Origin of the sequence: Candidatus Thiodiazotropha sp. CDECU1, assembly GCF_963455295.1 — a bacterium.
In the GTDB taxonomy this organism is placed as follows: Bacteria; Pseudomonadota; Gammaproteobacteria; order Chromatiales; family Chromatiaceae; genus Thiodiazotropha.
In genome coordinates this window covers 3,458,781-3,515,095 of sequence record NZ_OY734020.1, presented here as the reverse complement: position 1 = coordinate 3,515,095, position 56,315 = coordinate 3,458,781, and the positions used below count along the sequence as shown (strand labels likewise).

General features: G+C 53.4%; 61 protein-coding genes (2 of these 61 cut by a window edge). 41 read left to right on the top strand and 20 right to left on the bottom strand.

The annotated features are described in order from the left end of the window. The 3 genes in view from R2K28_RS16000 to dnaQ are tightly spaced (each overlapping or abutting the next) and all read left to right on the top strand, a layout consistent with a single transcriptional unit that may run on beyond the window. Nucleotides 1-605: the 3' portion of a class I SAM-dependent methyltransferase gene (locus R2K28_RS16000; protein WP_316365982.1), read on the top strand. 178 nt of this gene lie to the left of the window's left edge; only the last 605 of its 783 coding nucleotides appear in the window; its start codon lies off the left edge, out of view; its stop codon occupies nt 603-605. Continuing rightward, a complete protein-coding gene (rnhA, locus tag R2K28_RS15995; RefSeq protein ID WP_116446415.1) occupies nt 580-1,020 on the top strand; it encodes a ribonuclease HI in 441 nt (146 codons plus the stop codon). The genes R2K28_RS16000 and rnhA overlap by 26 nt, the downstream gene beginning before the upstream one ends. Further along, on the top strand, nt 1,020-1,721 hold the full coding sequence (dnaQ, locus tag R2K28_RS15990) for a DNA polymerase III subunit epsilon (RefSeq protein ID WP_316365980.1): 702 nt from the start codon (nt 1,020-1,022) through the stop codon (nt 1,719-1,721). Before rnhA ends, dnaQ begins: the two co-directional genes overlap by 1 nt. On the opposite strand, the gene fnr is transcribed toward dnaQ, so the two are convergent. Further along, nucleotides 1,718-2,476, bottom strand: a complete 759-nt coding sequence (gene fnr / locus R2K28_RS15985; RefSeq protein ID WP_116446442.1) for a fumarate/nitrate reduction transcriptional regulator Fnr — start codon at nt 2,474-2,476, stop codon at nt 1,718-1,720. The two genes, dnaQ and fnr, sit on opposite strands and share 4 nt — an antisense overlap. 168 nt (nt 2,477-2,644) lie before the next feature. Further along, nucleotides 2,645-3,019, bottom strand: coding sequence for a sulfur globule family protein (locus R2K28_RS15980; protein ID WP_316365978.1), 375 nt, complete (start codon nt 3,017-3,019; stop codon nt 2,645-2,647). Between the two features lie 349 nt (nt 3,020-3,368). Here R2K28_RS15980 and R2K28_RS15975 point away from each other — a divergent pair, with 349 nt between their 5' ends. The 5 genes from R2K28_RS15975 (at nt 3,369) to ispD (ending at nt 8,217) form a co-directional block, all read left to right on the top strand. After that, nucleotides 3,369-5,000 (top strand): CTP synthase, encoded by a 1,632-nt coding sequence (locus tag R2K28_RS15975; protein ID WP_116446418.1) that lies wholly within the window; start codon nt 3,369-3,371, stop codon nt 4,998-5,000. Next, nucleotides 4,997-5,830 (top strand): 3-deoxy-8-phosphooctulonate synthase, encoded by an 834-nt coding sequence (gene kdsA / locus R2K28_RS15970; RefSeq protein ID WP_316365976.1) that lies wholly within the window; start codon nt 4,997-4,999, stop codon nt 5,828-5,830. Before R2K28_RS15975 ends, kdsA begins: the two co-directional genes overlap by 4 nt. A gap of 90 nt (nt 5,831-5,920) precedes the next feature. Beyond that, nucleotides 5,921-7,204, top strand: a complete 1,284-nt coding sequence (gene eno / locus R2K28_RS15965; RefSeq protein WP_316365975.1) for a phosphopyruvate hydratase — start codon at nt 5,921-5,923, stop codon at nt 7,202-7,204. A 25-nt stretch (nt 7,205-7,229) separates the two neighbouring features. Continuing rightward, nucleotides 7,230-7,523: a cell division protein FtsB gene (gene ftsB / locus R2K28_RS15960; protein ID WP_116446421.1), complete on the top strand. Its 294-nt coding sequence runs from the start codon at nt 7,230-7,232 to the stop codon at nt 7,521-7,523. Beyond that, nucleotides 7,516-8,217: a 2-C-methyl-D-erythritol 4-phosphate cytidylyltransferase gene (gene ispD, locus R2K28_RS15955; RefSeq protein ID WP_316365969.1), complete on the top strand. Its 702-nt coding sequence runs from the start codon at nt 7,516-7,518 to the stop codon at nt 8,215-8,217. The genes ftsB and ispD overlap by 8 nt, the downstream gene beginning before the upstream one ends. Nucleotides 8,218-8,333: 116 nt before the next feature. Here ispD and R2K28_RS15950 read toward each other — a convergent pair whose 3' ends face one another. After that, nucleotides 8,334-9,587 carry an HDOD domain-containing protein gene (locus R2K28_RS15950; protein WP_316365965.1) on the bottom strand — a complete coding sequence of 418 codons (1,254 nt, stop codon included), beginning with the start codon at nt 9,585-9,587 and terminating at the stop codon, nt 8,334-8,336. A 124-nt stretch (nt 9,588-9,711) separates the two neighbouring features. Between R2K28_RS15950 and ispF the strand changes: the two genes are divergently transcribed. From ispF to R2K28_RS15935, 3 genes are all read left to right on the top strand, one after another. Further along, a complete protein-coding gene (ispF, locus tag R2K28_RS15945; protein ID WP_316365962.1) occupies nt 9,712-10,197 on the top strand; it encodes a 2-C-methyl-D-erythritol 2,4-cyclodiphosphate synthase in 486 nt (161 codons plus the stop codon). Beyond that, a complete protein-coding gene (truD, locus tag R2K28_RS15940) occupies nt 10,187-11,230 on the top strand; it encodes a tRNA pseudouridine(13) synthase TruD (protein WP_316365960.1) in 1,044 nt (347 codons plus the stop codon). The genes ispF and truD overlap by 11 nt, the downstream gene beginning before the upstream one ends. Before the next feature lie 186 nt (nt 11,231-11,416). Then, nucleotides 11,417-12,460 carry an Sfum_1244 family protein gene (locus R2K28_RS15935; protein ID WP_316365958.1) on the top strand — a complete coding sequence of 348 codons (1,044 nt, stop codon included), beginning with the start codon at nt 11,417-11,419 and terminating at the stop codon, nt 12,458-12,460. Between the two features lie 26 nt (nt 12,461-12,486). Here the strand turns inward: R2K28_RS15935 and R2K28_RS15930 are convergent, their stop codons facing one another. Continuing rightward, on the bottom strand, nt 12,487-12,810 hold the full coding sequence (locus R2K28_RS15930; protein ID WP_316365955.1) for a hypothetical protein: 324 nt from the start codon (nt 12,808-12,810) through the stop codon (nt 12,487-12,489). Between the two features lie 99 nt (nt 12,811-12,909). Here R2K28_RS15930 and R2K28_RS15925 point away from each other — a divergent pair, with 99 nt between their 5' ends. Further along, on the top strand, nt 12,910-13,296 hold the full coding sequence (locus R2K28_RS15925) for a hypothetical protein (protein WP_316365953.1): 387 nt from the start codon (nt 12,910-12,912) through the stop codon (nt 13,294-13,296). After that, nucleotides 13,286-13,960: a Fe2+-dependent dioxygenase gene (locus R2K28_RS15920; protein ID WP_316365951.1), complete on the top strand. Its 675-nt coding sequence runs from the start codon at nt 13,286-13,288 to the stop codon at nt 13,958-13,960. The genes R2K28_RS15925 and R2K28_RS15920 overlap by 11 nt, the downstream gene beginning before the upstream one ends. A gap of 22 nt (nt 13,961-13,982) precedes the next feature. On the opposite strand, the gene R2K28_RS15915 is transcribed toward R2K28_RS15920, so the two are convergent. Beyond that, nucleotides 13,983-14,180, bottom strand: coding sequence for a hypothetical protein (locus tag R2K28_RS15915; protein ID WP_316365949.1), 198 nt, complete (start codon nt 14,178-14,180; stop codon nt 13,983-13,985). A gap of 485 nt (nt 14,181-14,665) precedes the next feature. On the opposite strand from R2K28_RS15915, the gene R2K28_RS15910 reads away from it, so the two are divergent. Next, complete coding sequence (locus R2K28_RS15910; RefSeq protein WP_316365947.1) at nt 14,666-15,412, top strand: hypothetical protein; 747 nt, start codon at nt 14,666-14,668, stop codon at nt 15,410-15,412. Between the two features lie 313 nt (nt 15,413-15,725). On the opposite strand, the gene R2K28_RS15905 is transcribed toward R2K28_RS15910, so the two are convergent. The 4 genes from R2K28_RS15905 to R2K28_RS15890 form a co-directional block, all read right to left on the bottom strand. After that, entirely contained in the window at nt 15,726-15,896 is a 171-nt protein-coding gene (locus tag R2K28_RS15905; RefSeq protein ID WP_316365945.1) for a hypothetical protein, read from the bottom strand. Nucleotides 15,897-16,652: 756 nt separating this feature from the next. Further along, complete coding sequence (locus R2K28_RS15900; protein ID WP_316365943.1) at nt 16,653-17,234, bottom strand: RNA polymerase sigma factor; 582 nt, start codon at nt 17,232-17,234, stop codon at nt 16,653-16,655. A gap of 329 nt (nt 17,235-17,563) precedes the next feature. Further along, entirely contained in the window at nt 17,564-18,334 is a 771-nt protein-coding gene (locus R2K28_RS15895; protein WP_316365941.1) for a hypothetical protein, read from the bottom strand. Between the two features lie 40 nt (nt 18,335-18,374). Next, nucleotides 18,375-20,450, bottom strand: a complete 2,076-nt coding sequence (locus R2K28_RS15890) for a serine/threonine-protein kinase (protein ID WP_316365939.1) — start codon at nt 20,448-20,450, stop codon at nt 18,375-18,377. Between the two features lie 134 nt (nt 20,451-20,584). On the opposite strand from R2K28_RS15890, the gene R2K28_RS15885 reads away from it, so the two are divergent. Beyond that, nucleotides 20,585-21,355 carry a hypothetical protein gene (locus tag R2K28_RS15885; RefSeq protein WP_316365936.1) on the top strand — a complete coding sequence of 257 codons (771 nt, stop codon included), beginning with the start codon at nt 20,585-20,587 and terminating at the stop codon, nt 21,353-21,355. A 1-nt stretch (nt 21,356) separates the two neighbouring features. On the opposite strand, the gene R2K28_RS15880 is transcribed toward R2K28_RS15885, so the two are convergent. Next, nucleotides 21,357-21,917 carry a sigma-70 family RNA polymerase sigma factor gene (locus R2K28_RS15880; protein WP_316365934.1) on the bottom strand — a complete coding sequence of 187 codons (561 nt, stop codon included), beginning with the start codon at nt 21,915-21,917 and terminating at the stop codon, nt 21,357-21,359. A 156-nt stretch (nt 21,918-22,073) separates the two neighbouring features. Between R2K28_RS15880 and R2K28_RS15875 the strand changes: the two genes are divergently transcribed. After that, nucleotides 22,074-23,003: a hypothetical protein gene (locus tag R2K28_RS15875; protein ID WP_316365933.1), complete on the top strand. Its 930-nt coding sequence runs from the start codon at nt 22,074-22,076 to the stop codon at nt 23,001-23,003. Nucleotides 23,004-23,680: 677 nt separating this feature from the next. Here the strand turns inward: R2K28_RS15875 and R2K28_RS15870 are convergent. Beyond that, nucleotides 23,681-24,733 (bottom strand): serine/threonine protein kinase, encoded by a 1,053-nt coding sequence (locus R2K28_RS15870; protein WP_316365931.1) that lies wholly within the window; start codon nt 24,731-24,733, stop codon nt 23,681-23,683. Between the two features lie 113 nt (nt 24,734-24,846). Beyond that, nucleotides 24,847-25,284, bottom strand: coding sequence for a hypothetical protein (locus R2K28_RS15865; protein ID WP_316365930.1), 438 nt, complete (start codon nt 25,282-25,284; stop codon nt 24,847-24,849). A gap of 314 nt (nt 25,285-25,598) precedes the next feature. Here R2K28_RS15865 and R2K28_RS15860 point away from each other — a divergent pair, with 314 nt between their 5' ends. Continuing rightward, nucleotides 25,599-26,063, top strand: coding sequence for a hypothetical protein (locus R2K28_RS15860; protein WP_316365929.1), 465 nt, complete (start codon nt 25,599-25,601; stop codon nt 26,061-26,063). Nucleotides 26,064-26,177: 114 nt separating this feature from the next. Then, a complete protein-coding gene (locus R2K28_RS15855; protein ID WP_316365928.1) occupies nt 26,178-26,744 on the top strand; it encodes a lipid-binding SYLF domain-containing protein in 567 nt (188 codons plus the stop codon). Between the two features lie 131 nt (nt 26,745-26,875). Here the strand turns inward: R2K28_RS15855 and R2K28_RS15850 are convergent, their stop codons facing one another. The 4 genes from R2K28_RS15850 to R2K28_RS15835 form a co-directional block, all read right to left on the bottom strand. Then, nucleotides 26,876-27,220, bottom strand: coding sequence for a TusE/DsrC/DsvC family sulfur relay protein (locus R2K28_RS15850; protein ID WP_316365926.1), 345 nt, complete (start codon nt 27,218-27,220; stop codon nt 26,876-26,878). 82 nt (nt 27,221-27,302) lie between these two features. Further along, nucleotides 27,303-27,971 (bottom strand): type I-MYXAN CRISPR-associated protein Cas6/Cmx6, encoded by a 669-nt coding sequence (locus R2K28_RS15845; RefSeq protein WP_316365924.1) that lies wholly within the window; start codon nt 27,969-27,971, stop codon nt 27,303-27,305. Further along, the gene (locus tag R2K28_RS15840; protein ID WP_316365922.1) at nt 27,972-28,688 is read right to left on the bottom strand and encodes a hypothetical protein; all 717 of its coding nucleotides are present in this window, start codon (nt 28,686-28,688) and stop codon (nt 27,972-27,974) included. 40 nt (nt 28,689-28,728) lie between these two features. After that, nucleotides 28,729-28,884: a sulfur relay protein DsrC gene (locus R2K28_RS15835; protein WP_442871406.1), complete on the bottom strand. Its 156-nt coding sequence runs from the start codon at nt 28,882-28,884 to the stop codon at nt 28,729-28,731. A gap of 502 nt (nt 28,885-29,386) precedes the next feature. On the opposite strand from R2K28_RS15835, the gene dsrA reads away from it, so the two are divergent. From dsrA to R2K28_RS15760, 15 genes are all read left to right on the top strand, one after another. Beyond that, nucleotides 29,387-30,631, top strand: a complete 1,245-nt coding sequence (gene dsrA, locus R2K28_RS15830; protein ID WP_316365918.1) for a dissimilatory-type sulfite reductase subunit alpha — start codon at nt 29,387-29,389, stop codon at nt 30,629-30,631. A gap of 101 nt (nt 30,632-30,732) precedes the next feature. Further along, nucleotides 30,733-31,803, top strand: a complete 1,071-nt coding sequence (gene dsrB, locus R2K28_RS15825) for a dissimilatory-type sulfite reductase subunit beta (RefSeq protein ID WP_116444703.1) — start codon at nt 30,733-30,735, stop codon at nt 31,801-31,803. A 26-nt stretch (nt 31,804-31,829) separates the two neighbouring features. Next, the gene (tusD, locus tag R2K28_RS15820; protein ID WP_116448672.1) at nt 31,830-32,222 is read left to right on the top strand and encodes a sulfurtransferase complex subunit TusD; all 393 of its coding nucleotides are present in this window, start codon (nt 31,830-31,832) and stop codon (nt 32,220-32,222) included. A 15-nt stretch (nt 32,223-32,237) separates the two neighbouring features. Then, the gene (tusC, locus tag R2K28_RS15815; RefSeq protein WP_116444712.1) at nt 32,238-32,648 is read left to right on the top strand and encodes a sulfurtransferase complex subunit TusC; all 411 of its coding nucleotides are present in this window, start codon (nt 32,238-32,240) and stop codon (nt 32,646-32,648) included. Between the two features lie 15 nt (nt 32,649-32,663). Then, nucleotides 32,664-32,969, top strand: a complete 306-nt coding sequence (tusB, locus tag R2K28_RS15810) for a sulfurtransferase complex subunit TusB (RefSeq protein ID WP_116444704.1) — start codon at nt 32,664-32,666, stop codon at nt 32,967-32,969. Between the two features lie 44 nt (nt 32,970-33,013). Next, nucleotides 33,014-33,346, top strand: coding sequence for a TusE/DsrC/DsvC family sulfur relay protein (locus tag R2K28_RS15805; RefSeq protein WP_069125287.1), 333 nt, complete (start codon nt 33,014-33,016; stop codon nt 33,344-33,346). Nucleotides 33,347-33,418: 72 nt separating this feature from the next. Further along, the gene (locus R2K28_RS15800; protein ID WP_316365911.1) at nt 33,419-34,141 is read left to right on the top strand and encodes a respiratory nitrate reductase subunit gamma; all 723 of its coding nucleotides are present in this window, start codon (nt 33,419-33,421) and stop codon (nt 34,139-34,141) included. A gap of 29 nt (nt 34,142-34,170) precedes the next feature. Then, the gene (dsrK, locus tag R2K28_RS15795) at nt 34,171-35,706 is read left to right on the top strand and encodes a sulfate reduction electron transfer complex DsrMKJOP subunit DsrK (protein WP_316365909.1); all 1,536 of its coding nucleotides are present in this window, start codon (nt 34,171-34,173) and stop codon (nt 35,704-35,706) included. Between the two features lie 78 nt (nt 35,707-35,784). Beyond that, nucleotides 35,785-37,731: an NAD(P)-binding protein gene (locus R2K28_RS15790; protein WP_316365908.1), complete on the top strand. Its 1,947-nt coding sequence runs from the start codon at nt 35,785-35,787 to the stop codon at nt 37,729-37,731. An 8-nt stretch (nt 37,732-37,739) separates the two neighbouring features. Continuing rightward, nucleotides 37,740-38,210 (top strand): cytochrome c3 family protein, encoded by a 471-nt coding sequence (locus tag R2K28_RS15785; RefSeq protein WP_316365907.1) that lies wholly within the window; start codon nt 37,740-37,742, stop codon nt 38,208-38,210. Nucleotides 38,211-38,212: 2 nt separating this feature from the next. Next, nucleotides 38,213-38,965: a sulfate reduction electron transfer complex DsrMKJOP subunit DsrO gene (dsrO, locus tag R2K28_RS15780; protein ID WP_116444709.1), complete on the top strand. Its 753-nt coding sequence runs from the start codon at nt 38,213-38,215 to the stop codon at nt 38,963-38,965. Nucleotides 38,966-38,987: 22 nt separating this feature from the next. Then, complete coding sequence (gene nrfD / locus R2K28_RS15775) at nt 38,988-40,175, top strand: NrfD/PsrC family molybdoenzyme membrane anchor subunit (protein ID WP_316365904.1); 1,188 nt, start codon at nt 38,988-38,990, stop codon at nt 40,173-40,175. A gap of 111 nt (nt 40,176-40,286) precedes the next feature. After that, on the top strand, nt 40,287-41,687 hold the full coding sequence (locus tag R2K28_RS15770; protein WP_316365900.1) for a cobyrinate a,c-diamide synthase: 1,401 nt from the start codon (nt 40,287-40,289) through the stop codon (nt 41,685-41,687). Further along, a complete protein-coding gene (locus R2K28_RS15765) occupies nt 41,675-41,995 on the top strand; it encodes a HesB/IscA family protein (RefSeq protein ID WP_116444365.1) in 321 nt (106 codons plus the stop codon). Before R2K28_RS15770 ends, R2K28_RS15765 begins: the two co-directional genes overlap by 13 nt. A gap of 77 nt (nt 41,996-42,072) precedes the next feature. Continuing rightward, nucleotides 42,073-43,179 carry a sulfur reduction protein DsrS gene (locus R2K28_RS15760; RefSeq protein WP_316365894.1) on the top strand — a complete coding sequence of 369 codons (1,107 nt, stop codon included), beginning with the start codon at nt 42,073-42,075 and terminating at the stop codon, nt 43,177-43,179. Nucleotides 43,180-43,181: 2 nt separating this feature from the next. On the opposite strand, the gene R2K28_RS15755 is transcribed toward R2K28_RS15760, so the two are convergent. From R2K28_RS15755 to grxC, 3 genes are all read right to left on the bottom strand, one after another. After that, complete coding sequence (locus R2K28_RS15755; protein ID WP_316365891.1) at nt 43,182-43,631, bottom strand: hypothetical protein; 450 nt, start codon at nt 43,629-43,631, stop codon at nt 43,182-43,184. Nucleotides 43,632-43,947: 316 nt separating this feature from the next. After that, nucleotides 43,948-44,358: an RNA-binding S4 domain-containing protein gene (locus R2K28_RS15750; RefSeq protein WP_316365889.1), complete on the bottom strand. Its 411-nt coding sequence runs from the start codon at nt 44,356-44,358 to the stop codon at nt 43,948-43,950. After that, a complete protein-coding gene (gene grxC, locus R2K28_RS15745; RefSeq protein WP_316365886.1) occupies nt 44,355-44,618 on the bottom strand; it encodes a glutaredoxin 3 in 264 nt (87 codons plus the stop codon). The genes R2K28_RS15750 and grxC overlap by 4 nt, the downstream gene beginning before the upstream one ends. A gap of 398 nt (nt 44,619-45,016) precedes the next feature. Between grxC and pepN the strand changes: the two genes are divergently transcribed. From pepN to R2K28_RS15720, 5 genes are all read left to right on the top strand, one after another. After that, nucleotides 45,017-47,677, top strand: a complete 2,661-nt coding sequence (gene pepN / locus R2K28_RS15740; protein WP_316365884.1) for an aminopeptidase N — start codon at nt 45,017-45,019, stop codon at nt 47,675-47,677. 122 nt (nt 47,678-47,799) lie between these two features. Further along, a complete protein-coding gene (locus R2K28_RS15735) occupies nt 47,800-49,344 on the top strand; it encodes a CYTH and CHAD domain-containing protein (RefSeq protein ID WP_316365881.1) in 1,545 nt (514 codons plus the stop codon). Beyond that, nucleotides 49,341-50,084, top strand: a complete 744-nt coding sequence (locus R2K28_RS15730; protein ID WP_316365879.1) for a ParA family protein — start codon at nt 49,341-49,343, stop codon at nt 50,082-50,084. Before R2K28_RS15735 ends, R2K28_RS15730 begins: the two co-directional genes overlap by 4 nt. Before the next feature lie 8 nt (nt 50,085-50,092). Beyond that, nucleotides 50,093-51,031 carry an ABC transporter ATP-binding protein gene (locus R2K28_RS15725; protein WP_316365877.1) on the top strand — a complete coding sequence of 313 codons (939 nt, stop codon included), beginning with the start codon at nt 50,093-50,095 and terminating at the stop codon, nt 51,029-51,031. Continuing rightward, nucleotides 51,024-51,800: an ABC transporter permease gene (locus R2K28_RS15720; protein ID WP_116446501.1), complete on the top strand. Its 777-nt coding sequence runs from the start codon at nt 51,024-51,026 to the stop codon at nt 51,798-51,800. Before R2K28_RS15725 ends, R2K28_RS15720 begins: the two co-directional genes overlap by 8 nt. Nucleotides 51,801-51,830: 30 nt before the next feature. On the opposite strand, the gene R2K28_RS15715 is transcribed toward R2K28_RS15720, so the two are convergent. Then, nucleotides 51,831-52,259 (bottom strand): rhodanese-like domain-containing protein, encoded by a 429-nt coding sequence (locus R2K28_RS15715; protein WP_316365875.1) that lies wholly within the window; start codon nt 52,257-52,259, stop codon nt 51,831-51,833. 167 nt (nt 52,260-52,426) lie between these two features. Here R2K28_RS15715 and R2K28_RS15710 point away from each other — a divergent pair, with 167 nt between their 5' ends. The 3 genes from R2K28_RS15710 to R2K28_RS15700 form a co-directional block, all read left to right on the top strand. Continuing rightward, nucleotides 52,427-53,314 (top strand): lysophospholipid acyltransferase family protein, encoded by an 888-nt coding sequence (locus R2K28_RS15710; protein WP_316365872.1) that lies wholly within the window; start codon nt 52,427-52,429, stop codon nt 53,312-53,314. A 136-nt stretch (nt 53,315-53,450) separates the two neighbouring features. Next, entirely contained in the window at nt 53,451-55,352 is a 1,902-nt protein-coding gene (locus R2K28_RS15705; protein ID WP_316365870.1) for a vWA domain-containing protein, read from the top strand. Further along, nucleotides 55,345-56,315, top strand: partial view of a hypothetical protein gene (locus R2K28_RS15700; protein ID WP_316365868.1) — the 5' portion only. The gene runs 76 nt beyond the window's last position; the window shows 971 of its 1,047 coding nt (coding positions 1-971); the start codon lies at nt 55,345-55,347; its stop codon lies beyond the right edge, outside the window. Before R2K28_RS15705 ends, R2K28_RS15700 begins: the two co-directional genes overlap by 8 nt.

Genomic DNA, 56,315 nt, shown 5'->3' with positions numbered 1-56,315 from the left:
ATTTACTCAAGCAGAGTCCGGCCCGCAACCGGGTTGTCATGGGGATCGGGGGGGATAGCTCGGGGGTAGGTCTGCGAGCCCAAAGCCATCGCCTGCCCTTTGCCAGCGACAGTGTGGATGGGATGGTGTTGCCCCATACCCTCGATTTTGCTGCCGATCCCCATCAAGTCCTGCGGGAGGTGGAACGTGTGTTGATCCCTCAGGGTAAGGTGCTGCTGAGTGGTTTCAATCCCTGGAGTCAATGGGGCCTGTGGCGTCTGTTGCACCTGCGTTCCACCTCTGTTCCCTGGTGCGGGCACTTCTTCAGCGGGAAGCGGATCCAGGACTGGTTCTCATTGCTTGGCTTTGAGTTGGAAGAGGTGGTCTATCTTCACTACCGACCCCCGGTATCCCACCTGCCCATTATGCAGAGACTCGCCTTCATGGAGGGGATTGGGGAAAAGATCTATCCAAGGCTTGCTGGTGTATATGTCATACTCGCGGTCAAGCGGGAGGTTATCGTGACACCGCTGCGCTCAAAATGGCGGGTGAAAAAACGGGTCCTGCCCACCGCAGCAGAACCCACGATGAGAAATTCAGATGGCTCAAGTTGTAGAAATATATAGTGATGGCGCCTGTCGCGGGAATCCCGGCCCCGGGGGCTGGGGGGTTTTCTTACGCTATGGCCGACATGAAAAACAGCTGTTCGGCGGTGAGCCTGAGACCACCAACAACCGCATGGAGTTGTTGGCCGTCATCCGGGGTTTGCAGAGCCTGACGAAGAAAAGCCGGGTGAGGGTGACCACCGATTCCCAGTATGTCAAAAATGGCATCACCCAATGGATCCACAATTGGAAACGGAATGGTTGGAAAACGACGGCCAGAAAACCGGTCAAGAATGCGGATCTGTGGCAGATGCTGGATGCGGAGGTGAAACGCCATCAGGTAGAGTGGGCCTGGGTCAAAGGTCACTCCGGCCATCCGGAGAATGAGCTGGCGGATGATCTGGCCAACCGGGGGATCGAGGAAATTTTGAACTGATGCGACAAATAGTACTGGACACGGAAACCACGGGACTGGAACCGGAGCAGGGCCACAGGATCATCGAAATCGGTTGTGTGGAGATGGTTGATCGCAGGTTGACCGGAAATAACTTCCATCAATATCTGCAGCCAGATCGGGAGATCGATTTCGCAGCCATAGAGGTGCACGGCATCACCAACGAGTTTCTGGAGGATAAGCCCAGGTTTGGCGATGTGGCGCAGGACTTCATCGATTATGTGAGTGGGGCGGAGCTGATCATCCATAATGCCCCCTTCGATGTTGGTTTTCTCGACCATGAATTAGGTCTTATGCAGAGCCTTGCGAGAATCGATGGACTCTGCGCAGTCACCGATACCCTGGTGATGGCGAAAAAGATGCACCCGGGCCAGAGAAACAGCCTTGACGCCCTGTGCAAACGCTACGATATCGATAATTCTCACAGAGAGTTGCATGGCGCGCTTCTGGATGCCGAGATACTGGCCGATGTCTACCTGATGATGACAGGAGGGCAGGCTTCACTGGTATTGGATGGTGTCGCCACCGATGAATTTGGCGATAACTCAGCTGACACTATCCAACGTTTGCCGTCGAACAGGCCGGCGTTGAAGGTCGTTCATGCAAATCAGCAGGAACTCGAAGCCCATCAGTTGCAGTTGGATGCCATGGGTGAGTCTTGTGTCTGGTTAAAAAAGCATTAGATTCGGGACTGAGTCGACTTAGCCCGGTCTGTACCCTGGACGATCTCGTACAGGCGGGGGATGTCCAGCAGTTGCACATGCTTTCTCTCCACCTGCAGCAGGCTCTCGTCCTGGAAGCGGGTGAACAATCGGCTGACTGTCTCTACCGCAAGCCCCAAATAGTTGCCGATTTCGTGGCGTGACATACTGAGAAAAAAATCACTGGCTGAGAATCCGCGCTGTTTGAAACGTTCGGAAAAGCTGAGCAGGAAGGTGGCGAGCCTCTCCTCTGCACTCTTTTTGCCCAGCAGGGTCAGCATCTCTGTCTCCTGGCCGATCTCGCGGCTGAGCAGGCGATACATCTGATGCTGCAGGCTCGGCATGATGGAACTCAGGGATTCCAGTTGAGAGAAGGGGATCTCGCAGACAGCGGTGGTCTCAAGGGCGATTGCAGAGCAGTTATGGTTGTCGTCCTGAATGGCGTCCAAACCAATCAGTTCCCCCGGCAGGTGAAACCCAAGTACCTGTTCACCGCCATCTTCATTGGGTGAATAGGTTTTGACCGAGCCACTGGTGATGACTCTGAGGCTATGGAACTTGTCGCCACCCCGATAGAGATGATCACCGCGATGATAGGGGCGACCTCGCTTGATAATGGAGTCCAGGCGTTCTATGTCTTCAGGGGTGAGTCCCATGGGGAGGCAAAGGGTCGAAAGACTGCAGTTTTTGCAGGCGACCTTGATATTTTCAAATGAAACAACTTTTCTATTCGTCAAGGAACCGCTCCAACTCAAGGTGCACTCTTTTAGGGATTTCTCCCCTCCTATTTTTCCAGATGTTCTTGATCCGGATCAAGTAATTTTAGGATTTTTATTATCTTAGATCATATCCAATAAAAAAAGTCGGCCATGTGGCCGACTTTTTTAGTGCTCCTGGCTGATCGCTTATTTAGCGGGTGCAGCAGGCGCAGCCGGGGCTGCAGGTGGGTAGCCATAAGGTGCAGCACCACCGTATGGGGCGCCATACGGGGCACCACCATAGCCATACGGGGCACCACCATAGCCATATGGCGCGCCATAGCCGTAAGGACCGTAACCACCGTAGTCGCGATAGTAGTTATTGCCACGGCCATAGCCGGAACCACGCCCACTGCCACTCATACCAAAGCTGAAGTCGCCGGAACCATCGCCCCAGCCGTCGCCCCAGCCATCGTTGTTCCAGCCACGGTTACCATAGCCGGGACCGCCCCACCATGCTGATGCGGTTGTGGAGACAGCAACGAGAGCAGCGACGCTCAGGACCTTAGCAAATTTAATCATGCTTTCTTCCTCATATAATTAAGATTGATTTTTTATTGACTACTTTTTCTAATGGAAACAAGTAGTTGGTCGTTACGCATTGATAAATGGTTAGTGGCTAATATCAAGAATCCTTGTTCTGTTCGGCTTAGTCACACCGAGTAACAGCCAACTGGTCTCTGTGGTTGTTATTGCGAAAATCGCCAATCGATTATAGACCCTAGGGCGCTTAAATAAAATGTCCTTATGAGACTATTGCAAGAGTTATGTCGCATTAGCTCACTATTAATGCGATTGAGAGAGGCGGTCTGATCTGTTACTGTTTCCTTCCGTCCGTTTTCCCTTTTCCAGCGCATTAACTAGAAGCTTCATGACTAGATTTATATTCATTACGGGCGGTGTTGTCTCCTCCCTTGGTAAAGGAATCGCATCCGCTTCCCTGGCTGCACTGCTCGAGGCCCGCGGGCTCGATGTCACCATGATCAAGCTCGATCCCTACATCAACGTTGATCCGGGTACCATGAGTCCATTCCAGCATGGCGAGGTTTTCGTTACCGATGACGGGGCCGAGACCGACCTCGATCTTGGGCACTATGAGCGTTTCATCCGCAGTACCATGGGGCGGAACAATAACTTCACTACCGGCCAGATCTACGACAGCGTGATTCGTAAGGAGCGCAAGGGAGAGTATCTGGGAGGTACTGTGCAGGTGATTCCCCATATCACCAATCAGATCAAAGAGAGTGTCTTGCTGGGTGCTGATGATAAGGATATCTGCCTGGTGGAGATCGGTGGCACGGTGGGTGACATCGAGTCACTGCCCTTTCTGGAGGCGATCCGTCAGATGGGTGTGGAGTTGGGGCCGCAACGGGTGATGTTCATGCATCTGACTCTGGTGCCCTATATCAAGGCATCCGGCGAGATTAAGACCAAGCCGACACAGCACTCGGTCAAAGAGTTGCGCTCCATCGGTATCCAACCCGATATTCTGGTGTGCCGTTCCGAGCGGCCCCTGCCTGAAACCGAACGCAAAAAGATTGCGCTTTTCACCAATGTACCGGAAAAGGCGGTTATATCCGCAGTAGACGCAGACTCTATCTATCGTATTCCAGTGCTGCTGCATGCCCAGGAGATGGACGAACTGGTCAATCAGCGTTTCAACCTGGACCTGCCACCGGCAGACCTGTCTGAATGGGAGGCGTTCCTGGAGGGTCTCGATAACCTGGCCGAAGAGGTCAAGATCGCCATGGTGGGGAAATATGTGCATCTTACGGAGGCCTATAAATCCCTCTCTGAAGCCTTGGTACATGCTGGAGTCCATACCGGCAACCGGGTGGTGATTCACTATGTTGATTCGGAACAGCTGGAGAAGAGCGGGCTTGATAGCCTGGAGGGGATGGATGCCATCCTGGTGCCCGGCGGTTTCGGTAATCGTGGTGTTGAGGGCAAGATTGCGGCAGTTCAATATGCCCGTGAAAATGGCATTCCCTATCTGGGGATCTGTCTCGGGATGCAGGTTGCAGTGATTGAGTTTGCCCGTCATGTGGCCGGGTTGGAGGGTGCCCACAGTACCGAGTTCAAGCGCGACACACCACACCCGGTCATCGGGCTGATCACTGAGTGGTTGAATGCGGACGGCAAGGTTGAGAAACGTACCGAGGAGTCGGATCTGGGTGGAACCATGCGCCTGGGTGGGCAGCAGTGTCGTCTGGAGTCCGATAGCAAGCCCTACCAGCTGTATGGCGAGGAGATCATCACCGAGCGCCATCGCCACCGTTACGAGTTCAACAACAGCTATCTGGATAATATTGTCACTTCCGGGATGAAGGTATCGGGCCGTTCAGTTGATGGACGCTTGGTGGAGATTGTGGAGATCCCGGATCATCCCTGGTTCGTGGCCTGCCAGTTCCATCCGGAGTTTACCTCGACCCCGCGCTATGGCCATCCGCTCTTTTCCGGTTTCATCGAGGCGGCGAGAAAGCATCGGGACAGCAAGGCATGAAGCTATGCGACTTCCAGGTTGGACTGGATCGGCCGCTGTTCCTGATCGCAGGTCCCTGTGTCATCGAGAGTGAGCAGTTGGCCCTGGATACGGCAGGGGAGTTGCAACAGCTGACCCAGGCCCTTGGTATCCCGTTCATCTACAAATCCTCCTTCGATAAGGCGAATCGCTCCTCCGCCGAGAGCTTTCGCGGACCGGGTCTTGAACAGGGTTTAAAGATTCTGCAACAGGTCAAATCATCGATCGGTGTACCGGTGTTGACCGATGTGCATGAAGATACCCCACTGCAAGAGGTTGCATCGGTGGTGGATCTCCTGCAGACCCCAGCCTTTCTCTGCCGTCAGACCAACTTTATCCAGAATGTGGCCCGCCAGGGTCTGCCGGTGAATATCAAGAAGGGGCAATTTCTCGCACCCTGGGACATGACCCACGTGGTGGCCAAGGCGAAGGCCACGGGCAATGAACGGATCATGGTGTGTGAGCGGGGTGTCTCCTTCGGCTACAATAATCTGGTTTCGGATATGCGCTCCCTGGCGGTGATGCGCGATACCGGTTCGCCAGTGGTCTATGACGCCACCCATTCGGTTCAGTTGCCGGGGGGGCAGGGTAGCAGTTCAGGGGGACAGCGTGAATTTGTCCCGGTACTGGCACGGGCGGCGGTTGCAGCTGGCGTGTCGGGTCTGTTCATGGAGACCCATCCACAACCGGACAAGGCACTCAGCGACGGGCCGAATGCCTGGCCGCTGCCCAGGATGAGGGAACTGCTCGAGACGCTGGTTGAGATCGATCATCTTGTGAAAGGGAAACAATTGGCTGAGATGTCACCCTAAGGCTGTTACATACACCTGGCTGTAACACTATCTTGGTTAACTGTTATCACCACATTTATTTACTGAAAGCATACAGAATACGGAGACAACATGTCTGAAATTGTTGATGTTCGTGGACGAGAGATCCTCGATTCACGGGGCAATCCCACCGTCGAGGCCGACGTGATCACCGCAGACGGCGCCATCGGCCGTGCGCTGGTGCCGTCGGGTGCCTCCACCGGCTCCCGGGAAGCCCTCGAATTGCGTGATGGGGACAAGGCCCGCTATCTGGGCAAAGGGGTTTTAAAGGCGGTAGCCAATATCAATGGTCCCATCAAAGAGGCACTGATGGGGATGGAGGTGATCGATCAGGCGGCCGTGGATCAGTGCATGCTCGATCTGGATGGCACCGAAAACAAATCCAAGTTGGGTGCGAACGCCCTGCTTGGGGTATCCCTGGCGGCAGCTCACAGCGCTGCCCAGGAGAGGGCCCTGCCACTCTATCGTTCATTGGCCTCCGGGCCCTACCGGCTGCCTGTGCCGATGATGAATATCATCAATGGCGGGGCGCATGCGGATAACAGCGTCGATCTGCAGGAGTTTATGATCCTGCCGGTGGGTGCCGGATCCATTCGTGAGGCGGTCCGGTACGGTGCCGAGGTCTTCCATGCCCTGCAGAGTGTATTGAAAAAACGCGGTCTGGCTACCGCGGTGGGTGACGAGGGGGGCTTCGCCCCCAACCTGCCTTCTAACGAGGCCGCGATCGAGGTCATCCTGGAGGCTGTCGGCAATGCAGGCTTCAGCGCCGGTAAGGATATCTATCTCGGCCTGGATGTGGCCAGCTCAGAATTCTATGCGGATGGGGTCTACAACCTGGCCTCCGAGGGCCGCAAGTTTTCCGCAGACGAGTTTGCCGACTATCTCTCTGCCTGGGTCGATCAGTACCCGATCATCACCATCGAGGACGGCATGGATGAGGGCGACTGGGAGGGTTGGAAACTGTTGACCGAAAAGCTCGGGCAGCGGGTACAGCTGGTGGGTGACGACCTGTTTGTCACCAACACCAAGATTCTGCAGCGCGGTATCGATGAGAAGGTGGCCAACTCCATCCTCATCAAGGTCAACCAGATCGGTACACTGACTGAAACCCTGGCGGCGATCGATATGGCGGCTGCTGCCGGTTATAGCGCGGTGGTGTCCCATCGCTCCGGAGAGACCGAGGATACCACCATTGCGGATCTGGTGGTGGCCACAGGTACCGGCCAGATCAAGACCGGCTCGCTTTCCCGTTCGGATCGGGTGGCCAAGTACAATCAGCTGATGCGCATCGAGGATCAGCTGGGCGGGGATGCCGTCTATGCGGGTAAGGATGCATTTCCCGTGTCGGTGGACTGATCCCGGTGTCAACAGGCCCTAGCCCGTGCGAGTGGTAATAGCCATACTGGTCGGACTGCTGCTTTTTTTGCAGTACCGCCTGTGGGTGGGCGAGGGGAGCCTGGCTGAGGTCAACAATCTGAAACAGGAGATCAGCCAACTGCAGAAGGAGTTGGTGGGGTTGCGGGAACGCAACCGCGCCCTGCAGGCGGAGGTGGAGGATCTGCGCAGCGGTCAGACCGCCATCGAAGAGCGGGCCCGCAGCGAGCTCGGTATGATCAAGGAGGGGGAGACCTTCTATCAGGTCATCGCACCGAGCGATGAGAAAGGGGATGAGTAGCAGGGTGCGATGCTGGGCTGTAGTCCCGGCAGCGGGTGTGGGACAACGCATGGGCGCCGCGATCCCCAAACAGTACCTGGACCTGGCGGGAAGACGGGTTATCGATCATAGCCTGGAGAGGCTGCTGAGCCATCCCCGCATCGAAGGGGTCTACCTGGCGCTCTCCCCTGAGGATGAGCTGTGGCGGGGGTGCGACTTCGCCGATGATCCGAGAATCGTCAGGGTCGAGGGCGGAGAGGAGCGCTGCCACTCGGTACTGAATGCCCTGGCAGCGCTGCGGCAACAGGCCACCGATGATGATTGGGTGCTGGTACACGATGCGGCGCGCCCCTGTCTCTCCCGCGGCGATCTTGAGCATTTAATCGACACCCTGCTGGAGCATCCTGTGGGCGGCCTGCTTGGGGTGCCGGTCCGCGATACCCTGAAAGCGGTGGACAGCGACGGCGGTGTGGTACACACCGTCCCCCGGGAAGGCCTCTGGCATGCCTTGACCCCACAGATGTTTCGCCTTGGCCCGCTCTACCAGGCCCTTGCAAGTGCCATCACCAAAGATGCATTGGTGACCGATGACGCCAGTGCAATGGAACTGGCTGGCCATCGTCCATTGATGGTGGAGGGGGATGCAAGCAATATCAAGATCACCCGCCCGGAGGATCTGCAACTGGCGGCGGATTATCTTTCCCGTTGTGAATGATCTTACAAAGCGATAATCGCGAATATAGAAGGCTCACGTACCCATGCTCCAGCGTGGGTACGAGAAAATAAAATTTGCGTTTATTAGCGTTAATTTGCGGACTAACTTCTTCTTTTCTAAATCGCCAACAGCTCCCGCAGCTCGCGTATCTGATCCTTGGCGTTGTCGATGATGCCGATGGAGTGCCTCGGGGTCAGTTTGCCCAGGGCCAGTTTGTGGAATGCGGGCACCAGATCGAGCCGGGGAAGGGTATGCATCAATGGGGTGCCGATATAGGCGTGCAGCTGGGCGATCACCACCAGGTCCACGTAGTCGGGTTCATGGCTGATATCCTCCATCCAATCCTCCGCGTGCAGGGCCGCCTGGACGAAGTAGTCGGGAAACTCCCATTTGCGTAACACCATGGCACCCACTTCCGCCTTCAACCGATCAATCACCTGGTCGAGCAGTTCTGGATTCTCCGCCAGCTCGGGTCTACTGGTGGCCGCGCCGAGAATGGCGAGTGCGCCAATATCGTGGAGTAAACCGCACAGCAGGGCCTGATCGGGTTCCAGACCGGGTGTGACAATTGCCAGCTCGTGGCAGATGGGGGCCACGTAGCTGAGGTGCTTCCAGATATCGAGCATGCGTTTTTTCAACGCCTTGGAACGGCTGTTGAAGAGCTTGCCCAGGGCGAAGCTGATGACCAGGTTGTGGGTGACCGAGCGACCCAGGCGGGTAACCGCGTCTGGGAGATTGTCGATCGGATGCTTCCCCCGGTAAGCGGCGCTGTTGACCACGTTGATCATACGCGCAGCGACCGTGGGGTCCGCCTGTACCACATGGGCGATATCTTCACTGCCGGTATTGTTGTCATTGATCACCCGTGCGATGCGCATGGTGATATCCGGCATGCTCGGCAGTTCCAGGGTATCGTTTTTGATCGCCTCGTAGAACTCCCAGTAGAGGGTATCTACCTGCTCTTCCGAATCCTTCAGCTCTATGGTCTGGTTGGTGCGGGTGTTGGCAATCGGGGGAAGACACTTGATCGCGTTATAGAGCTCCCTGGGGACACACAACAGGTCCACCGCGCTGACACTGGTTATGTGATCCTGATTCGGAGACTGCTCCGCCAGGGGTGTGAGACTGCATGGCTGATCGGCCTGGCAGGTGGTCCGTTCACCAGCTTCTGAAACTATCTCCACTTGACCCTGCAGCAGATAGTAGACCTGCTCGGTCTGTTCACCAACAGTGGCTATTCCGCCCCCGGCATTTTGATGCTCCACATGGGTTTCGGATAACACGTAGTCCAATACTCGTTTGGGCAGGTTTCTGAGTAGAGGTATCCTTTTTACACTGCTGCTGGTGACTGCGCTTACTCTTTGAATCATGTTCTTGTTGCTCAGGGTAGGGTTCCATTGATTGTGCGGGCGGTATTTGGTCCTGGCTTTCCGTACAATGCTAGATCATATTATCGACCCGAGTGGTTGACTCTTTAAAAGAATGGTGACTCCCATGCGTATAGGACAGGGCTATGACGCCCACCGTTTTGAACCCGGCAAACGTCTGGTGCTAGGGGGTGTCGCAGTGCCCCATGATCAGGGTTTGAAGGCCCATTCGGATGGGGATGTTCTGATTCACGCCCTGTGCGATGCCCTGCTTGGTGCGGCCGGTCTTGGGGATATCGGCAGGCATTTCCCGGATGATGACGCCTCCTATGCGGGGATCGACAGCAGGGTGTTGCTACGCCGGGTGATGCAGCTTCTCCATAGCAGTGGCTTGCAGGTGTCCAATGCGGATCTGACCATTATTGCCCAGCGCCCAAAACTGGCCCCCTATATCGCTGCCATGCGTGACTGCCTGGCCGAAGATCTGGGGCTGGAGGCGCAGCGAGTCAACATAAAGGCGACCACCACCGAAGGCATGGGCTTCACCGGGCGCGAAGAAGGGATTGCCGCCCTGGCGGCCGTGTTGCTGGAGGGGCCTGAGCTTGACGACTGATACTCCCTGGCAACCCCTGGAAAGCATGCCGCGTGTCTGCGGTAACTCGCCGGGGAGCGGGGTGATCCGCGCATTCCCCGAGGATTTTCAGGTCGATGAGGTGTTGGGTTTCGAAGCGGACGGTGATGGTGAACATCTGCTGTTGCATATCAAAAAGCGCCAGACCAATACCCACTGGCTGGCCGGCCAGCTGGCCGGGTTGGCGGGCATCCCGGCAAAGGATGTCAGTTATGCGGGCATGAAAGACCGGCATGCGGTGACCACCCAGTGGTTCTCCCTGCGCATGGCGGGACGGCCCGAGCCGGATTGGGGTCAGCTGGACAACGACCTTATTCAGGTCCTGCAGGTGCAGCGGCACCGGCGCAAGCTGCGACGCGGTGCCCTGCGGGGGAATCGATTTCAAATCCGTATTCGGGATCTGAGCGCTGACAGGGCGGAACTGGAACAGGGTCTTATCCAATTGCGGGATTCAGGGATGCCCAACTATTTCGGTGAACAGCGCTTCGGCCATGACTACCAGAACCTTGCCCTGGCGGAGCAACTCTTCTCCCAACCCCGGTCGTCCATGAAGCGGCAGCTGCGCGGACTGGTGATATCCGCGGTGCGGTCCCAATTCTTCAATCAGGTCCTGGCAGAGCGTATCCGGCAGGGGAACTGGAATCAGCCGTTAGCGGGGGATTACTTCAACCTTGATGGCAGTCGCTCGGGGTTTGCCCATGACCAGGCAGAGAACGCCGAGCTTTCGCGACGCTGTGGATTGCAGGATATCCATCCCAGCGGACCTCTTTGGGGACGGGGGCTCCCCCTGGTCAACGGTCTGGCCGGTGAACTGGAAGCCAGGGTGCTTTCCGGGTTCGAGAGCTGGCGCTATGGCCTCGAGCATGTAGGCCTGGAGCAGGAGCGCAGACCGCTACGGGTACGCCTGCAGGATCTCATATGGGGTTTTCCCGAGGATGGCTGCCTTGAAGTGAGATTTTTTCTGCCTGCAGGCTGTTTTGCTACCGCAATGTTGAGAGAAATTATCGAGTATTGAGCGATTTGCAGCCTTGGGCTAGTCGAAGCGGCGGCTTGAATACCCTGAAGAATGGGGGTGGTAAATGAGGCCTGTCTGGATAGGATTTAAGCATATGCCCGACGCTTTTCCCCGCGGGTGAGGATGCAGGATTATGATAGTCACCAATAGTGTCACACCTCTGCCGTTTCCTGGCGAGGCAGATCAATGAATGGTTCGCTGCGCCAACTCTGCTGTACCGTGCAGAGGAATTGCCATATCTCCGATGCACGCCATGGCGCCGACTATGGCCTCTGCACCTACCTGTTGAAGATGCGCGAGTATTACCGCTGGGAGAACGGTCTCGACTACGGGGTTGCCTTGACCAACGAGTCCGTGGGCGAGTGGCTGACTGAACGGGAGAGACTCTGGGACTCCCTCAGCGATGACGACTTCGCACCCCTGCCATTCGAGGGGGAGTCCATCGATCCCTTCGATGTGGATAGGGTCAATCAACTCCTCGACCCCTACGGCCTGGTCTACAGCGCCGGCTATGGGTTGAAGGGCAAGCCCCTCTTTTTTCTTGGTCACCTGGAGCGCCGGGAGGAGCCGGGTGGCGCCTCGGTCTGGGTTGCCGGGCGCGAGCTGGCGCGGGATCTGATGGCCCCAGCGGCGATGAGTCAAGGGGATCGAATCTATATCCGCCGCGAGTCGTTCCGGCGCCTGCTGTGGGAGCGACTGGAAAACTGGCGCTGGCACCGCCCGGACAACGCCATGGGCCGAGCCTTCAACTACTACGATTTCGAGGAAAATCTTGAACAGGCCCTCGATGAGATGGTGGAGAAGGAGCTGGATGTGGTGCTGCTCCACGAGCAGGGGGAGTATCAGGCGGGCAGGGTGCTGGGGGAGAACTGGAACCGGATGCTCTCCGATCTCGGTCATTCGCCGGCGGAGTTGATGGCGCGTGCGCTGCGTGACCACCTGGCCGACTGCCAGGTGACCCTGCCGAGTCTCATCGAACGGGAGGATCGCGCCTCGATCCACTTCTTTGTTGGCGGCATCACCGGGATGCGTAAAAAACTCTTTCCCGGCCTGATCAGCGCCTATGAGAGTTGGTACAAGCAGGGGGATTGGGAGCCATTGATAACCACTGCCCAGGCGGGCAGGGAACATTGGCAGCGATTGGCGATGGGGTTGCTGAGACTCTACCGTGAACAGCCGGACCGGGCCCGGGTGGAGATCATGTCCCTGCTCGAGGCCAATCCGCTCTAGTCCGGGTGAAATATACGGGCTAGCGCTCAAGTGTTGCTGAAGCTGGTCTCCTCGGGTGAGCCGGTGTTGTCGATGACCACCTGCTTCACCTCGGGCATACGCGACAGGATATAACCCCCCATCATCAGGGCAAGCTGTTCATTGTCGGTCTCCAACGCGGTCAGCAGTTTGCCCGCAACCAGTTGGCAGCGCTGGGTGGGATTAGGATCTCTGACCCAGCTTTGGCCGATCTGCCACCCCCTATCCATATCCTTGTCCATCTTCTCGAATGATTCCTGCATCGAATCCAGATAACCCTCTGGGATCTCCAGGTTCATTGACCAGTCGTCGATAATCAGATTAAGTTGCATGATACTAGAAACAGCTGTAGTGATTTTTACCGGGTAAACTCTGCATCGCCCAGAGTTTCGACGAGTATGATCAGGCTCCAGTGAGGTAAAATCAAGCGTATGGAAGATCGGGAATTGCTCGCACTGGTCGAACTGGGAGGCTACCCCAACTTCGTGCCCCTCTATCAGCAAAGCGGCTATCGGGTGGAGATGGTCAACTCGGTACGCAAGGCCCAGGCCTGGCTGAAACGCCACCGCCCCGAAGTCGTTGTAGCGGAGTACTACGCCGATCCCCAATTCCGCGATCGCATCAGCAACCTGGAATCACTCCTCGCCACCCTGCAGCGTTACGACCTGGCGGCGAAGGTGATCGTGCTGATCGATAAAAAGTATCTGGATAATCTGGAAAAAGTAAAACAGCGCTATCCCTTGCATGCCGTGTTGACCTTTCCCATCGAGACAACGAGCATGCAGGCAGCTTTGGAGGGTATCCAAGATGTTGGTTGAGATCGAAGGCCTGCTACAGCAACCGCAACTGCAAAAGATCCACGAGGTGCTGGCCAAGGCCGAGTTCGTGGATGGCAAACTCACCGCCGGCAAGGCGGCGCAACGGGTGAAAAACAATCAGGAACTCAAGGGCGAACAGAAGCAGATGGAACTGCTGATCCGGATCCTTACCAGCGCCATGGGGAACAACCCAACCTTCCGCTCCGCGGTGCTCCCCTACCGCATGGCCGATCCGATCTTCGCCCGCTACCAACCCGGTATGACCTACGGCGACCATGTGGACGACCCGTTGATGGGACTCAGCGGGCAGCGCTTTCGCAGTGATGTATCGATGACCATATTTCTACGTGAGCCCGAGACCTATCAGGGAGGGGAGTTGGTGGTACGCACCACCTTCGGTGAGAAGCGGGTGAAACTGAAGGCGGGGAGTGCGGTGATCTATCCCTCATCCAGCCTGCATCACGTGGAGAAAGTGACCGAGGGTGAACGCCTGGTGGCGCTGGCGTGGATTCAGAGCTATGTGCGGGATCCGGCGCGGCGGGAGTTGCTGTATGAATTGGATCTGGCCAGGGAGCATCTGTTGGCGACTGCGCCGGAGGCTGAGACTACCGGGTTAGTGGATAAGTCTTATGCGAATTTGTTGAGGATGTGGGGGGATGTTTGATGTAGTCTTTTTATAACCGTTTTCACTGTGCAATGATCTGATGAGCTGTCCAGCCTTCGATCTTATCCGTCTCCACGTGCAGTACGACGTGGTAGTGGTTGGACATAATGGCATAGGTGCTCGCATCGATGGTAAATATGTCGACCATCTTGCGCAGCCGGCCTGAGATCGATTGACGACGGTATTCAAAGCTAAGGCCGATATAGGGTCTTCGCCACACAGCCAGGCGCGGCGTACATAGTGGAAGAGACAATGGTATTAGGTGATGGATCCCAGCCTTAGAAGAGTATCGCAAACGCGCGTCGTCACGGCATTCTTGTTGTGTCTACTATTTATAAAAAATTGTAAATGGATTTACTAAAAAGTGTTTAATAATAGAATTTATATATGATGTTTCTAGTTTCTTGATGTAATGCGGAATGTATAAAAACTGCTTTAATATATTTAGTATATTAAGGTAAACAGTCTATTCGAAGTATCGATAGAAGGGTGCTGGTTATCTTCAAATATTAAAAAATATATTCATGTTTATTAGTAAAATTTATCATTCCTGAAAATAACGAAACTAAATTTATTTTTAATGTTAACTACAACAAAACGCATAGCTTGAAGTTATTTAATATTTATGTTTAGTATCTGCTTGTAGTGTCACGAATATAAAATTATAAAGACTGCTCTTGCCTCGGTTTTTTTAGGAGTAAGAAAATGATTGAAAGGATAGTAATAGAAAAAAATATACACCGTTTAATGCTTTTGTCAGTTATCTTTCTTTGGGTGCTAATGATGTCATCATCAGCACATGCTGCTATCGTTTTCACAGATGACTTTGAAGATATGAGCCTGGATGGATGGGCCCAGAGTAATAGTGGTGGTAGTGCTACGTTTGAGGTAATCGAAAAGAATGCCAGTAATAGGGCGCATGTAGGACATGTGAGTAATACAAGCACAGGTGATGAATCATCATTATCAATGACCTTTGATTATGCTGCACGTGATACTTTATCTTTCGAAATGGAAGCTCTTGCTTTCTTAGGACAATATGGTTCCAGAATTAGACATGGCCTAGCAGGTGTTGAAGTGTCATTCCTTAATACATTCAATGTCCCACTTGGTACTGCAGGGCTTTTCAATGTAACTTCAGACTTGCTGCTTGGTCCAAATGATTCATCGATTCTTAGCACCCAACAAAGTTACTCAGCTACAATGGCGGAATTTGCTGGATTAGCTGGATTGGATAGTTCTGATCCAATCGCTAGGCTTAATCTCTCATTTCTTGCGCAAGGCTCTTTCTCATTTGGTGGAAATATTTACCCGAATGTTCGATCAGGTGGTGACGTCTGGTTTGATAATGTAACTATAGATGCGGTGCCAATCCCTGCCGCTTTGTGGTTGTTTGGTTCAGGTATTGCTGTACTCGGTATGCTATCACGCCAGAAAAAGAAAAGAAGTTAACACTAACAATAGGACCCGCTTACATGGCGGGTCTTAAATTAAGTTCGTGAAGCTTCCTTATTAGTGTTAACAGGCCCTAGCACGGACACTCCATTCAGTAGACAAAATTACTATTGGAGTGAAACATCACAAAACAAAAAGCCTTTACTAAATAATTCAAACTTAAAGCCGATCGGCTATTTGAAACGGTTGATAAAGATGGTGTAATCCTGGCTCGCGAGTTTGGTTTCCGAAGAAACCAGCACTACATATGGCAGAAGGAATTACCGGATAAGGGATCAACAGCATTTAGTCGTGCTGGTTGAAAAGCCTCTTACGTCTCGGACTCAGAATCACCAACCTTCTTGTCGGATATAATTCTGGAGTGAATCTCTTCCAACACCGGATTCCACTCTGACTCAAGCACCTCATCGGGATATTCCGGCTCTTCTTGTTCAGGTTCTTCTTTGTGGTCGTATTCGCCAAACAGATTCATGACTAACATAATCTCTCTACCTCATCGCTTGGCTCTGATATTAATTAACCCAAGCTTTAGTCATTTACTACCTATCTTCCTTGCGATGATCTCCTGTCTGAATACGTGCAAGAATGGCGCCATGGAAGGCTCGGTTCAGTATATTCAGTTGCTTATGAGAGAAACATCAACTCCAATTCAATCGGTATGTAAGATATATCGACAAAATCACTTATATTTTTAGTTGTTTAGGAACATTTCGATTATTACCCACCCCTTAGCACGCATGCCTATTTATTAAATGAGGTAAGAGGGGGCTTTACCCATAAAAATCCCCTTTCAATATGAATCAGCACCTTTCTTAATGTGCCCTATAAATGGATGCCAAGACATTGGAATCGCCCTCCCTTTGTAAACCCTGAACAGCCAGTAAAACATAATGCATAAAACAGGAGTGGCGGGTATAGCAACTAGATAAGGCATTTGCTCGATCGTCGAGTCAAGCATCTTGATGATTTTGTCACTGAATGCCAAAGCCGCCCAGACAAGGGAAAAGGATATCCGCCAGATATGACGCGTTCACAAGGTGCTGCCAGATATACAACCGTTTACAGGGCCTTTATGGCTGGTCGTGCATAAAGAACTGAGGACCAGTCGACGGCTAGGCCAAAATGAGGGCTGGTAGTTCAATCTCCTGGATTCCGGCCTACGCCGGAATGACGTGTACCATAATTGTCCCAACTCAGGGTTGTCTGATCTGAAACACTCTGTCGTATTCATTGCAGACTACTGCAAACATCCCCTAAGTTCCTCCAACCCCCGACGAATATGCGTCTTAACCGTACCCAGTGGCATATCGATCTGGTTGGCAAGCTCACTCTGGCTAAGTCCCCTGAAATAGGCCAAGCTGATCACCTGTCGTTGTTTTTCATTCAATTGTTCCAGACAGGCTTTGAGTCGGGACCCCTCTTCGCTGTCTGCAAGTCTATCCAGCGGTAAGGGATCTGTGTCGATCTCCTCCGCGATGTAAATCCCGTCAGACTCCAACGTCTCCCGGCGATAGCGGCGTAAGTGATCCAGCGCTTGGTTGCGTGCAATCGCCGTCATCCAGGTCATCGGTGCCGCCAAGTGGCTTCGATAGCTATCCGCGTTGTTCCAGATTTTAACGAAGGTTTCCTGCAGACACTCTTCCGCCCATGCCTCTCTCTTCAGCATATTCAATACGACGCCATACAGTTTTGGCGCCGCGACTTGATACAGGCGGGCGAGGGCCTTTTGATCATTCAGCCCACAGGCGGCGAGGAGTTCTCTGAGTCTTTGATCTCTTTTCTGATTCTTCTCGCCATCTATTACCTTCACGCCTGACATGGCACCCTCCTGGGGATTGATCCTCAGCTATGGGTGCAGCTTAAAATGAAGATCTCTTGCGGAGATCACGCATTTATCACAATTTGGTTCGCATTCCGGTTTGCTGGTGGTGTCGGTATTCTGGGCCTGGAGGTCGGGGCACGGTATTGCAGAGCTACGGTCTGGGAATCTATCCGGTGTGGTTGACCAAACAGAAACTCTGATACTCATCGGCCACTAGGGCCTGTTAACACTAATCCAATGTACTCTGTTGTGCCTGAAAAAGTGCCAATCAAGGCGCACCCCAAGGGCACTTCCTTCAGGGCGCATTGGATTAGTGTTAACAGGCCCTAATAAATCGAGGGTTTGCGCACTGGTGGAGTAATGAAAAAAAGGACCAGAAAAGCTGTCAGAAAGAGTCCCAGGCTCCAACCAGAGAAGGTGTAAACACCGCGCCAGCGAACATTGGCCTTGGACACGATTTCGAAATTCTCCACATAGATCGTCTCGCAGGCCCCGTTACCCACATCATCACGGCGGGTACTGCTGCCGCGTTTGAAGTTGTTGGAAGGGTTTTCATAACTGGCCAGTTGCCCACTGATACGGATATGGTCACCGGGCTCGGCAGACATCAGTTCCTCTTTGACATAGTCGTCATCGACCAGAAGGTGGTTGTTGGAGAGTTGGGTCATGTGGAAGTTGGCCCCGGTCTGCGCGTCGGACCAGTAGGCCCAACAGGTCCAGCTGTCGTTATCGAAGCTCATCTCCTGGTAAACACCGTTACTGACATTGGCGCCCCATATGACACACAGATCCCTCACGTTCAGGAAGTCCTTCCACCTGCTATGATGCCAGATGTCACCGAACGAGTCGGCATCGTGAAAGCTGACTACAACGCCCTCCAGGGTGTAGTCGTAGAGTGGCTTTATCTGGTATCGCTCTCCCTCCGCCTCGATCCAAAATGGAGAGCGAAAGGTGGATTCTTGTACCGGATCGACAAGGCGCTTGATCTCAAAGTGGTCCGGATCGGGAAGACGGTCTTTGTAGAGTAGTGAGAGCAACAGCAGGAGAAATGAGATGATCACACCCCATTTGCTGATTGCTTGTAATAGTTGCAGCATATATCTGTTGTCCAATGGTCAATTGATTGCTAAGAGCTGATCAAAACCCTCCCATAACCGGTCTTCTCTGCTGGCTTTTATCCGCCTGTTGACTCTGATTATCGAGTAGCCGAGCCTGAATCTTCTTGATGTGTTGATTGGCGGATTCATACAGAGAGCGCAATTGGTCGTTGTCGGGATGGTTTTCAAACAGGCTCGAAATGTCGGCGATCAATCGATTCCCATAGTCGGCTTGCGTATCGAGGTCCTCATTGCTGAGTCGCCATTGGGCATTTCTCTCCAACAGGCTATCGAGTCGTCCTTGAAACTCTGCCAACCGCTGTACTTCCAACTGTCGCCGGGCAAGGCTTGCCTTTGCATCCGCAATCGCGCCAGTCAGTGACGCTAATTGAGGGTGCCTGGAATCGAGACCGCGCAGATCCTTCAGCAGGGATTCCGCCAAGTTGAAGTCATTGTTTGACGTGGCAGTCTCTATCTGTGTCATCAAGATCTCTGCAATCTGTGACAGGCCGTTCTTCGCCGATTGGTTTTTCGGGTCGAGTGCCAAGGCTTGATTGAAGTGGTAGTGTGCACTCTCCTGTGGCGGTTTTAAATATCGGCCCGCAATCAATGCGGAAGTGGCGGTTTGTAGATGTCGGTCGATTTCCCGCTGCTTAGAAGCATCCGCCGTTGCCCGGTTTTGCGCTTCGATACGTTGGTGTGATGTGGTGATTCGTTCCTGCAGTTGTGTGAGTTGTTGCTCCTCTGGCCACAACTCTTTCAGCGCCTCCAGTTGTTGGCTGGCTAGATCAAGGGATTGATTCACTATCAATCTCTCCACCTCCAGTACCAAACGCCGCAGAATATTCTGTTCGCCATTCTTCGCGATGATGTTGTCGTTGTCCTGTGTCAACACTTCCCGATAGAGGGCCAGGGCATTGCCGCCTTCCGGTGTTATCAGTTGACCCTCTTCGAATAGTCGGTTCGCGTTGGTCAATGTCTCCTGCCAGGGGGTGGTTGCTGCGAGTGTCGGATCTTCAAGAATCGGTCGCTCATTGGTTATGTTTTGAGTTGCTTCGCTTGCCGTGTTGCTATCGATTTGACTGGCAGGCTGGTTGTTGTCGTTGATCCCGGCTGTATTGTTCAGGTACCAGGCAATCATGCCTACCGCTGCAATGGTACCAACGGCTGCGATGCCGGTCGTCATACGGGATTTAGCGGTTTTGCTTTTCTTCGACTGTTCCGGGACCTCTATAATGCTTGCGTCGCTGTCTGTTGCCGGTGGTTTTTCAGGCCACAGTGCGTTTAGCGGCGTTGCCGATATATCGGGCAGGTCCATCACGCCTTGTAACGCTTGGGCTAAAGTCTCTGCATCGGCTATTCGCTGCTCCGGGTCCTTGGCCAACAGCTGGTGCACGAGCCTTTGCAGTGGTGATGTTGCCCTTGGCAGACTTGGAATTTCCGCCTTCAGGTGTTGTATGGCAACGCTCATCATGCTGTCGCCGCGATAGGGCTGGTAGCCGGTGAGCAACTCGAACAGGGTGACACCCAGGGAGTAGAGATCGGTGCGGCCATCCAGGGGTCTGCCGGCAATCTGTTCCGGGCTCATATAGGCCGGGGTGCCGAGCATGGCGCCGGTGACCGTCATCTGGGTGAGGGACTCGGTTTGGCGGGCGATGCCGAAGTCGGTCAGTACCGCCTGTTGCGGATTGCGGAACAGAATGTTGGCAGGCTTGATGTCACGGTGGATAAAACCACGCTCATGAGCAGCCTGCAGGGCATCTGTCACCTGCAGGATGGTCTGCAGCAGATCTTTCAGCGTAAGCCGCTCGGCCTGGGATCTTAGGTCGCCACCGTTCAGGTACTCCATGGCCATGTAGTAGTGGCCGTCATGTTCTCCGATATCGTAGACAGGAATGATATGGGGATGGTTGAGTTGCGCAATTATCCGTCCCTCCCGTTTGAAGCGTTCGCCGAATTTTGCATCAGCGGTCAGTGCCCCCTTGAGTAGTTTGAGTGCCACACGGCGATTGAGATTTTGTTGAACAGCCAGATAGACATCGGCACTGCCCCCCGATCCAACCTTGCGGATCATGGTGTAACCGGGAATCTGAGTGCCGGAGGTATGAGTGGCCATGCTAAGATGAGGGCATTCTAATAACGGGATGATGTACGCTTCAAAGCATAGACTATTTTGGCTATGCGACCGACCACAATTAATACCGGAAGTTGTTGCTATTATACAACCGGACAAGATCAATAGGGGGCATTATGAAAAAGCGCTGGTTGTTGGCGGGTTTGATTTGGTTTATGTCGACCGAGGCCTGGGCTGATGTGGATTCGAGAATCGACTATGTGGGTGGTATTGCCTTTGGTTATACGAACCTGGAGTTCGATGCCAAGCTCGATTCCTCACCGAGCTTTCAATCCCTGGTGTTGAGCGGGGGTCTGTTGTTCGATAACTATTTCGTGAATCTGAGCTATGCCGACTCGGTGGGCAATACCACGATCTCCGAAGAGGAGGATACCGGTGATGCGGGGCGCAGCGATCTGGATCTGACCCTGGGTTATCGGATCAACGAACAGTTGAATCTATTCGTCGGTTATAAGGACAGTGAAACCGATATCGATTTTAAACTCCGTGACGATGGAACCTTACGCAGGGAGTTCTATCGCAAGGACGGTTGGTTCGCAGGCGCTACTTACAATATTCCTCTCAAATCCGCAGGTACTTTGAGTTTCAACCTGGGTTATGTGAATTTGAAAACGGATGATCGGTTCAGGGCGGATGAGGAAGATGATGACGATGACGACGAGCCCGAAGCCACTGAATTCGATGATCTCAGCGGTCGCCACTCGGGGGATGCGGATGGCTGGAGTTATGGGGTCAATTGGCTGGTGCCGGTGAACGACAGGCTCTATATCAATACCACTTTCAAGATCAACGATTACGATCAGGAGATCAGGTTCGAGGGTGAGACATTTTCAGCGGATCAGAAACTCACCTTCTTCAATGTGGGGGTCGTCTATCTGTTTCAATGACTCAATCCCCCATCTCCTTTGCGAGCCAGGCCTTGGCGAGTTTGATGTCTTCAAACAGGGTGGTCTTTGATACCCCCAGGACCTCCCCCGCCTCGTCGTAGGTCAGGCCGCCGAAAAACATCAGCTCAACGGCCTTGGCGCCGCGCTCGTCGAACTCGGCCAATCTCTGCAGGGCATCATCCAGTTCGATGACGCTGTCCTGGTTGTCGTCGCCCACATAGACCGAACCGTCCAGGGTTGTCTGCTTCAAGCCCCCACCCCGTTTTCCTCTCTGTTTAGCCCGGGCGTGATCCACCAGGATGCGCCGCATGGTCTGTGCGGCCAGGGCAAAGAAGTGTACCCGGTCCTGGGCCTTCGCCTCCGCACCCGCCAGGCGCAGATAGGCCTCGTTGACCAGGGCCGTGGCCTGCAGGGTGTGGTTGGCGCGCTCCCGACGCATGTGGGATGCGGCGAGGCGGCGTAATTCATCATATACCTGGGACAACAGCTGATCATGGGCCCCCTGGTCGCCCTCTCTGACCGCGGTCAGTAGTCGTGTCACCTCTGTTTCGTTATCTGCCATCTGTTATCCCTGAAGGCTGCCGGTTGCCTGGATGGTACTCGAGCCGCACCGCTCGGTAAATATTTCACCGAACGATCAGATCGTGAATGGCGCTCTATCCAGTAACAGGTCAATAAACCTGATTTGGACCCCAACAGCCATTGAGGAAATCGCGTCATGAACAAAGTAACCAGTTATCTCTCTTCAGTAACCCTGATCGTTGCCACCACTGCTGTGAGCTCGGCCGCCATGGCCCAGGGTAATGTGCAGTTCAATCTGGAACCTCGCGCAGCGGGCTCAGGCTATAACCATACCCGTGTTGACCGGCGTGTCGGCCAACCCAAAAGCATCCTGAAAGGCAGTAAGGCCAACCGGACCGTGAAAAGCGAACGGCGCCTTAACCGCCGACTGGGTTCGGAGGTTCGCAGCAACATGCGCCATCGCGGTGATGTGGCCCGCCATGCCCGCCACAACGGGCAGATCAAATCGACCCTGAATCGTCAGGCGAGAAAGCCGAAGGCCCGCTTCACAACCTCTCAGCTATCTCCGGAAGTGCGTCGCAACATGGACCGCCGCGGTAACCTGGCCAAGCAGGCGCGGGTAAAGAGTGGTCCGGGCAGCACAAGTACGACAAAATCCCGCACAACCAGGGTTAGGTTCAATGACACCAAGCGTACCCGGGGCGCCGGATACAGCGCCAGTAAACCACGCAACAAGGTCACCAAACCCAAGGGCATACTGAAAAACAAAAACGCCCTGAAGACAGTCAAGAAGGGCAGGAAGCTGCGTACCCTGGGCAAGGTGGCCGCGGGTGGGGTGGTGATCGCCGGTGGCACAATGGTGGCCGAGACCGCCTTGGGGGTGGATATCCCCGATGCGGTGGATGCCGCGGAGTGGACCTACGGAACCTTCAAGGATCCCAAGCAGGCGCCGCGACGTTTCAAGAAACTGGGCAGAGACTCCCTGCGCACCGTGAACAAGGCGGGCCGCACCCTGACCAATCCGAAAAAGATGGGCAGGAACCTGGAAAGGGGGGCGAAAAAGGCCGGTAAGTCGATCAAAAAAGCTGGCTGCTCAGTGGGTAAGTTGTTTGGCGCCAAGTGCTGATTGGTAATTCTTTATTTACGTTTCAGAGAGTATGAGAACCCGCGCTTGGCGCGGGTTTTTTCATGACTTTTAAAATTGTGTTGGTCTGTACTCAATACGACCATGCTATTTTGGTGGGGCAGGGCCCCACCCTACACAATGATACAGGCCGTAGGGTGGGGCCCAGCCCCACCGAAAAAAGTTGCTTAGACACCATGGGTGTTCTTACTTATTAACACGACATACTTAGTCGCCGGGTTAATTGTTATCAAGTCAATTAAGTAAGTAGCATTCGACTCTGAGATTGAATAATCAAGGTGTACGTCATTCCGGCATAGGCCGGAATCCAGGGGATGAACTGCCAATCCTTATTTTGATCTGGTTATCGAATGCACTTTTCAACCTTGAGTTTGTTTGTCAATTGCCCCAAACCCCAGTATTCCTGGTTTCTGGATTCCGGCATTCGCCGGAATGACGAAGTTTCAGTGTGATCTAATTACAGGAAGACTGGCTTATTAGTTGTTAAAAAGTCACCGCTGGATATGCCAACAACAACTGCCCTGTCTGGTCGTGACTACTACTATTTAAGGAACCTCTGATTAATTCTCTTTTCGTCATCCCGGCGTATGCCGGGATCCAGGAAAATCAAGCGCATAGATTCCGACTTTCGTCGGAATGACGGATTAATCAGACCTTCCTTAAACCAATTTCCCGAGCAGTGCGCTCAATTTGGCACAGGAGCCCAGGCGATTTTGCGGCTCCTTTATCAGCAACTGATCCAGGATGGCCTGAACCGGTACAAGATCTTCTCCATCGCAGCTGGTTGCAGGCAGAGACGGGGCTTCCTTGTTCAATATTTTGTTCGCCACCGCAAAACGATCTGTTGCGGTAAAGGGTTTTTGCGCGGTGAGCAACTCAAACAACATTATACCCAGAGACCAGAGATCAGCCCGGTAATCCACACCCCTGCCGCGCCACTGTTCCGGCGACATATAGCTTGGTGTACCCAGAATCTGGCCAGTGGCGGTCAGTTTGGTATCGGCAAACTTGGCAATACCGAAGTCTATCAGCTTGGTCTGTCCCTGCCGATCGAGCAAGACATTGTTGGACTTGATATCCCGGTGTGCCAGACCTTGAGTGTGCGCCAGGTGTAAAACCTCACACAGGTCAAGGATGATATTGAGGCCTTGCTCAAAGGGCAGGGGCCCTTGTTTGATAAGTTCATCGAGGCCTTTGCCATCAATGAATTCCATGGCGATGGCGGCGTATTCATCAGTAGTAAAGGACTCAAACATGTGGCTCAGGCCAGGGTGGTCCAGGTTGGACAATATCCTGGCTTCCAGGCTGAAGCGATGTTGTGCCTCATCGGCCTCCACGGTGAAACGGGGAAGCAGCTTCAGCGCAACCTTGTCATATTGCGGATGCTCCGCCAGGTAGACCACCCCCATGCCACCGCGACCCAACTCTTTGAGGATCCTGTATTCGCCCAGAGATTGCGGGAGCTGAATCCGGTTAACGGCCTGCAGAGCCGGCGTGATCAGGGCCGGTGTGATGAAGTCCTGATCACCTTGCTCGAGTTTGTCATGGGACGCCAGCAAGGCCTCAATTTCCCGGCGTAGTTCCAGGTCCTCCTCACACACCATGTCCAGGTAATCGCGTCGGTGACTGGGGCTTTTATCCGCCAGATGGCGAAAAATAGACTGTATGAATTGCCAACGTTGTTTATCCACCAAAGCTATTCCATGTCTCATTCAAGGCTCATTCACCAGTCGTCAGCTTACAGGATCTGCTGGCACGGGGTGAAAAAAAAGGCGGCACAAGGCCGCCAAATGGAGAATGAAATAGTTGTTTAATGGTTTCTGTGTTATCCCCAACTCAGACGGCGCAGTTTGATCACCTTGTTACGCTTGTCGTTGCTGCGCCATTCACCGTTGTGAATGGTGATGAACTCGTAGGTCATGCCCTTGGATTCGTAAAGATTGGGTCCTATCTGGTTGTAGATGACAGGCTTGCCGTTATTTGGAGTCACAATGATTCCGTCGTAGGTATGGCGGATGCTGTTGACCCGATTGCTATAACCCTCCAATTGCCAATCCCCGGTCAGGTCGATCTCCTCGTAGGGGTCGCCGTAAACCCCGCTCTCTCTCTCCTCGGCGCGCCTGTTATAGCGGTCGGAGATCTCCTGGATCTTGGCCAGGACATTCGGGTCGTTGAGGTTACGCTCAAGGTTGGCGGCAATGGTGGAGCATCCGGTGGAGGCGATTGATAAGAGTGTTACAAATACCAGGTTCAGCTTTTTCATGGGTCATCTCCAGTAGGGTCAGTATTTATTGGTCCGGCCGCTGATTCGAGCGGTTCTACTGGTTAAAGCGAGCTTTAGGTCACATCTGTTCGGAAAAAAACGAATAAAAGCAAAAACTCCCGAAATATCAACAACAAGCATAATCGGATGTCAGGGCTGCTCGGGTGTTTCGCGGTGTCTGACCGGGTAGGGAGGAGATGGGTGGGTAAAAAAATGAGATTTCTCCGAACGATCTCCATTGATCTGGCGCTTTGATCAGTGAAGGTAGCGGTTTCGCTACCGCCAAGATTACAAATTCTTATTGGAGAACAGCCATGAAATCCATCAAATACACTGCGGCCGCCGCTCTTATTCTGGTCTCTTTTTCAGCCCATGCCGGTGACACCGGCAGCGCCTTTAAGGCCCTGTTCAGCGCTATCGCCCAAGTGGCCGCCCAGCAACAGGCAGATTACGCTGGCAGTCGACAAGGTGGTCGAGAAGAGGCGTACCACGAGGATGGATATCAACAGGCGGGATACTACGAAGAACAGCCGGTTATCTATAACATCAGCGGGAGTTGGGGCATGCGCAGCGGTAAGGTCAACCGCTTCCAGAAATCCTACGACGGTTACTATGTGATTCCTGTAGGAAGGGGTAAAGGGGTGCACTATGTGGAGATCGGTGAAAACCTCTATCAGGACGCGAACAGCTCGGGTACCTACGAAGTCGTCGATCGGGACTACATGATTTGGCGCAGCAACGACAAACGAAACCATGTGATTGAGCTGTTTCGCCAATGATGTGGGGGAACCACTTTGTCGTCCGCCTGTCACAAGCGCCAGGTAATCCAGGGCCTGTCAACAGGCCCTGGTCCTGTCTGGTTATTTTCATAACAACAATGTGAGGAGTTTTTGATGAAGAGAATAGTCTCGAGCGTATGGCTGATGCTGATCCTGTTGCTGCCAATCTCCCAGGCCTGGGCGGATGAATTTCAGGCGACCATCGATCTCTTCAGGCAGGCGGGTGAAAGCGGCAGCTTCTTCGATACCGCCTATGGTTACGCGGTGTTTCCCGATGTGGGTAAGGGTGGTCTGATTGTGGGTGGCGCCTATGGCACAGGCAGGGTCTATGCCCAGGGGACTCACACGGGGGATGTAAAGATGACCCAGCTTACCCTTGGATTGCAATTGGGGGGGCAGACATTCAGCCAGATTATCTTTTTCCAGGATCAGCGCGCCTATAATGAGTTCATCGGCAGCAACTTCGAGTTCGGCGCCCAGGCCACGGCAGTGGCGATTACTGCAGGCGCTTCCGCCACGGCGACCACCACCGGTAGTTCCGCGGGGACCAGCGGTGGTCAACATGACGCAGACAACGTTGGCCGGTATTACAAAGGTATGGCTGTTTTCACCATAGCCAAGGGAGGGCTGATGGTGGAGGCCTCTCTTGGCGGCCAGAAGTTCGAGTACACCCCGAAATGACAATAGCTGTCTTTTCAGCTGGATTCGGCAGGTCGTTTCAGTGAGTTGCTGCGGTAGCCCCGTACCCTGCAAGCGTAGGTACAGGGTAGGGTGCTACCACAGGGGAGCAGCTTTACTGAACCGGTAAGGGATCAGTAACCACCCTTGCGCTTGGTCTCAGGCAGACCGGCAACCTTGCTCGCCTGCTTTGCCGGGCCCTTGGGAAAGTGAATATAGAGGGATTTTGCATCCACTTTGCCCTGGTCGGTCCAGGCTCCCTTGAAATGTTTGACCATGTGGCGTTCATTGGGTTGGTTGCCGCCGTTATTGAAATACTCGTCGCGCAGGTAGTTGATGATCTCCCAGGCCTTTTCGCTCAGCTCGAGACCCTCGCTCGCGGCGATGGCCTTGGCCACATCCTCACTCCAATCAGTGTGATCGGCCAGGTAGCCGTTGGCGTCGGCCTCGATGGTTTTACCGTTTACTTCATATGCCATTGATCTCTCCTTTCAAACAGATACAACAAGCGGGGTCAGTGCCCGTCTAGTTAGGGGTTAATGTATTTCCTGGCGCAGTATCTTATACAGTCTTGTGTGGAACAAACAAGCCAAAACCGCGATTGCGGTGAGGTCCGATACCATACTCCTGCAGGGTGACCGCATCCTCCAGCGACATGCCTGAGACCATCAGGCTGCGGGTCGTGACAGGTGTTTGGGGTGTGGTGAAGGAGGCGCCTTTACCGCACAACACTTTCTTAAACCTCAGGTTGAGTGAGCGCAAGGATTCCACCGCGGACTGCATGAAATCGTCCTCACTCTGATCCGCTTCGCAGATGAGATGGCGACAGTAGAGGGTTGTGGTCATGGCGAGAAACCGGCTATGGGCGGCCCCGATCTCCATCCTGTTGCCGTCGATCTGCAGGGTTTTGCCGGAGAGTTCGGCGGCATCCTCGAGCCGCTGTTTCGGCAAGCGCAGGATCAGGGGGGTGCGACGGGAGAGATAGAGGGTCTCTGAGGCTTCGCTGGGCCGTTCCCAGCCGTTCCCGGAATCGGCGCCATACACCAGATGGAGTCCGGCCTTTGGCTCTTCGGTAAACCAGGGCAGCTCTTGATGTATCGCATCGGAGAGGGACCAGGCATGGTCGACGGGTAGGGTGGGACAGTTGATCTTGAAGATCAGGTCAACCACATTATCGGGCACCACAAACTGTGCCTCATCCGTATCTTCCTGCCAGAACATCGCATTCATTCAATGCACCTCGTCGGCTGGGATTTTCCCCCGCAGGGCATCCCGATCGAACCACCAGTCGTCCTCGACGATGACCTCGAGCACCTTGGCCAGCCTGGGTAGAAACTTGCCCGGATCGTCCAGCTGCATGCGTTCCACCCAGAAATCGAAAATCTCCTGCTCCTCCACCTGGCTGTGGCGCCTGGCGACCTGGCCCAGTAGCTGGTTGGTAAAGAATTTGAGATCCTCACGCTCCTCTCCCTGGGCGCGGATATCCACCACATAGCAGGCCGTCGCAGCGGCCACTGCGGCCCCATCCGAGTTGTCGGGGGTCTCGTCGATGAGATGCTGCAGTATGGCCACACTCAATTCAGGATCGATGGGGAATGTGACACCCAGCCAGATACCATGAGCCAGCGCCTTTACCGCGTCCGCTCGTTCGGATTGGTATAGGATGTCACAGGCCTCCACGGCCCTCAGCCACAGCTCCTGGTCGAGGGCCTGCTCCAGCACACCCTTGGCAATCTCCCAGGCCTCCTGCTGCCTGTCCAGGTCGAGCAGGATATAGGCGGATTCAAGTTGCAGTTCGAATCGCTTGTCGTGGGAGGCGTCCTCAGGCAGGGCAGACAAGGCCTCACATTTTTCATCGAGTTTTAGCTGCAGCAGCTTGCTCGACTTTATGGCGTCTTCCGAACTGTCGTTGTCACCGATAAAGGCTTCAGATTCTAGGTACTTCACAATGGTATTCCCGGTTGCTACTGGGGTCTGTCAACAGCCCCTAGGTGAAAGTCGCTTCGAGGCGGTCTTCCCAGTTGTCGGGGGTGTCGCTGAAGGGGGGTTTGACATCGATGCGAAAGAACATCTCGGTCTTGGAACGCTCTTTCACCACCTCCAGCAGTTTGTCGAAGTTGTCGACCTCTGGGTGTTGCATCATTAACTCACTCAAATACAGCATCTTTGATTTAATCCATGTGGTCTGGCGACTGCCGCGGCAAAATCGCAGTAAAATACTCGGTTATTCATATTGAACCGCATGTGCGATGTAGGATCAAGGGTCTTTTACCCAAGTTTATCGGTAAAACCTACCCTGGTGAAAGTAAGGGACTATATTGAATATTAGAAATGAATTATAGACTTTAAGTTATTGTATATAAAAATAAACTTTGTTCATTTTTGAGCCTTTTTACCCCGATTTTTGTGAAAATATATCCCAAATGGGATAGTTATAAATATCCCTTTCCCCCCCATCGGAAGGATATTGGTCAGCATTAGACATCCCTAAAATTCGCACCAGTAGAAACAGGCCGGTTGCCTGTAACGGTTTCGGATTGCAGGTCGGTGGCCGGTTTTTTCTGTCAGGGTGTTTGGCGCAGCTAAAACATCAGGCGAAGAATCAGCAGAAGACCTGAAGAAAACGACCATTGGGAGAAAGAGTGATGGCAAAACAGATGCATGATACCCCCATGCTTGACCAGCTGGAGAGCGGCCCCTGGCCCTCGTTTGTCACCGGCCTCAAGCGCCTCGCCAAAGATAACGACATGATGGTTGACCTGCTGGGTCAGCTGGAGACCTCATACGAGACACGCAAGGGTTACTGGAAGGGCGGTACCGTTGGCGTGCTCGGTTATGGTGGCGGTATCATCCCCCGCTTTACCGAACTCAAGAATGACGACGGAGAGGCCCTGTTCCCCGCGGCGGCCGAGTTCCACACGCTTCGTGTCATGCCCCCTCCAGGCATGCACTATGACACCAACACCATTCGCAAATTCTGCGACATCTGGGAGAAGTATGGCTCCGGCCTGATCGCCTTCCACGGCCAGTCCGGCGACATCATGTTCCAGGGCTGTTCCACCGACAATGTCCAGCCCGCTTTCGATGAGATAAACGAGATGGGCTTCGATCTCGGTGGCGCCGGTCCCGCAGTGCGTACCGGTATGTCCTGTGTGGGTGCCGCTCGCTGCGAGAACTCCTGCTTCGACGAGGGCCGTACCATGCGCATGCTGGTCAACAACGCCCTCGACGACATGCATCGTCCCGCACTGCCCTACAAATTCAAGTATAAGGTTTCAGGTTGCCCCAACGACTGCATGAACTCCGTGCAGCGTGCCGACCTGGCTACCATCGGTACCTGGCGCGACGACATGAAGGTCGACCAGGACGAGGTCAAGAAGTTTGTGACCGAGAAAGGCCGCAAGTATGTTATCGACAATGTCATCACCCGTTGCCCGACCCAGGCCCTGTCGCTGAACGACGATGATACCCTGGCGGTGGACAACCCCTCCTGTGTCCGTTGCATGCACTGCATCAACGTCATGAACAAGGCGCTCTCTCCCGGCGACGACAAGGGTATCACCCTGCTCTGCGGCGGTAAGCGTACTCTCAAGATCGGTGATCTGATGGGTACAGTGATCGTGCCTTTCCACAAGCTGGAGACCGACGAGGACTTCGAATGGCTGGAAGAGCTGGCGACCGAGATCCTCGACTTCTTTGCCGAGAACGCCCTCGAGCACGAGCGTACCGGTGAGATGATCGAACGTATCGGCCTGGTTAACTTCCTGGAAGGTGTCGGCCTCGAGATCGATCCCAACATGATCGAGCGTCCGCGAATGAATCCCTATGTCCGTATGGATGGATGGGAGGAAGAAGCAGCCAAGTGGGCTGAGCAAAAGGCGGCTCAATAATCCATTCCGCTGCTGACTGATAGCAAATTGTAAGGGGGGCAACGGGTTCGCCCGGTTGCCCTTTAAAACGAATCAATTACCCTATTTTTTTGGAGGTAGGTATGTCGGAAGTTCGTATGCCGATTGAGAGTGGCGTCCCGGAGATGGAGCCCTACTTACACCCCGTGTTGAAGAAAAACTACGGCCAGTGGGCTTATCATGAGCGTCCGCGTCCCGGCGTGCTGGTGCATGTCGCCAAGAGCGGTGACAGTGTCTGGACCGTGCGTGCCGGTACCCAGCGTCAGATGGATGTCTACACCATCCGCAAGCTGATGGATATCGCCGACGAATTTGCCGAAGGCTATGTCCGCTTCACCATTCGCTCAAACATTGAGTACATGGTCAGCGATGAGTCCAAGGTTCAACCGCTGATCGACAAGCTGGAATCAGAAGGCTTTCCCATCGGCGGTACCGGTCCTTCGGTCTCCATGATCTCCCATACTCAAGGTTGGCTGCATTGTGATATCCCCGGTACCGACGCCTCTGGTGCGGTGAAGGCCCTGATGGACGATCTCTACGATGAGTTCACCAAGGAAGAGATGCCCAACCGGGTGCGTATTACCACCTCCTGCTGCCAGATCAACTGTGGCGGCCAGGGTGACATCGCGATCAATATCCAGCACACCAAGCCACCGAAGATCGACCATACCCAGGTCGCCAATGTATGTGAACGTCCTTCGGTTGTGGCGCGCTGCCCGGTGGCCGCTATCCGTCCTGCGATGGTCAACGGCAAACCTTCGTTGGAAGTGGACGAGAAGAAGTGCATCTGCTGTGGTGCCTGCTTCCCGCCTTGTCCGCCGATGCAGATCAACGATCCGGAGCACTCCAAGTTCGCCATCTGGGTAGGTGGAAAGAACTCCAATGCCCGTTCCAAGCCGACCTTCCACAAGCTGGTTGCCGCCGGTGTACCGAACAATCCGCCCCGTTGGCCGGAGGTTTCCACCGTCGTCAAACAGATTCTCGGCGCCTACAAAGAGGATGCCAAGGACTGGGAGCGTATCGGTGAATGGGCTGAGCGTATCGGTTGGCCGAAATTCTTCGAGAAGACCGGTCTGCCGTTCACCAAGTATCACATCGATAACTGGCGTGGCAGCCGTAACAACCTGAATGCCTCTGCGCATATCCGTTTCTAATTCGGTAATAACAGGAAGGTCTACTGATGAAATTCGCGATTCAGGTTAATGAGGGTCCCTATCAGCATCAAGCCACGGACTCCGCATACCAGTTCACCAAGGCTGCATTGGAAGCTGGACACGAGATCATGCGTGTCTTCTTCTATCACGACGGTGTCAACAACGGCACCAATCTGACCACGCCTCCGCAGGACGATCGTAATATCGTCAAGCGTTGGTCCGAACTGGGCAAACAACACGATCTCGATCTGGTGGTCTGCGTAGCAGCTGCCCAGCGACGGGGTATCGTCGACGAGGGTGAGATGCAGCGCAACGGCAAGGATGCGCAGAACATCGCTGAAGGATTTCGCATCTCCGGTCTCGGTCAGTTGGTTGAGGCGGGCATCCAGTCGGAACGTCTTATGGTATTCGGTGATTGAGCATAGGGGTTGATGATGTCTGAAGATATAAAAAAATTCATGTACCTCAACCGTCGGGCCCCCTACGGCACCATCTACGCCTGGGAGTCTCTGGAGGTTGTATTGATCGGCGCTGCGTTCGATCAGGATGTCAGTCTGGCTTTCCTGGATGACGGTGTCTATCAGTTGGTCAAAGGGCAGGATACAGCCGGGGTGGATATGAAGAACTTCTCGCCCACCTATCAGGCGCTTGGTGATTACGATGTTACCAAGCTGTATGTAGAGAAGGAGTCACTGGAGGAGCGGGGCCTGACCTTGGAAGACCTGATGCCTCTCACCTACGAGGATGAGGATGACGACTGGGCAGAGAAGGACTCTATCCGTGTAGTCAGTCGTGCGGAAATGGCGGACATCATGGAAGAACAAGATGTCATGTTCAGCTTCTAAGGCGGAGACGATTTAATGAGTACCCTACATACTGTTAACAAATCACCTTTTGAAAAGTCTTCAATGGATAGCTGTCTGGCCTACGCCAAGGCAGGCAGTTCGGTCCTTATGTACGAAGACGGCATTTATGGTGCGATCAAGGGCACTGACTGTACACAGAAGATTGCCGCCAAAGACGGCGTTAATTTCTATGTGCTGGGCCCCGACCTCAAGGCTCGCGGTGTAAGCGAAGAAAAGGTCGCTGATGGCATTGAAATAGTGGACTACGCCAAGTTTGTCTCTCTCGCTGCCGAGAATGACAAGGTACAGGCTTGGGTCTGATTGTTTTAACTGAATAAATTTCAACTCTATCTGGGAGAGAAAATATGGCTATCGAAGCTAACGGCAAAACCTTCGAAACTGATGAAGAGGGTTACCTCACCAATCTGGCTGATTGGGAACCCGCTGTTGCCGAGGCAATGGCTGCTGAGGATGATCTGCCTCTGACCGACGAGCACTGGGAGATCATCAACTTCCTGCGTGAGTACTATGAAGAGTACCAGATCGCTCCTGCCGTGCGTGTTCTGACCAAGGCTGTTGGTAAGAAACTGGGTAAGGACAAAGGTAACTCCAAGTACCTGTATGCACTGTTCCCTTACGGTCCTGGTAAGCAGGCCTGCCGCTTCGCCGGTCTGCCCAAGCCTACTGGCTGTATCTAAACAGCTGCAGATGTGGTGGATGGCCTTGGCCATCCACCACTCGCCCGTTCACTATTTGAGGAAAGCAGGATCATGTCATCTGTCTACGCGTTGCTGTTTATCGTAGCGACCTTAGTGCTCGTGCTTGGGCTGGCCAGAAAGATTGTCCAGTATGCCAAGACGCCTGCTCCATTAAAGATTCCCACCACACCGGCGCCTGTGAATCAGACCGGTGTCGTGTTACGCATGTTTCGCGAAGTTGTGTTTTTTGAGAGCCTGTTCAAGAGCACCAAGTGGACCTGGATATTTTCCTGGATGTTCCACATGGGCCTGTTCCTGGTACTTGCGCGACATGTCCGCTACTTTATCGATCCCGTATGGTTGCCAATTCAGCTGATTCAGCCGTTTGGTAAATATGCGGCCTTTGCCATGGTGGCTGGCCTCGCTGGACTGCTGATCCGAAGAATCTTCGTCGATCGCGTTCGCTATATCTCCGCACCCTCCGACTATCTGTGGTTGCTGCTGCTGATCGTGATCGGTATGAGCGGCGTCATGATGACCTTCGTCGTACACACCGATGTGGTCGCTGTTAAACAGTTTTTTACCGGATTCTGGACCTTCAGCGGTGGTGATCTGCCTATGGATCCCATCCTGCTGCTCCATCTGACCCTGGTCGCAGTGCTGATGCTGCTTCTGCCGTTCAGCAAACTGCTGCATATACCAGGTGTCTTTTTCAGCCCGACCCGTAACCAGGTGGACAATCCCCGTGAGAAGCGACACCTGGTGGAGTGGGCGAGAAAACTTGAAGATTCTTAAATTTATCGCTTGGCCGATGAGGGCAACAAATGGCTAAAGCAGCTGAATTCGAAACACCGGAACTGACGGAATTTATCGAGGTTCCCAACCTGGTTGAAGATACCATGAAGCATGTGACCTGCTTCGTGGCCAAGCCTGATCACAATACAGACTTGGGCTTTCCGGGAGAGAAACTCGAGAACTGGAAAGAGGTCGCCATCGATAAGATGGGTGACCTGCTGAGCCGCTATCGTGGGCTGCAGGTATTCATGGATGCCTGTGTAAAGTGCGGCTCCTGTACCGATAAATGCCACTACTACATCGGTACCAAGGATCCGAAGAACATGCCGGTGGGTCGCCAGGATCTGCTGCGTAAGGTCTATCGCCGCTACTTCACTTTTGCGGGTAAGTACTTTCCTAAGCTGGTTGGCGCCGCCGATCTCACCGACGAAGTGATCGACGAGTGGTACAGCTACTTCCATCAGTGTTCCCAGTGCCGTCGCTGTTCGGTCTTCTGTCCCTACGGCATCGATACCGCCGAGATCTCCATGGCGGCGAGGGAGATCCTCGACTCCATCGGTGTGGGCCAGAAGTACTGCAACGAGATCATCGGCAAGGTGCACAAGATCGGTAACAACCTCGGTTTGCCGGGGCCCGCCATATTGGATACCCTCGAAGGTCTGGAAGAGGATGTCTGGGATGAGGACGAAGTGGCGGTGAAATATCCCCTCGACGTGAAGGGCGCCGACATCCTGCTGGTTACCCCCTCCGCCGACTTCTTCGCCGAGCCCCATGTGGACGGCCTGATCGGTTACGGCAAGGTCTTTCACGAGGCCGGTGTCAGCTGGACCATGAGCACCAAGGCCTCCGAGGCGGGTAACTTCGGCATGTTCATCGGCAGCTATGAGAACATGCGCCGGGTCTCCCTGCGTATTCGTGAGGCGGCCCTGGAGCTGGGCGTCAAACGCATCGTCTTCGGCGAGTGCGGTCACGCCTGGCGTATCGCCTACAGCTTTTTGAATACCCTGGCCGGTCCCTTCGATTTTCTCGATCCCGACTATCCGGTGCCGCAGCATATCTGCGAGTTCACCCTGAATGAGATCGAGAAGGGCACCCTGGAGTTCGACAAGTCGGAGAACGACGAGATGTCGATCACCTTCCACGACTCCTGCAACGTGGCCCGCGCCTCGCGCATGGGCGACAAGCCGGGCGGCCAGTTCGAGATCCCGCGCCAGGTGATCAAGGCAGTGGTCAACAACTACCACGACATGGAGTGGGATACCATCCATGAACGCACTTTTTGCTGCGGTGGTGGCGGTGGTCTGCTGACCGATGATCTGATGGAGGTTCGCGTCAAGGGCGCCAAGCCGCGCATGACGGCTTTCAAGAATGTCATGGAGGAGAAGGGGGTAACCCACCTGGCGGCGATCTGCGCGATCTGTAAGAGCCAGTTCACCAAGGTGTTCCCCTATTACGGGATGGATATGTTCCAGATCGTCAGCGTCCATCAACTGGTGAGCAACGCGATTGTGTTGAACAGAAAGACGCCGCCTGAGGAAGCTCCCGACTACGGCGAAGACGAATAGCACACGATAACTAGCGCAAACTACGATTCCTACCAAGGGTAGGGTACGACCAAGACAAGTTCCAAGAGGAGACTGAGAATGGCAACTCCTAGCGAAGAGATGAAAAAACCGATTACTTGGCGCCGCTTTGAAGAGGGCGAAACTGAATGGGATGATTGGGGTGATAAAATCTTCCTTGAAGATACCTCCTACAAGTGCCCCACCTATATCAATCGTACACCCCCATGCCAGGGCAGCTGCCCGTCTGGTCACGATATCCGTGGTTGGTTGGCAATCGTACGTGAGCAGGAGAAGCCTTCCGAGGGTATGGATTGGGAGCAGTATGCCTTCGAGCGTGCGGTAGAGGCCAATCCCTTTCCTTCCATGATGGGTAGAGTCTGTCCGGCACCTTGTCAGGATGGCTGTAACCGCAACGAGGTAGAAGACTTCGTCGGTATCAACGCGGTGGAACAGTACATCGGCGATACTGCCATCGAGAAGGGTTTCAAGTTCACCCCCGGTACCGATACCGGTAAGAAGGTGGCGGTCATCGGTGGCGGTCCCGCGGGTATGGCGGCTGCCTTCCAGCTACGCAAGATGGGTCATGGTGTGACCGTATTCGAGAAGGATCCCGAGCTAGGCGGTATGATGCGTTACGGCATTCCCAACTATCGTATCCCCCGCGACAAGCTGCAGGCTGAGATCCAACGCATTCTCGACATGGGTGTCGAGACCCGCACCGGTGTCAAGATTGGTGCCGATGTGCCTGTTGCCGATATCGAGAAAGAGCACGATGCGATTCTCTGGGCCCTCGGTTGCCAGAATGGTCGTGATCTGCCGGTGGATGGCTGGGTCGGTACCCCCAACTGTGTCTCCGGTGTGGCCTTCCTCAAGGCCTTCAACGAAGGCCGCATGAAGGTAACCGCCAAGAATGTTGTCTGTATCGGTGGTGGTGATACTTCTATCGACGTGATCTCTGTGGCCAGACGCCTGGGCACTAACAGCGCAGCCGGTAAACCCGAAGAGGTGGTACTCGATACCAGTATGAACCAGGATGATGCCCTGGCCGATGGGGCAGAGCCTGCCGCCGCCACCCTGACCTCCTTGTTCACCAAGGACAAGATGTTTGCCGCGCAGCACGAGATTCACGATGCCCTGCATGAGGGGTGTGAGATCCTGGACGGTGTGATGCCGCTGGAAGTGATCCTTGGTGACAACGGTCGCGCCACAGGCCTCAGGGTATGTGACTGCACCATGGATGGCATGACCCCGATTCCCACCGAGGGTACAGAACGCGTATTGGAAGCCGATCTCATCGTCTCCGCCATCGGTCAGAGTGCCGATATGGAAGGGCTTGAAGAGATGGCCAACGATAAAAACCTGATGGACGCGGATAAGTTCTATCAGGTACCTGGCAAGGAAGGTCATTTCGTGGCCGGTGATATCATTCGTCCGCATCTGTTGACCACCGCCATCGGCCAGGCCTCAATCGCCTGTGAAAGCATCGATGCCTATCTGAATAAAAAAGATCTGGCGAAACGTCCAAAGGTGGATGTGCACCATTTCGATCTGCTAGACAAGCTGGAAGAGACAGATATGTCGCCGGAAGTTTTCGATAAGAACGAGGATGACCTGCGTGGCACCAACACCGCAAAGTTTGCTGTACACAACTATGAGGATCGCTCATATCATGAGGTGATTCCTGCTGGCGATCTGTACCTGGGGCACTTCTCTTTCACACCGCGTCTGCTGCGTTCGGAGGATGTGCCTACTGCGGATCAGGTGCTGCACCACTTCAAGGAGCGTATGAACGGCTTGAACCAGGAACAGGTTCAGGACGAAGCCAAGCGCTGCATGAGTTGCGGCATGTGTTTCGAGTGCGACAACTGTGTCGTGTTCTGCCCGCAAGATGCGGTATTCCGGGTCAAGAAAACGGAATCGACCACCGGTCGATATGTCGATACCGACTACAACAAGTGTATCGGTTGCCATGTTTGTACCGATGTTTGCCCCACGGGATATATCCAGATGGGGTTAGGAGAATAGGAGCTGAGATGCGTAGTTCTCTCATCAGCAAGCGACTCCTCATTATCCTGCTGGCAGGTCTGTTGTTACCCGCTATGCAGGCCATGGGTGAGAGTCGGTATGTGACCGAAAATTCAAAGGCTGCCTCAGTGGACAGCTGTGTCGCTCCCACCGATGTGATGCGTCGCAACCATATGGATTTCCTCCAACATGGTAGGGACGATACGGTCAGGGATGGGGTTCGTGGTCTGAAATACAGTCTATCCGAGTGTATCGATTGCCATGCCTCCAGGGATTCTAGCGGTCAAGGTATATCGGTTACCAGCGAAGGCGAGTTTTGTCAGGCTTGTCATGGTTACGTTGCTGTGAGTCCGGCCTGCTTTCAGTGTCATCGTACTACACCCATGGAGAGCGGCAGCGGAAGCTCGCTTGGTTACCGTTTGGAGGCGCATACCCATGCCTTGGATATGCAACAGCCTGCTGGCAGACAGAGAGACTGATCATGAGCGATAAAAGTGACCAGCCGAGCGTAGAACGCCGCCAGTTCATCGGCGGTACCTTGGCAGCTGCCGGGGCGTTGACCCTGGCACCCGGTGTAATATTGCACGCTGCAAGCGGCAGTGATGATGCAGATTCGGGTGCAACCGGCAAACATCGTTGGGGGATGCTGATCGATTCCAATAAATGCGCCGAGGGATGCAGTAGCTGTGTCGATGCCTGTAACAGTGAGCACGGCCTGACCGGTCATGACAGGCCTGAGACCGATGCGGTCTGGATTCGTCCGGTCAAACTCAAGGACAAGCAGACCGGCCACGTCAATCGCCTGGTGATGATGTGTCAGCACTGTGAGCATCCTCCCTGTGTCGATGTCTGCCCCACCAATGCATCATTCAAACGCATAGACGGTGTGGTACTGGTCGATCGCCACCGCTGCATCGGTTGCCGCTACTGTATGATGGCCTGTCCCTACAAGGCCCGTTCCTTCGTGCATGAAGCCCTATCGGGTCAATCGGTGAATGCGCCGCGGGGTAAGGGATGTGTCGAATCCTGCACCCTTTGCGTGCACAGGATAGATGCCGGCGAGATGCAGACGGCCTGTCAGGAGGCCTGTACCAAGGAGGGGCATGGTGCGATTCTATTTGGTGATATGAAGGATCCGAACAGCGAAATCAGCCGGGTTCTCAAATCCCACAACTCAGTACAGATCCGGGCCGACCTCGAGTTGAACACCGGCGTGCGTTACCTCAACCTGTGATCTGTAGGGAGCTTGGAAACATATGAGTAAGATGTACTACCGCGAGCTCTACTGTGGCTCACCTATACGCTTCTGGATGGGGCTGGCACTGCTTGGTGCGTTTATAGCCGTCGGTCTGGGTGCTGCCTATTACATGGAACACAATGGTCACTGGGTAACCGGCATGTCCAATCAGATCGTGTGGGGACTGCCCCATGTATTTGCGATCTTTCTGATTGTGGCCGCATCGGGGGCATTGAATGTAGCATCCATAGGTTCGGTCTTCGGTGGTCCACTGTATAAGCCGTTGGGACGCTTTTCAGGCCTGCTGGCGATCGGTTTGCTGGTTGGTGGTTTGATGGTTCTGGTGCTCGATCTTGGCCGGCCTGATCGATTGATCGTTGCCATGACCGAGTATAATTTCAAATCGATCTTTGCCTGGAACGTCATTCTCTATAGCGGATTTATTGCCATTGTCGCGGTCTATCTGTGGACAATGATCGATCGCAGCGCGGCGAAATTCAAACGTCCACTGGGTTTTGCGGCATTCTTCTGGCGTATCGCACTTACCACCGGTACTGGGTCCATCTTCGGTTTCCTGGTGGCGCGTGAGGCCTACGACGCGGCAATCATGGCGCCGATGTTCGTCATCATGTCGTTCAGCTATGGTCTGGCTTTCTTCATCATTACACTCATTACCGCCTACATGTGGGGTGATAGAGAGATCGGCGATCTGCGCCTGACGAAATTGAAAAATCTGCTTGGTGTGTTTGTTGGGGCGGTTCTCTATTTTGTCCTGGCATATAATCTGACTAATCTCTATATAACCCAGCATCACGGTATCGAGCACTTCATCCTATTGGGTGGGGGTATCTACACGACGATGTTTTGGGTTGGACAGATTCTCATCGGCAGTATTCTTCCTCTCTTTTTGATCTATTCACCTGCTTTTGAAAAGTCCCGTTGGGCAATTGCGGCGGCATCCATAGCCGTGCTTATCGGCGGCTTCTTTCAGATCTATGTCATCGTAATCGGTGGACAGGCCTATCCAATGAATATGTTTCCAGGAAAAGAGGTCATCGAAACTGGCTTCTTCGATGGCCAGGTTGCACACTATGTCCCAACCTTTCCAGAAGCAGCTCTCGGTGTTGCAGGTATGGCGGTATCACTAGCATTGGTGGCGATTGGTGCACGGGTAATCAAGGTATTCCCTGAAACCCTCGAAGACTGAGCAACACTGCCTATTCACGATTAAAGATCCATCACCGCTCTGCGTTGGTGGATTTTTTGTTTACCAGGTAGGATAGTATTCTTAATACCTGATCCTCATTGATGGTTTCCTGTGTCAGCGATATACCTATCAGCCGCCCATAAATCCTCCGGTAAGACGACCCTGGCCATAGGACTTGCCAGAGTCCTGGTGAAACGCGGTATCGCACTCCAGCCTTTCAAGAAAGGACCTGACTATATCGATCCCCTGTGGCTCTCCGCTGCCGCGGGTAGGGATTGCTACAACCTCGATTTTTATACCCAGAGCAGAGAGGAGATATCACAAAAATACGCCACCTATATGGATGGCATGGAGATGGCGCTGATTGAGGGAAACAAGGGGCTTTTCGATGGGGTGGACATCGAGGGTTCAAACAGCAATGCGGCCATGGCAGCCTTTCTGGATACACCGGTGGTTCTGGTGATCAACTGTCGTGGCATGACGAGAGGCATCGCCCCCCTGCTGCTGGGCTATCAGGCATTTGATCACAACATCCACATAGCTGGCCTGATCCTGAATCAGGTTGGGGGGGCCAGGCATCAGTCCAAGCTGGTCCAGGTCGTCGAACACTATACGGATATCCCTGTTTTAGGTGCGATTCAGGCAGATAGTCGGCTGCAGATCGACGAGCGACACTTGGGGTTGATTCCAAGCAATGAGAGTGATTTATCAGAACAGATTATTCAGCTGTTGGCAGCTACCGTCGAGCAACAGATCGACATCGAAAAATTAATTGAAATTGCAGCGAATGCCTCGTCACCCTCCGCCAAAACCACAGGATCTTCGCCCTATTCTCTGCCGAAGAATCCACTTAGAATCGCCATTGCACGGGATCGTGCGTTCGGATTTTACTATCCGGACGATTTGGATATGTTTCGCGCCCTGGGTGTGGAAATAGTAGAAATCGATACCTTGAATGACAAGAAACTGCCTGAAATTGATGGGCTTTTTCTAGGTGGAGGATTCCCGGAAATGGCCATGGAGGCGCTTGAGGCGAATCGATCCATGCGCCATGCAATTGCCGATTATGTGGAGCAGGACGGACCGGTCTACGCAGAGTGTGGTGGTTTGATCTATCTAACCAGGAGCCTTACCTGGGGCGCTAAAAAATGTAGAATGGTCGGAGTGATTCCGGCTGATACCCGGATGCATGAAAAGCCACAGGGTAGAGGGTATGTGCGTTTGCGGGATACCGGCAGGGGGCCTTGGCCCCGACTCCCGAATGAAGCATCGAATCCGGTGGTCCATGCCCACGAGTTTCACTATTCATCCCTGGAGTCACTTGAGGGCGATGAGGAAGATTTCGTTTACAGGGTGGAACGCGGCACTGGTATCGATGGCGAATTTGACGGTTATCTCTACAAAAACCTGCTGGCGAGCTATACGCACATGAGAAATGTAGGCGGTAACAATTGGGTTCAGCGTTTTGTGGCGCATGTGGATGGGTTAAAGGGTGACAGATGTTTAAAATAACACCGCGGGCAGCGCAACAGATTCAACAAGCGGCCAAGATGGGTGGCACGGAAGGTATGGCTTTGCGTTTTGCTGCACAAAAGAAAGAGGATGGTACTTTTGACTATCTGATGGGTTTCGATGACGCCAAGGACGATGATATCCAGTTCGATTCCGAAGGGGTCAGTGTGATCATGGAGCCTGAGTTTTTCTCCCTGCTCGATGAGACAACCATGGATTTCACTGAATTGGATGATGGCGAAAGCCAATTCATTTTCATCAACCCAAAAGACAGCAACTACACGCCACCGAAAGAGCCGGTTCAATAGAACTGACGACCTCAGTCCGATGATGCGTGGAATGAATCTACCGTTCGCTTGCAAAGAACCAGGGATTGCTGTCTGATATGGAGCTGACGAACGAAGATTCGTTGCGCTTGAATGTACTATTGGCAAACAAGCCACAGGCGATACGCATTGACGAATCGAGTATGACCCTGTTTGGTTTGACTGAACAGGGTGAATCCAGGATCACCCTCAATCCCACTTGTCGTGATGACATCTATCTGCGTAGAGTGCGTGAGGTACTCTCCGGTCATGTGCAGGGTTCTCCAGGTGGTTATCCGGTCTATCTCAAACGCTGGAATCGCATGGGGCAGACCCGGGATGAGAACCTGGAACAGTTGCTGCTGCTGGGTGAGCCGGAGGCAGTGGTGGCCTTTACCTGTGCCAAGGGTATAACCGACGAATTGGCAAGACGTGCCTGGTGGATCAGTCAGGATCCTGACAATGCCCGCCGAATGCTGAATAACCCGCAGATCGCAGCTGGCAGTATGGGACCGGAACTGGCCAGCTTTCTGGTGGAATATCTCCCCTTTGAAACTGAACCGATGGTGATCATAGAGAGCCTGCGCCTGGTATTGCAGCCCGGCCTGATCAGTGAAGAGGAGAAGATCGGCCTATGGAACCGCTGTCAACGCAAGCCGACCTACTATCTTGGTTTTCTTACCGCCTTGCCCGACGATCTGCCTGTGCGGTCTGCACCAGGTACTCTGTCTGATGAGGAGCTGGCAGGATTGCGTCCGTTGTCTGAACAGGATAATCCATTTGCTGTTCAGCTGTTGCGAATTCACTCGTCAGCCGGACAAGGCTTCATTGCAACCGCGTTGCAAGTCATGGAGAAACCGGCCAATCAGGATGTGGTCACGACACTGCTTGATGTGATTCGTGACTATCTGCATTCGTTACGCCCAACAGGCGATCCTGATCTGACCCTGGAAGCGCTGCAGGCTGAAGCGGATGGCTTGTCCACTCAGGCCTTTCGGGAGTGTTGTGAAATTGCCGGTCAGCGGGAAGCCGAGTTGCGCATACTCTATCTGATGTCCGGTCTTGGGTATGGAGTTGTCAGACCGGTTTTGTGTAACACGGATGCAATCGGTTCACTGATGCGGAAGAAGTTGACGCCGATATTCGAACCGTTGAAAGGACTCTTCAAGCAATTACAGACTGGCTAGCGTTATTTTTCACGCTGTCTGCCTTTATAGGCGGATACCTGTTGTATGAGGGTCTGGTAGGGTAGATTCTCCAACCTTCCATAGGCATCAGTGGCACTGTTGATCAATGTAAAGACATCATCGATCAGTTCCGGTATGGGACGATCGGGATGGAGAGCGGAGAAGAGGCCGCGCAATCCGCCCACCTGGAGCCGCATCGCCTTTGCATGGGGTAGAACCCCCTTGTCATCGTTTGACTTCAGGGCAAAGCGGGCCTGTTGACGGAGTGTCTCCAGCAGTTCCAAGCACTGTTGCAGTGCTTCATCGGAAACACAATGTACGCCCTCACGTTCCGCGATACAGAGCTTTTTCGACTGGGAACAACCACAGTGAGAAGAGAGGATGCTTTTTTCATAAGCGCAGATACGCTCATTCATCTCTCGATAGGTTCTGCGGAAAGCATCCTGGTCCATTGTCAGTCCTAGGGCCTGTTAACACTAATCCAATAGGCTCTGCTGAGACTGTTATTGTGTCCAGCAAGGCAGAATGAGCGTGGTGTAGCATGGCTACATGAGCGAATGATAACGCCGCTGGGTGCAAAAACAGCCCCAGCCCTTCGGGTTGCGCCCCGAAGGAAGTGCCCTTGGGGTGTGCCTGAAAAAGCGCCACTCGGCGTTGCTCGTCGCTCATTTGGAATGACCAAACCTCTCTCCTCGCGCCTTGATTGGCGCTTTTTCAGGTACAACAGAGCCTATTGGATTAGTGTTAACAGGCCCTAAAAGGCCCTATTCAGCTGGACTTTCCGGTGAATCGGTGAATCATGCGTCTCTCTCTCTTATTGGGTTTACCATGATCCAATCTGGGCGACATCGATCGTTCGAGTCGCAATGCATCACTCATTTTTTCACGGCGCTCGATGCTTTCGGCTGTCTCATCATAAAAACCGCGCGCCTCTGCAGCCGGTCTTCTCTTGGTTGCCAACACCCGCACGGTGATATCCCACTCCAAGGCCCCTTTGTGGATGCGCAGTTGCGACCCTGTTTTTATCTCCTTGCCGGGTTTTGTCCGCTGGCCATTGAGATGTACCTTACCACCGTTTATGGCCTCTGAGGCAATCTGGCGAGTCTTGAAAAAGCGCGCAGCCCACAACCACTTATCCAAGCGGACTTTTTGCGGCGTCTTGTCCAGCGGTTGATTCACAGCTCCGATCTACCCAGCAAGTGATCGAGTTGGCCCGACATTTCAAGTGAGGCTAGATCATCGTAGCCACCTACATGATAGTCATCGATGAATATCTGGGGAACGGTGTGTCGGTTGCTGCGACGCATCATTTCCTGCATCACTTCGTGATTGTGGTCGATACGAATCTCCTCAAAAGTCACACCTTTATTTTCCAGCAGATGCTTGGCACGAACGCAATACGGACAGATTGCGGTTGAATACATGACAACATTTGGCATAAAAGGGCGTTCCTCGGCAGCAGATTGTAAGTATAATATATCTAACTATTTGTAAAAGAAGGATAAATAGAAATATTTTTTCTATCCCGTCTATCCTAGCAGGAGAAGAATACGAGTTCCACGCTGAGGTCGATCGAATCTTGTATCAATCCCTTTAACCATACAGAATTAGCAGGTAAGTATATCTGCAAGAGATGACAATCCTATACTCATATAGGAGCTGTCGGGCAATAGGTCAAATCCGCTGCAATTTACTCCCCAGGATTTCAGGCAAGCCTCCGGCTGCCACTATTTGGGCAATTACTCAACGTTTATCAGCAGAGATTTTTGTAGCAAGATGGATTCTCAGCAACCATCCCTATACTCCGTAGCCTACAGATAACTGGTAAAAACAACCGATGCGAACAAAAAACGCAAAAACCATCCATTTGAAGGATTATCGTCCTCCTGAATACCTGATTGATGATGTAGAACTGTTTATTGACCTGTTGGATGAGTCAGCCCAGGTCACCAGCCGTTTGCATATTCGGAAAAACCCGGCCAGTGGAACGTTGAATCCCGCCTTGAAGCTGGATGGTGAAGGGTTGCAGTTGCAGGCTGTAGCGCTGGATGATCAGCCTCTCCCTGATGAGGCCTACCAGGTCGATGAGCGGACTCTGACCGTCCCCAATGTACCGGATCGTTTTGTCCTGACTACACAGGTTGTGATCTATCCGCAAAAAAATACCGCCCTTGAAGGGCTCTATCGGTCAGGGGGACTCTATTGCACCCAGTGCGAGGCCGAGGGCTTCAGGCGTATCACCTACTATCTCGATCGCCCGGATGTGATGGCGCGTTTTGCAACCACCATCAGCGCCAGTAAGGCTGATAATCCTGTCATGCTGGCAAATGGAAATTGTGTCGAGGAGAGGGAGCTGGAGGGTGGTCGCCATCTGGTGTGCTGGAAAGATCCCTTTCCCAAGCCCTGCTATCTGTTTGCCATGGTCGCCGGTAATTTGCGCTTTCAGCAGGATAGTTTTACCACCCTCTCTGGCCGGGAGGTCGACCTGCGAATCTACGTGGAGCCGGAGAACATCGATAAATGCGATCATGCCATGAGCTCATTGAAAAAGGCCATGGCCTGGGATGAAGAGCGCTACGGACGCGAGTATGACCTGGATATCTACATGATCGTGGCGGTGAATGATTTCAACATGGGCGCAATGGAGAACAAGGGCCTGAATATATTCAACTCCAAGTATGTACTGGCCCGCACCGATACCGCGACCGACAACGACTATCAGGGTATCGAGGGGGTGATTGCCCATGAGTATTTCCATAACTGGACCGGGAATCGGATCACCTGTCGCGATTGGTTTCAGCTTAGCCTGAAGGAGGGGCTGACGGTTTTTCGCGATCAGGAGTTTTCCGCCGATATGGGATCCCGTGGGGTCAAGCGAATCGATGACGTGCGTCTGCTGCGCAGCCATCAGTTTGCCGAGGATGCAGGCCCGATGGCTCATCCTGTGCGCCCGGACAGCTATATAGAGATCAATAATTTCTACACCGTGACGGTGTATGAGAAGGGGGCTGAAGTGGTGCGCATGCAGGCCAATCTTCTTGGTCCTGAACTCTATCGAAAGGCAACGGATCTCTACTTCCGCCGCCATGATGGTGAGGCCGTCACCACCGATGATTTTGTTCGGTGCATGGAGGATGCCAGTGGTCGGGATCTGACCCAGTTTCGTCTCTGGTACAGCCAGTCGGGTACACCGGTGGTTGAGGTGGAGGCTGAGTATAATGCCCAACAGGGCAGCTATCGACTCAGCTTTCGTCAGCACTGCCCGGATACACCGGGACAACAGGATAAAAGGCCCTTCCATATACCCGTTGCGATAGCCCTGTTGGATCGGGAGGGAAACGAGCTCCCGTTGCAGTTGCAGGGTGAGGCGGAACCACAAGCTACCCGGCGGGTGCTGGAGCTGTCTGCTGCGGATCAGCAATTCACCTTTGTCGGCTTCGAGGAGCAGCCGATACCCTCGCTGCTGAGGGGATTCTCAGCACCGGTCAAGCTGCGCTATCCCGCGACTGACGAAGAGCTGATGTTTCTGATGGCCAGGGACACGGATGACTTCAATCGATGGGATGCTTCCCAGGCCCTGGCACAGAGGACCTTGTTGAAACTGGTGGCTGACTATCGGGCTGGAAAAAACCTCTCGTTGGACGCAGGTCTGGCTGGGGCCTTTGAGACCGCCCTGAAAAACAGTGCCGCCGACAAGGCGCTGCTGAGTGAAGTATTGCGGCTCCCCGGCGAGTCCACTTTGGGTGACCAGATGGACGTTGTGGACGTGGAGGCGATCCATCATGTCAGGGAGTGGCTCAAGCATGCATTGGCCAGTCGACTACGCCATCATCTAATAGATGTCTACCAGCAAAATTGCGCTGGTTATGCCTACGATATTGAGTCCACATCCATTGCCAGGCGCAGGTTGAGAAACCTGGCGTTGGATTATCTTATGCATTTGGATGATCCCGAGATCCACAAGCTCTGTTATAATCAGTTTCAAACAGCGAACAATATGACTGATGTGATGGCGGCACTCAGTTGCCTGTCCAACACCGATTGTCCGGAGCGGGATCAGGCCCTCGCCGCCTTTGAGAAACAGTGGATTGACGAACCGCTGGTAATGGACAAGTGGTTTGCAGTACAGGCGAGTTCCCGTCTGCCCGGGACACTGCAACAGGTCAAGGCATTGATGGAGCATAAGGCTTTCTCGCTGCGTAATCCGAACAAGGTTCGCAGTCTGATTGGTGTCTTCTGCAGTATCAACGTCAATGCCTTTCACATGCCTGACGGCTCCGGATACGCATTCCTCACCGATCAGGTCATAGCCCTTGACCGGTTGAACCCGCAAATTGCGGCAAGGATGATCCGGATCATGAGTCGCTGGCGTCGTTATGATGAATTGCGCCAGGGGTTGATGCGTGCCCAGTTCGAACGGGTTCTGTCTCACGCCGATATCTCGAAGGATGTCTATGAGATAGCCAGCAAATGCCTGGCTGAAGCTGGTGATGACTAGTAGATGAGGAGGTTGATTATAGCGGAAGAGAGGAGGTAAGGAGGGAATGGTTCTGATCCTGGTATTTGTCACATCGAGCCGGGTCAGTTAATCTCTTGGCTAGTTGAATTTGAGGTTGCCCAATGGCACAACACCCACTTACCTATCTATTGCCTGAAGAGCTCGATTTCGAAGGATTCAAGCGAATACTTTCTGAATCCTATCCATTGTTGGAAGATACCCCGGTTAAGGTAAAGCAGACCTATTACGACAGTTTCGACTGGCGCGTCTGGCAGGCGGGGGGAGAGTTGCGCTACGAGCAGGGCGAGCAAAATAAACTGTGTTGGGTGGATAAAAAAAAATCTCACTGCCAAGCCATCGAATCAGCCCCAGGGTTCAGCCAGGATATCCCCGCTGGCCCGGTCCGGGAGCGCCTGGTGCCGGTGTTGGAGATGCGTGTCTTGCTACCCATGGTGCATATCAATCAGCAGCGACATACCTTGCGTATTCTCGATGCCGATGAGAAGACGGTTGTCAGAGTCATCCTGCAGAAGAATCAATTCAGCGCGGTCAAGGGCAGGTTAAAGGGTGACCTGGATGGCCGGATTGTGCTGCAGCCGTTAAAGGGCTATGAGAGTGATTTCCTGAAGCTTAAACAACAGTTCGCATCACTCAAACTCAGACTGTCGGAGCAGAGTCTGTACCATGACGCATTGCTGGGTGTGGAGCGCAAACCGGGCGATTACAGCTCCAAGCTCAATTTCAGGCTCGATCCGGATGCCCCTGCGCATGAAACGGCCCGCCAGATCATGCTGAATCTGCTGGATACCCTGGAAGCCAATGTGGATGGCACCAGGGCGAATCTGGACAGCGAGTTTCTCCACGATTTGCGGGTTGCCACCCGGCGTACCCGTTCGGCTATGAGCCAGATAAAAGGGGTGTTCGATGTGCAACAGCTGGCGCCATTCAAGCAGGCTTTTGGCTGGATTGGACAAATAACCGGGGAGACAAGGGATCTGGATGTCTATCTGTTGCAATATCCCGATTATCAGGCCTCCCTGCCAAAGATGGTTCAAGATGATCTCGATCCTTTTCACACCTTTCTGCAGCAACACCACAAGCAGGCCCAAGCCGAGCTGGTGAAGAAAATCAACTCACCTCATTTCAGAAAGTCCCTGAAGGCCTGGCGTAGCTGGTTGCAGGATTCAGGGGTGGATAGTTCGCAGGCTCCAAACGCCATGCGTCCGACAGTAGAGTTGGCCGATAAGCGCATCGGGAAACTCCACAAGAGGGTACTCAAGGATGGTATCGGCATCGGCCATGATTCACCCGCTGAGCAACTGCACGAACTCCGCAAGGATTGTAAAAAACTACGCTATTTAATGGAGTTCTTTCAGAGCCTATACCCCAAGCCGGCAATCCGTGGGCTGATCAGGTCATTGAAGGTGATCCTTGATAATCTTGGGGAGTTCCAGGACCTGGAAGTACAGGCAAAATCATTGGAGAAGTTTGGTGCACAGATGATGCAAGAGGGGGCGCCAGCCAGTGCACTGATGGCCATGGGCATTCTCGTTGGCAGGCTTTTGGAGAGACAGCAGCAGGCCAGGGATGCCTTTGTTGATCTGTTTGCCGATTTCAGCAGCGAGTCGAAACAAAACGCCTTTCATCAGCTGTTTGGGGTGAGATGATGCATATCATCGGCGTCTACAATATCAAGGGCGGGGTTGGTAAGACTGCGACCGCAGTCAATCTCTCCTATCTCGCTGCTAAACAGGGTTATCGCACCCTGATTTGGGACTTGGATCCCCAGGCAGCCGCGACCTTCTATTTTCGTATTCAAGCGAAGGTAAAGGGCAGTAAAAAGCTTATCAAGGGTAAGTTCGACCTGGACGATGTGGTCAAGGCGACAGATTTTGAGAATCTCGATATGCTGCCTGCCGACTTCTCCTATCGCAATATGGATCTGCGACTGGAGGATGCGAAGAAACCCACCAAGCAGCTGCTGAAGCTGTTGCGCCCCCTTTCAAAAAACTATGACTATGTGTTCCTTGATTGCCCGCCGAGTATTTCACTGGTTTCGGAGAATATCTTCCGTGCCGCCGAGGGGCTGCTGTTGCCCTTGATACCCACCACACTTTCGTTGCGCACCTACCAACAGCTTCTCGATTTTCTGCAAGGCCACCGCATCACCGGATTGAAGTTAATGCCTTTCTTTTCCATGGCGGATCGACGTAAGCGTATGCATCTGGATATAATGAGGAATTTCCCGGACGCTCACGGTGAACTGTTGCAGGCACAGATCCCCTATGCCAGCGATGTCGAGAAGATGGGAATCCATCGGATGCCGGTGCAGGCGTTTTCGCCCAACTGTTTTGCCGCCAGCGCCTACCAGGCACTATGGATGGATGTACAGAACCGCCTAGGCTAACCTCTGATGTGACTGCCCTCGTAATCAATAATCTCCACAAGACCTACCGCAACGGCTTTGAGGCCTTAAAAGGCATCGATCTCAAGGTTGAAGAGGGGGACTTTTTCGCCCTCTTGGGACCGAATGGTGCCGGCAAGTCCACCGCTATCAGCATCATTGCCTCGCTGATCAATAAGAGCGCTGGTGAGGTCGTGATCTATGGCCATGATCTGGATCTTGAGAAGGATCAGGCGAAGTCTCTGCTCGGCCTGGTACCCCAGGAGTTCAATTTCAACATGTGGGAACCGGTGGTGGAGATCCTGGTCAATCAGGCAGGCTATTATGGGATCCCGCGAAAGCCGGCATTCCAACGGGCCGAGGCGGCTTTGCAAAGATTGGGGTTATGGGAAAAACGCAACACCCAGGCTAGATGGCTCTCAGGGGGGATGAAGCGTCGCTTGATGATTGCCAGGGCCCTGGTGCATCAGCCCAGACTGTTGATTCTTGATGAGCCGACCGCTGGTGTCGATATCGAAATTCGTCGCTCGATGTGGAGTTTCATGCGCGAGATCAATCAACAGGGGACGACCATTATTCTGACCACCCACTATCTGGAAGAGGCGGAGAGCCTGTGTCGCAATATTGCCATCATTGATCATGGGCGAATCGTCGAACAGACCAGTATGTCGAGATTGCTGAGTCAACTGCATACCGAGGTATTCCTGCTCAACCTGGCATCACCGGTCAGCAGGCTGCCCGATCTGCAGGAGTATCGTGCCACATTGGTCGATAGTGAAATCATTGAAGTGGAAGTTGTGCGTGACCAGAGTATGAATCAGTTGTTCCAGCAACTCTCGCAACAGGGAATCGAAGTCGTCAGCATGCGCAACAAACAAAATCGTTTGGAACAGATGTTTGTCGACCTGGTCGACCGATCCAAGCAGCAGCGGGTAGGAAACGATGAATAGCTGGCGGATCTACCGTATCGCATTTCAGACCATCATTACGAAGGAAGTGTTGCGCTTCATGCGCATCTGGGTGCAGACACTGCTGCCGCCGGCAATAACCACCACCCTCTATTTTGTCATCTTCGGCAAATTGATCGGTGATCGAATCGGTGAGATGGATGGCTATCGCTATATCGATTTTATCGTTCCGGGTCTTATCCTGATGGCGGTGATCCAGAACTCCTATGCGAATGTGGTGTCATCCTTTTTTGGCACCAAATTGCAGCACTATATCGAGGAGCTGCTGATTGCCCCTGTCCCTCATTGGGTGGTACTGAGTGGCTATGTGGTCGGTGGTGTCGCCCGTGGTACCATGGTCGGCGTGTTGGTCACTATAATCTCCCTGTTCTTCACCGATCTCAGCATCAACAGTTATGCTTTGACCTTGCTGGTGTTTGTGCTTACATCCATCCTGTTTGCCTTGGCGGGTTTCATCAATGCAGTGTATGCCAAAAGCTTCGATGATATATCCATAGTGCCGACCTTTGTGTTGACGCCACTGACCTATCTTGGCGGGGTGTTTTACTCCATACAACTGCTTCCGGAGATATGGCAAAAGTTGTCCCTGGCGAATCCGGTGCTCTACATGGTCAACACGTTCCGTTTCGGCATCCTGGGTGTCTCCGATATCGATGTGACCCTGGCATTGATGATTATTCTGGGATTTATCGTCTTGTTGACAGGATTCAGCCTGGTACTACTCTCCCGTGGTGTCGGCATTAAAGACTGATGGGTAGACACAGGGTGTGGGGTGTAATGTTCAGCACTGTTCCCAAGGTAGACCATGGTAACGCCAACCCCCCGTAGTGCTGCGGTGATGGTCGTCATCGAGATCACCTTCAAACCCCTCATCGATGTGAAACACGCGAATAAAGCCACCATCCAGGAGTGCCTTGCCGGCTTCAAGGGATCGTTTGCCACTGCGGCAGATGAGGACAACGGGGGCACAGCCTTCATCGATGGTGCAGATACTCCCGCCCAGAAGGAGTTTTCTTATGTCGGTGACAAAATGAGGATTAACCGTCCAATCCGGTTCATCAATCCAAGGTACATGCACAGCCCCCTTAGGATGGCCGACAAAGAGAAATTCCATGCTGGACCTGATATCGACCAGCACAGTACGTGGATCGTCCTGCATTAATTGCCAAGCCTGTTGTGGTGTAAGGTTATGCAGCAGAGGGTCGCTCATGGGAAATATCCTATCGGTTTTTTATTCATGGATCATAACACTACATGTTAGATGTTTTGGCTATGAAAGCAATCTTCAAGCCCGCATGATGTCGGGATGATTTGATATGAATATCTACGCCTATGATATTCAGGTTGGTTAATGAATTTGTGTACAATCTTGTGATCATGTCAAAGCACCCTATTTTTCCTTTATGGCGACTTTTCGGTTATTTGCCGCTGAAGTGGCTGCATCTGATTGGTCATCTGTTAGGCCGTGTTTTTATCTGGTTACCGAATCGGGAACGACGCATAACGGAGAAAAACCTTGCGCTCTGTTTTCCTGAAAAGTCGGATACGGAATTGAGGCGGTTGCGCGACAGGTCGATTCGACAGATGGGTGCCACGTTGATGGAAATGGCTGCTGTGTGGTTCACTCCCATTGAACGTGTATTGGGAATGATTCAACAGGTAAGTGGTTCAGAGCTGCTTGAGAGAGAGCGAGGGCAGGGCCTGATAATCCTTACACCGCATCTGGGTTGTTGGGAAATACTAGGCTTGGAACTGCCGACCCATGAACAGGTGACTTCCCTCTATCGTCCTCCGAGAAACCGTGCCTACGAGACTATTGTGAAGCAGGCCAGAGAACGTAGCGGGGCGGAGCTGGTACCGACGGACACCTCGGGAGTCAAGCGAATATACCAGGCACTGATAAGAGGTGGCGTCACCTGCATACTGCCTGATCAACAGCCAAGATCCGCTACAGGTGCTGTTTTCGCCCCTCTGTTTGGGGTGCCGGCTTTGACCATGTTACTCACCAATCGATTGGCCAGGAAGACGGGTGCGAAGGTGATTTTTGCCTATGTCGAGCGGCTATCTGCCGGTCGTGGTTACCACATTCACTATCTGCCGGCAGATGAGAGGATTGGGGCCGAGGATCCGATGCTGGCGGCAAGTGTGCTGAATCAGGGTGTGGAGTCGATTGTCCGCCAGTTACCTTCCCAATATCAGTGGTCCTATAAACGCTTTCATATACAACCGGATGGGGCCGAGTCACCCTACCGCGAAAGCCCCTGAGATTGTCCGGTCACCGTGTCGGTGAAGATCCCCGATGGGAATTAAAGAGCTACCCGGTCCAGCCGATAGACATATAAGGGTATTCGGCTGTAAGTCATAATATTGACTCTGGATTTAGAACTGGGATGACATCGAAATGATGAAAGGAAAGGCCTGGGTTGTTATAGCGCTGCTGTGGCTGCCGCTCTGGTGCGGCCAACTGCAGGGTGCTGAAGATAAGGCGGATGTGCGGATTCTTATCGACGTCTCCGGCAGTATGAAACAGAATGACCCGCAGAACCTGAGGCGGCCTGCACTACGTCTTCTGGTTGGTCTTTTATCCTCCGAAACCCGCGCCGGTGTCTGGACCTTCGGTCAATATGTCAATATGCAAATCCCTTTGGGCCAGGTCGACAAGGCGTGGAAAAAACGGGCGCGTAAAAGTTCGGAGTCGATCGGCTCACCAGGCCAGTTCACCAATATCGAGGATGTACTGAAGCGCTCAACCGAAGACTGGAGCGGTGCGCCTGGACCCTACCGCCGTAGTGTCATCCTGCTCACTGACGGGATGGTGGATATTTCCAGGGACAGGACTAAGAATGCCGCTTCCAAAAAACGTATCCTGACGCGAATTCTGCCCCGCTTAGCGGAGCTTAAAGCGACCGTCCATACCATTGCCCTGTCAAAGAACGCGGACCATGAACTGATGCGGAAGCTGGCCGGCGAGACTGGGGGCTGGTATGAGCAGGTTGAAAATGCCGAGCAGTTGCAAAAGGTCTTCCTGAGAATATTCGAGAAGGTGGGGAAACCGGACGCCGTCCCCCTGCAGGATAATAAGTTTAAGGTGGATGAGACGATTACCGAAGCGACCCTATTGGTGTTTCACAAGCCAGGCGCACAAGAGACTGAAGTGGTACCACCCGATGGCAAGGTTTTCAAGGCTGATAATGCACCTTCCTCAGTCAGTTGGCATCGGGATCAGGGATACGACATGCTGACCATCTCTGATCCTCAGGCGGGTGAGTGGAAGATCCGTGCTGAGGTCGATCCCGATAACCGGGTCATGATTGTCACTGATCTGAAGATGCAGACAACCGATCTGCCCAACAGATTGATACAAGGCAGGTCACTGCCGGTGATAGTGAAATTCAGTGATCACGGTAAACTGATTCGAAAACGGGAATTTCTTGATGTGGTCAACGTCTCTGCTGTGCAGCAGGATGATGGTGCCAGCTCTGAAGCCAGGCCCATGTTGGATGATGGTCAGGATCCTGATGAAAATGCTGGTGATGGCATGTTCACCCTCTCGTTTGGCGGTGAGTCAGTCGGCAGTGGTGTGGGAGAATTGGTCCTTTCTGCTAGCGGTCCAACCTTTGTTCGAGAAAAAAGGATGACCTATGAAATTGTACCACCGGTCAATATCCTGGCCTCACCTCGTACTGATGGTCACATGCTGGATGTAAAAATTACACCCGATGCAGAATTGATCGATCCTAAATCCCTGCAAATAGAGGCCTGGTTGGAAAGTGCTGATGGTGAGCAGTTCCGCCTGCCATTGAATAGCCCGCCAGGTGGTTCGGGTGGTAGTGGTGAGATTGACCTCATGAGCTTCACAGGTCCGCGCCAGATAGCGGTAAAGGCCCATGCAACTGCCCTGTCTGGAGAGTCGATCGCCTATTTCGACACACCCATTGAAATCGAAGGGATGAAGGCCCCAGAACCGGTCGCGGTAAAAAAACCTGAACCTCCTCCGTCACCTGTACAGCCCGAACCAGTGCCAGAACCAGAACCAGAACCCGAGCCTGAGCCTGAGCCTGAGCCTGAGCCTGAGCCCGAACCGGAAGCTGAAGAAGAGGGTGGATGGGGTATTGCATTGATCTGGTTTGGCATCATCAATCTGCTGTTGATAGCCGGCGGTGGTGGGGCTTTCTGGTGGATACGCAGACGTAATCAACGCAACATGGTCAGTCTGATCGATGATGGGGATGCGACAACGGCCGGCAATGATGATAAGGATAAAACGAAGGCCAAGGTAGACGCGGGGGATGACCATGATTGAAGTCAGCTCCCTGGTAGCGATGATCGTTATTGAGGTGATGATCGGTCTATTGGTTTTGAGTGGCCTGTTAGTGGTTTTTACCCTATTACGAAAAGGCCGGATAAGAAAAGCCGCAGCCCATTTGGCTGAGCGGGTTAAAACCGACAAGGCAAAACGTGAACAACGCTTGAAAGCACTTTTACAGGATCGTTACCAGTATAAAGACTCTGAATTGAATCAGACCCTGCATAACATGATGCAGTCAGAGATGTTGCTCTATCAAAATGTCATCAATGGTTTTATGAAGGATGATCAATTGCATCTACAGCAGATTGATGTGGATGTGGAAAATCTTGTTCTCGGTTATCAGGGGCTTGATGTGCCTAGGTCGGTAGATAGTTCTCCTCAAGAATCAGATGATAATGAGGAGATCACCAGTCTAAAAGCCGAAAACGAGCGGTTGTCCGAAGAGCTGCGTGTGACCATGGATACCATGGGTAGAATGTTGAATGAGTACTCGACCATGTTTGCTGGTGGTGCCGACGCAAGTCAAGTAGCCGCGTCCCCCACCCCCGAAGGGTCGGGAGAAAGTGGCGAGGTTGATGAGAGTGCAGCCGAATCCTCTTCCGTAACCGAATCCCCGATGGATGATGTGCCAGTGGATGAAATGGTCTCAGACCTGGTAGGCGATACAGATATACCAGATTTGAGTGTTGAGGAGAGTGCAGCAGCGGTGGAACAGGTGTCGCAAGCGGCAGATGTTGAGGAAAATGCCAGTTTGGATGAAGATGCGGCTGAGGCGGATGAGGAAGTTTCAGAGATTATCGACGAGGTAATGGAGATTGCCGACGAGATGATAGAGGAGTCAGAACAGACGGCAGAAGCGGATACACAGAGCGAAACCGGTGAGTCCCTGGTGGATGATCTGGAGACGATCGACATTGAAATCCCCGACGCGGATGAACCCTTAATGGATGCAGGTGA

Bases quoted from the DNA above. Each gene is read 5' to 3' on its own strand.
- rnhA (WP_116446415.1), top strand. From the start codon at position 580: ATGGCTCAAGTTGTAGAAATATATAGTGATGGCGCCTGTCGCGGGAAT.
- dnaQ (WP_316365980.1), top strand. From the start codon at position 1,020: ATGCGACAAATAGTACTGGACACGGAAACCACGGGACTGGAACCGGAG.
- R2K28_RS15980 (WP_316365978.1), bottom strand. From the start codon at position 3,019: ATGATTAAATTTGCTAAGGTCCTGAGCGTCGCTGCTCTCGTTGCTGTC.
- R2K28_RS15975 (WP_116446418.1), top strand. From the start codon at position 3,369: ATGACTAGATTTATATTCATTACGGGCGGTGTTGTCTCCTCCCTTGGT.
- kdsA (WP_316365976.1), top strand. From the start codon at position 4,997: ATGAAGCTATGCGACTTCCAGGTTGGACTGGATCGGCCGCTGTTCCTG.
- eno (WP_316365975.1), top strand. From the start codon at position 5,921: ATGTCTGAAATTGTTGATGTTCGTGGACGAGAGATCCTCGATTCACGG.
- ispD (WP_316365969.1), top strand. From the start codon at position 7,516: ATGAGTAGCAGGGTGCGATGCTGGGCTGTAGTCCCGGCAGCGGGTGTG.
- R2K28_RS15950 (WP_316365965.1), bottom strand. From the start codon at position 9,587: ATGATTCAAAGAGTAAGCGCAGTCACCAGCAGCAGTGTAAAAAGGATA.
- ispF (WP_316365962.1), top strand. From the start codon at position 9,712: ATGCGTATAGGACAGGGCTATGACGCCCACCGTTTTGAACCCGGCAAA.
- R2K28_RS15935 (WP_316365958.1), top strand. From the start codon at position 11,417: ATGAATGGTTCGCTGCGCCAACTCTGCTGTACCGTGCAGAGGAATTGC.
- R2K28_RS15930 (WP_316365955.1), bottom strand. From the start codon at position 12,810: ATGCAACTTAATCTGATTATCGACGACTGGTCAATGAACCTGGAGATC.
- R2K28_RS15925 (WP_316365953.1), top strand. From the start codon at position 12,910: ATGGAAGATCGGGAATTGCTCGCACTGGTCGAACTGGGAGGCTACCCC.
- R2K28_RS15920 (WP_316365951.1), top strand. From the start codon at position 13,286: ATGTTGGTTGAGATCGAAGGCCTGCTACAGCAACCGCAACTGCAAAAG.
- R2K28_RS15910 (WP_316365947.1), top strand. From the start codon at position 14,666: ATGATTGAAAGGATAGTAATAGAAAAAAATATACACCGTTTAATGCTT.
- R2K28_RS15905 (WP_316365945.1), bottom strand. From the start codon at position 15,896: ATGTTAGTCATGAATCTGTTTGGCGAATACGACCACAAAGAAGAACCT.
- R2K28_RS15900 (WP_316365943.1), bottom strand. From the start codon at position 17,234: ATGTCAGGCGTGAAGGTAATAGATGGCGAGAAGAATCAGAAAAGAGAT.
- R2K28_RS15895 (WP_316365941.1), bottom strand. From the start codon at position 18,334: ATGCTGCAACTATTACAAGCAATCAGCAAATGGGGTGTGATCATCTCA.
- R2K28_RS15890 (WP_316365939.1), bottom strand. From the start codon at position 20,450: ATGGCCACTCATACCTCCGGCACTCAGATTCCCGGTTACACCATGATC.
- R2K28_RS15885 (WP_316365936.1), top strand. From the start codon at position 20,585: ATGAAAAAGCGCTGGTTGTTGGCGGGTTTGATTTGGTTTATGTCGACC.
- R2K28_RS15880 (WP_316365934.1), bottom strand. From the start codon at position 21,917: ATGGCAGATAACGAAACAGAGGTGACACGACTACTGACCGCGGTCAGA.
- R2K28_RS15875 (WP_316365933.1), top strand. From the start codon at position 22,074: ATGAACAAAGTAACCAGTTATCTCTCTTCAGTAACCCTGATCGTTGCC.
- R2K28_RS15870 (WP_316365931.1), bottom strand. From the start codon at position 24,733: ATGAGACATGGAATAGCTTTGGTGGATAAACAACGTTGGCAATTCATA.
- R2K28_RS15865 (WP_316365930.1), bottom strand. From the start codon at position 25,284: ATGAAAAAGCTGAACCTGGTATTTGTAACACTCTTATCAATCGCCTCC.
- R2K28_RS15860 (WP_316365929.1), top strand. From the start codon at position 25,599: ATGAAATCCATCAAATACACTGCGGCCGCCGCTCTTATTCTGGTCTCT.
- R2K28_RS15855 (WP_316365928.1), top strand. From the start codon at position 26,178: ATGAAGAGAATAGTCTCGAGCGTATGGCTGATGCTGATCCTGTTGCTG.
- R2K28_RS15850 (WP_316365926.1), bottom strand. From the start codon at position 27,220: ATGGCATATGAAGTAAACGGTAAAACCATCGAGGCCGACGCCAACGGC.
- R2K28_RS15845 (WP_316365924.1), bottom strand. From the start codon at position 27,971: ATGAATGCGATGTTCTGGCAGGAAGATACGGATGAGGCACAGTTTGTG.
- R2K28_RS15835 (WP_442871406.1), bottom strand. From the start codon at position 28,884: ATGATGCAACACCCAGAGGTCGACAACTTCGACAAACTGCTGGAGGTG.
- dsrA (WP_316365918.1), top strand. From the start codon at position 29,387: ATGGCAAAACAGATGCATGATACCCCCATGCTTGACCAGCTGGAGAGC.
- dsrB (WP_116444703.1), top strand. From the start codon at position 30,733: ATGTCGGAAGTTCGTATGCCGATTGAGAGTGGCGTCCCGGAGATGGAG.
- tusD (WP_116448672.1), top strand. From the start codon at position 31,830: ATGAAATTCGCGATTCAGGTTAATGAGGGTCCCTATCAGCATCAAGCC.
- tusC (WP_116444712.1), top strand. From the start codon at position 32,238: ATGTCTGAAGATATAAAAAAATTCATGTACCTCAACCGTCGGGCCCCC.
- tusB (WP_116444704.1), top strand. From the start codon at position 32,664: ATGAGTACCCTACATACTGTTAACAAATCACCTTTTGAAAAGTCTTCA.
- R2K28_RS15805 (WP_069125287.1), top strand. From the start codon at position 33,014: ATGGCTATCGAAGCTAACGGCAAAACCTTCGAAACTGATGAAGAGGGT.
- R2K28_RS15800 (WP_316365911.1), top strand. From the start codon at position 33,419: ATGTCATCTGTCTACGCGTTGCTGTTTATCGTAGCGACCTTAGTGCTC.
- dsrK (WP_316365909.1), top strand. From the start codon at position 34,171: ATGGCTAAAGCAGCTGAATTCGAAACACCGGAACTGACGGAATTTATC.
- R2K28_RS15790 (WP_316365908.1), top strand. From the start codon at position 35,785: ATGGCAACTCCTAGCGAAGAGATGAAAAAACCGATTACTTGGCGCCGC.
- R2K28_RS15785 (WP_316365907.1), top strand. From the start codon at position 37,740: ATGCGTAGTTCTCTCATCAGCAAGCGACTCCTCATTATCCTGCTGGCA.
- dsrO (WP_116444709.1), top strand. From the start codon at position 38,213: ATGAGCGATAAAAGTGACCAGCCGAGCGTAGAACGCCGCCAGTTCATC.
- nrfD (WP_316365904.1), top strand. From the start codon at position 38,988: ATGAGTAAGATGTACTACCGCGAGCTCTACTGTGGCTCACCTATACGC.
- R2K28_RS15765 (WP_116444365.1), top strand. From the start codon at position 41,675: ATGTTTAAAATAACACCGCGGGCAGCGCAACAGATTCAACAAGCGGCC.
- R2K28_RS15760 (WP_316365894.1), top strand. From the start codon at position 42,073: ATGGAGCTGACGAACGAAGATTCGTTGCGCTTGAATGTACTATTGGCA.
- R2K28_RS15755 (WP_316365891.1), bottom strand. From the start codon at position 43,631: ATGGACCAGGATGCTTTCCGCAGAACCTATCGAGAGATGAATGAGCGT.
- grxC (WP_316365886.1), bottom strand. From the start codon at position 44,618: ATGCCAAATGTTGTCATGTATTCAACCGCAATCTGTCCGTATTGCGTT.
- pepN (WP_316365884.1), top strand. From the start codon at position 45,017: ATGCGAACAAAAAACGCAAAAACCATCCATTTGAAGGATTATCGTCCT.
- R2K28_RS15735 (WP_316365881.1), top strand. From the start codon at position 47,800: ATGGCACAACACCCACTTACCTATCTATTGCCTGAAGAGCTCGATTTC.
- R2K28_RS15730 (WP_316365879.1), top strand. From the start codon at position 49,341: ATGATGCATATCATCGGCGTCTACAATATCAAGGGCGGGGTTGGTAAG.
- R2K28_RS15720 (WP_116446501.1), top strand. From the start codon at position 51,024: ATGAATAGCTGGCGGATCTACCGTATCGCATTTCAGACCATCATTACG.
- R2K28_RS15715 (WP_316365875.1), bottom strand. From the start codon at position 52,259: ATGAGCGACCCTCTGCTGCATAACCTTACACCACAACAGGCTTGGCAA.
- R2K28_RS15710 (WP_316365872.1), top strand. From the start codon at position 52,427: ATGTCAAAGCACCCTATTTTTCCTTTATGGCGACTTTTCGGTTATTTG.
- R2K28_RS15705 (WP_316365870.1), top strand. From the start codon at position 53,451: ATGATGAAAGGAAAGGCCTGGGTTGTTATAGCGCTGCTGTGGCTGCCG.